This is a genomic window from Streptomyces sp. NPDC005799, assembly GCF_040630525.1.
Taxonomy (GTDB): Bacteria; Actinomycetota; Actinomycetes; order Streptomycetales; family Streptomycetaceae; genus Streptomyces; species Streptomyces griseorubiginosus_B.
Genome location: NZ_JBEXXQ010000045.1, coordinates 1 through 57,671, shown reverse-complemented (window position 1 = coordinate 57,671; position 57,671 = coordinate 1). Strand labels below are relative to the sequence as shown.

The following is a 57,671-nucleotide window of genomic DNA, read 5'->3' as shown; positions in this document are numbered from 1 at the left end:
GGTTCCTTCCGCGCTCACGGGCTCACCGTGCCGGTCTGGGACCTGCCGAGTTCGGTCACCGCTGAGGACATCGAGAAGCCGGCCGCGGAGTTCGCCGAGCGGCTCGCCGGTGCCCTGGCCTCGGACGCGCCGCTGACCGCCGACGAGCGCCGCGCGCGCGGCGGCCTCACCAACCGGCAGGTCACGCTCAGTTGACAGGCGGTGACGAAATCGGACGGGGCTGAACGGTGGATCAGCCCCGCCGGGTCGCGAGCGACCGGCGACCGCGCGCACAAGTCCCGCCAGGGGCAAGGCACATGGGTGACCGGAAAGCCCGGATCGAATTTGCGAACCGCCGATCTCTTGTTACCGTTCGAGTAGCCCGGTTGCTGGTGCATCCCCCGTCGCCAGCAACCGGGTCTTTTTCCTGCCGCGCTTCCTTTACGGAATGCCGTCGCTCGTCAACTTCCCGCGGTGTCCCCGGAGTTGCTCCCGGACCGCAGCAGCAGCGGCCCGTTCCCGGCGCGCTCCGCGAACTCCGACACGGCCGTGTAGCCGTCCAGTGAGCCCCGGGTGCGCTCCCGTGGCGTCTCACAGGTCCCCGGCTCGTCCCCGCCGTCCACGGCGCAGTTCGTCTGCACGGTCAGGCCGCCGGGGCCCATGATGCTCAGGACGGAGTCCAGGGCGTGGCCGGTGGCGTTGCGGTAGTAGGTGCGCGCCCAGGTGTCCTGGCCCTGCGTGAGCACACAGGTCTGCGCCTCGACGCCCTCGGGGGAGGTGAGCTGGGGACCGCAGCGGGCCGCGGTGGCCAGGCCCAGGCCGAGCAGGAAGGGGGAGCGGCTGGGCTCGGCGGTGGGCAGCTTGGGGTCGTCGTGGGTCAGGGTGCGTACGACGGCACGGCCCTGGTCGCCCACCGGGCCCGCGGACGCCACGGCCAGCGGCAGCGCGAGCGCGCACACCACGACGGCGGTGAGGGCGAGCAGACGGGTTCGGGGGTCCGTGGGGTGCCCACCAGAATGACGCGGCATAGAGCGGAAGATAACGACCACGCGCGCGTGTGCCGTACCACGCGCGCTCGACACCCCTACAACTCGGGCGCGCTCACACCCGTACGAGTGAGGACCTCAACCGCCGCGTCCACCACGGGCTCGATGTCCGGGACCCAGGGGGAGGCGGAACCGGGCAGCGGCGCGCGCTCCCAGCGGATCTCGCCCTCACCGGTCTCGGACGGCGGCAGCGCGATGTAGCCGCCCTCGCCGTGGAAGCGCAGGGAGCCGGGGACGAAGTCCTTGGCGTAGAGCAGTTCGCCCAGCTGCTCCAGGGAGTACGGCTTCACCAGGATCGCCCAGCGGCCGGCCGAGGCCACGACCGGGCCCAGGCGCAGGCCCATGCGGTCCAGGGCGGTGAGGGTGTGCGCGGCGGCCAGGGCCGGCAGGCTCACCGCACAGGGCGCTGAGCCGCCGGTGGCCAGGACGATCGGCGCCGCGGGCCGGTTGGCCCACCACCAGCGCACCATCCGGGCGTCGGTGGTGGCGGCGAGAAGACCGGGGTCGAAGGGATGCGCGCCGGGCACCGTGCACTCGGGGTCGGGGCAGGAGCAGCGGGAACGTCCCTGCGGATCCGCCGCCACACCCGGGAGTACGGGCCACTGCCATTCCGTCGCGAAGGTCAGGGCCGCGCTGATCAACTCAGGCCTTCCGTCACTGCGCTGGGACAGGAGCCTGCGTCGCCTTCCGAGGATCTCGCGCATGAGCGCTCGTTCCTTTCCGTTGCACCGCTGGCAACACCGTGGGCCACATCACACCATGTGTCGATCACTTCACTGTGCGTACCTGTTGGCGCATCACACCCCTGCTGGAGGCAAGGGGAACCCCTATGGGTAGAACGTGGGCTGCTTCCGTGGCAGCCTCGCCACCCATACTGCGTCAGTCAAAAGCATGGGCATGGCGGGGGGTGGCGAAGTCTGGCGTTTTGCCGTCCCGCGTATTTCTCTTCGCCTCCGCCACGGGAGGATGGGGCACGGTCGTCGGTGGATAGGACGCCCGGGTCGGTCACCAGGTTCCGGGTGGCTGTCAACCACCCCTGGTCTTCTCCGAGTACGTACCCATCACGACCGCTGTGACGCTCCGTGGAGCAAGGCCAGTCGACCGCAATACCCCGTTACCCGAGGCAGTTTTAGGCCAACTTTGCTTTATGACAGGCAAGGCACTTGCTTACCACGGACACCAGGAATCCCAGCAGGACAATGCTGGACATCCCCTTACGAGTGCGTGTACATGTGGAGACACTGCTAGCGGCGCAGAATGACATGGGGGTTTGCGATGCTTTTGAGCAGTACGCACCGGTCGGAAAGCCGGACGCCATGAACGCCCCTCACCCTCCGAAAGTGGCTGGAATCGATTCAACGGTTCCCGCGCCCGCACACACTGTCGCGCCCGCGCCCGTCGCCCCGGGAACCACTCCGGTCCCGTTGCCGAACGCGCCGGGAGCACTGCTCCAGGACCGCCTCGCCGGCTGGGTCTCGGACCTCACGACCCTCCATGAACTGACCGAACGGCTGACCCGCACGGACGCACTCGCGGACGCCCTGACCGAACTGCTGCGCGCCGGAGCCGCCCTGGTGGGCGCCCGGCGCGGTCTCGTCGTACTGGAGCCGGCCGACGGACTCGGCCCGGCCACGACCATCGGCCTGGGCCTCGGCCGGGCCGACCTCGGTCACATCGAGACCGTGCCGCGCAGCGCGATGCCGTACGGCCGCATTCTGGACGGACTGCCGGGCGCGGACGGCGAGATCGCCGAACCCGACCTGCTCTCCGAGGACGGCCTCGACCCCCGCCACCGCGAGGTGGCCGCCCGGCTCGGGTACGCCGCGAGCTACTCCCTCCCCCTGTCCGCCGAGGCCACGGGCCGCCTGGGCGCCGCCGTGTGGCTGTACGACGAGCCCGCCGAGCCGGTCGAGCGCCAGCGCCACCTCGTCGGCCTGTACGCGCGGTACGCCGGTGAGCACCTGGGCCGACTGGTCGAAGTGGAGCGCACGCGCGCGTGCATGGCGACGATGACCGAGGAGCTGCTGCCGTCCCGGCTCCCCCGCGTCGCCGGCGTCCAGCTCGCCGCCCGGCACCGCACCGGCCCGCGTGGCGGCGGCGACTGGTACGACGCGCTGCCGCTGCCGGACGCCGCCCTCGGCCTAGCGGTCGGCTCGGTGACCGGTTCCGGGCCGAGCGCCGTCGCCGCGATGGGCCGGCTGCGGGCCTCCCTGCGCGCGTACGCGGTGATGGAGGGCGAGGACCCGGTGGCCGTCCTGTCGGACCTGGAGCTGCTGCTGCGCCTCACCGAGCCCGCCCGCTCCGCGACCGCCCTGTTCGCCTACTGCGAACCCGCGTTGCGCAAGTTCACCCTGGCCGGCGCCGGACACTGCCCGCCGCTGCTGGTCGGCGAGCGGCGCACCGAGTACGTGGAGACGTCGGTGTCCGCGCCGCTGGGCATGCTCGCCTGCTGGGAGGCGCCCAGCGTGGAACTCGAGGCCCAGCCCGGCGAGACGGTGCTGCTCTACACCGACGGCCTGCTGCACCGCACCGGGGACCCCACCGACCGCGCCTTCGCCCGGCTGCACGCCGCGGCGGCCGGTGTGCCGAGGGCGCTGCGGCACGACCCCGACGCGATCGCCGACCACGTGCTGCGCACCGTGCTGCCGGAGGGGCTGGACGCGGCGGACGGCGAGGAGGACGTCGTCCTGCTGGCGGCGCGGTTCGAGTGAGCCGGAGGCGTGTTCTTCCGTACGCGCGCCGCTTCCCTCGGTAACAGGCCTTTCGTCCCTGGGCCCCCTTCCGTACGACCGTACGATGGAGGGGGTCCAGTGCCGTATCGAGGAGGATGACCGTGGCCGAAGAGCTCAATCCGGCTGAGACATCTGCTGCTGCCGCAGCGGGCCCGGACACTGAGTCTGAGGAGCCGATCAAGCAGCGCAAGAACGGCCTGTACCCGGGCGTGTCCGACGAGCTGGCCGAGAACATGAAGTCCGGCTGGGCCGACACGGAGCTGCGCGACCTGGAGCCGATCGCCCAGGCCGCCGAGACCGCGGCCCGCCGCGCGGCGCTGTCCGCGCGCTTCCCGGGCGAGCGTCTGGTGATCCCCGCGGGCAACCTCAAGACCCGTTCGAACGACACGGACTACCCCTTCCGGGCATCCGTCGAGTACGCGTACCTCACGGGCAACCAGACCGAGGACGGCGTGCTCGTGCTCGAGCCGACCGCCGAGGGCCACCGGGCGACGATCTACCTCCTGCCGCGCTCGGACCGCGAGAACGGCGAGTTCTGGCTCTCCGGCCAGGGCGAGCTGTGGGTCGGCCGCCGGCACTCGCTGACCGAGGCGGAGAAGCTGTACGGCATCCCGGCCTCCGACGTGCGCGAGCTGCCCGACGCGCTGCGCGAGGCGGCCGGCCCGGTGCGCGTCGTGCGCGGGTACGACGCCGGGATCGAGGCGGCGCTGACCGACAAGGTCACCGCCGAGCGGGACGAGGAGCTGCGGGTCTTCCTCTCCGAGGCGCGGCTGGTCAAGGACGAGTTCGAGATCGGCGAGCTGCAGAAGGCCGTCGACTCGACGGTGCGCGGCTTCGAGGATGTCGTACGCGTGCTCGACAAGGCCGAGGCGACCAGCGAGCGGTACATCGAGGGCACGTTCTTCCTCCGCGCGCGGGTGGAGGGCAACGACGTCGGCTACGGCACGATCGCCGCGGCCGGGCCGCACGCGTGCACGCTGCACTGGGTGCGCAACGACGGGCCCGTGCGCTCAGGTGAGCTGCTGCTGCTGGACGCGGGCGTCGAGACGCACACGTACTACACCGCCGACGTCACGCGGACGCTGCCGGTGAGCGGGCGGTTCAGCGAGATCCAGAAGAAGATCTACGACGCCGTGTACGACGCCCAGGAGGCCGGTATCGCGGCCGTGCAGCCGGGCGGCAAGTACCGGGACTTCCACGACGCCGCGCAGCGCGTGCTCACCGAGCGGCTCGTCGAGTGGGGGCTGGTCGAGGGACCCGTGGAGCGGGTACTGGAGCTCGGGCTGCAGCGGCGCTGGACGCTGCACGGGACGGGCCACATGCTCGGCATGGACGTGCACGACTGCGCCGCCGCGCGCGTGGAGTCGTACGTCGACGGCACGCTGGAGCCGGGGATGTGCCTCACCGTCGAGCCGGGGCTGTACTTCCAGGCCGACGACCTGACGGTGCCGGAGGAGTACCGGGGCATCGGTGTCCGGATCGAGGACGACATCCTGGTGACCGAGGACGGGAACCGGAACCTGTCGGCGGGCCTGCCCCGGCGATCGGACGAGGTCGAGGCCTGGATGGCTTCGCTCAAGGGCTGATACGGGACGGATGGCCGGGTACCAGTGAGGTGCCCGGCCATCGACGTGCCTGGACACACGTACCTAGGGGGAGGGTTTTCGTGAACGACTTCTTGGCCGGTGTCGGGGTCGACCTGCATCTGGAGCCCGATGCCGGTGACGGCCGGCGGGTCGGACTGGAGCGGGCCCTGCGGGACGCCGTGCGGGACGGGCGGCTGGCGCCCGGCACCCGGCTGCCCGCCACCCGGCGGCTCGCGAGTGAACTCGGGATCTCCCGGGGGACCGCGAAGGCGGCTTACGACCAGTTGGTCGCCGAGGGGTATCTGACCGCTCGGCAGGGATCGGGGACGCAGGTCGCGCAGCTGCCCTCGGCCGACCAGGAGGCGCCCGACGCGGCCACGCACGCGCGTACCCCGCGTTTCGATCTGCGGCCGGGCAGCCCGGACGTCGGGGCGTTCCCGGCGGCGGCCTGGCTGCGGGCGCTCAGACGCGCCATCGCCACGGCGCCCCTGCTGGCGTACGACTACGGGGACCCGCGCGGCCGCACAGAGCTGCGGCAGGCGCTGTCGGGATACCTGGGGCGCGCGCGAGGGGTCATCGCGCCCCCGGAGCGCATTGTGATCACCTCCGGGTACGTGCAGGGGCTCGCGCTCCTCACGCGCGTGCTGGAAGGCGGCGAGATCGCCATGGAGGATCCGGGGCTGCCGTTCCACCGGGAGGTCGTGCGGCACAACGGAGGCACCGTGGTGCCGGTACCGGTCGACGAACGCGGGGTGTGCGCCGACGCGCTGGCGGACGCGAAGGCCGTCGTCGTCACCCCCGCCCACCAGTACCCGACCGGCGTCACACTGCGCCCCGAGCGGCGGCGGGCGCTGACGGACTGGGCACGCGCGCGTGGCGGGCTGATCGTCGAGGACGACTACGACGGGGAGTTCCGGTACGACCGCCAGCCGGTGGGCGCGTTGCAGGGGATGGCTCCCGGGCAGGTCGTCTATCTGGGCACCGCCTCCAAGACGCTCGGGCCGGCGCTGCGGCTCGGCTGGATGGTGCTGCCGCCGCACCTGGTCGACGCGGTCGCCGACGCCAAGCTCCACAGCGACCACCACACCGAGTCCATCGGCCAGCTGGCGCTCGCGGAGCTCATCGACAGCCATGCCTATGACCGGCACGTACGCGCGTGCCGGCTCAGATACCGCAGGCGCAGGGACCAGCTCCTGGACCGGCTCGGCGGGCGGCGGAACGTGCGCGGGATCGCCGCCGGGCTGCACGCGCTCGTGGAGGTCGCCGACGAGGCGGAGGTACTGAAGCGCGCCGAGGCGGAGGGGCTCGCGCTGGGGCGGCTCGGTGACCACTGGCACACGCCGGGCGAGGACCGGGCCCAGGGCGTGATCGTCGGGTACGGGACGCCTCGGGAGCGGGTGTATCCGGAGGCGTTGGAGGTGCTGGGCAAGGTACTGGACGGCAGCTGAATTGGGCCAGCGAGACGGCGGGTGATTGGGCCTGTCCGAGGGTCCATTGCCTTCATAGTGTCGCTGTCATGATCTCTCGACTCGTTCCGCCCGCCGGTCCGCGGCGCGTGCTGGCGCTGGCCCAGCTGGCCGACTCGACCGGCGACGGGGCCTACTACGTGACCTCCGCGCTGTACTTCACGCATGTCGTCGGTCTGGCGCCCGCGCGCGTGGGGCTCGGGGTGACCGTCGCCTGGGCGGTCGGGTCGCTGGCCGGGGTGCCGCTCGGGCGGGTCGCCGACCGGCGTGGGGCGCGGGCCGCGGCCGTGCTGCTGGCGGTGGGAACCGCGGCCGCTGTCGGTTCGTTCCTGGTGGTGCGGGGGTTCGTTCCGTTCGTCCTCGCCGCCTGCGCGTACGCGACGGCGCAGTCGGGCCTGGCGGCGGCCCGACAGGCGCTGCTCGCGGGACTGGTGACGGCCGGGGAGCGGACGGGGCTGCTCGCACAGCTGCAGGCCACGCTGAACGCCGGGCTGGCGGTGGGCGCGGGGCTGGGCGGACTGGCCTTGCAGGCGGGGACCCGGGCGGCGTACCTCGGGGTGTTCGCCCTGGACGCTGCGAGCTTCCTGATGTGCGCGGCCCTGCTGCTCCGGTTGCCGGCCGTGGCACCGGTCGCGGTGGGCGAGGGGCGGGAGCGGGGCGTGCTCCGGGGGCGGCCGACGCGGGAACGGGACAGGCTCGGTGTGGTGAGGGACAGGCCGTATGTGGTGGTCGCGTTGCTCAACACCGTGCTGCTGTTGCGGATGCCGCTGCTCAGTCTGGGGCTGCCGCTCTGGATCGCCGAGCGGACGACCGCACCCGCCTGGCTGGTCTCGGCGCTGTTCGTGCTCAACACCGGCGCGGTGATGCTGTTCCAGGTACGGCTGGCGCGCGGTGTCACGGGGCTGGGGTCCGCCACGCGCGCGGTGCGGCGCTCGGGGTGGGTGATGCTGGCGGCGTGCGCGGTGTTCGCGCTCTCGGGAGGGGTGCCGCGTTGGCCGGCGGTGGGGTTCCTGGTCGTCGCAGCCGTGCTCCAGGTCGTCGCCGAGATGGGGCAGTCGGCCGGTTCCTGGCAGCTGTCCTTCGATCTCGCGCCGGTGGACCGGGTCGGCGAGTACCAGGGCTTCTTCGGCACCGGGGTGACGGTGGCCCGCACCGTGGGCCCGCTGGTGCTGACCTCGCTGCTGGTGGGGTGGGGGACGCCGGGGTGGCTGCTGCTGGGCGGGGCGACGGTGGCGGCGTCGTACGCGATGGGGCCGGCCGCGAGGCGGGCCGTCGACCGGATGACACGGCTGGGTGAAGACGCGGGGCGCGAAGGTGCGCGGACCGGATGGGTGACGGGCCCAGTGCGCCGGGGCCGATAGATCTCAAACTCACCCCATGAGTAAAGTCTTGGTAAAAAATCGTCGAGGCCGGAGCTGGTCAGGTATTTCTTGGACTCCTATCGGAGGAGCCATCGAGCGTGTTTCCGCCACTCCGACCCTTCGGAGGCGGGGTCTGAATGGGATTTTCTTACTGCTCAACTCCGTTACAGGTGCTGGCAGTTGGGGTGCGACCAGGCGCGTCGCGATCCTTTCCGGCCGTATGCTTTCATGGCTCCCCCAGACTCACGAGCGTGTTCGCCGAGCGGTGCGCTCCAGGTATCCGTAATATCCGCTTCGTGCGGATTGTCTTCTGGCCGGTCCAGCGGACACACGGAAGATCGAGGTTCGCCCATGAGCACGTCCACCAACGCCTCGGCCGAAGAGCCGGGGAAGCCGTCGCCCGACGGGCCCGAGCGGGTCCCGCTGGTACGGCTCGCCGCCCGCCCGGACGGTGTCGCGTCCGGTGCCCTGACCCGGGTGGTGTCGCACGGTGCTCCTGAGCGAGGTCCCGCCCGCGTCTCGGTCGCGGCGTTCCAGTCGGCCGTCTGATCCCCCGCCCCTCGGGCAGGAATCGAACAGTGCGCTCATGGACCCCTCGCCTCACCCCCTGAGCCAGTTCGTGTTGAAGATGCACAGCCGCTGCGATCTCGCATGCGATCACTGCTACGTCTTCGAACACGCGGACCAGAGTTGGCGAGGCCGCCCCAAGGTGATCTCCGACGCGGTACTGGACATCACCGCCGAGCGCATCGCCGAGCACGCCCGAACCCATCGGCTCGACACCGTCCACGTGGTCCTGCACGGCGGGGAACCCCTCCTCGCCGGCCGGGCCAGACTGCGTCGTGCGGCGGAGGGGTTACGCAGCGCCCTCGCCGGCGTCTGCGGCCTCGACCTGCGCATCCACACGAACGGCGTCACGCTCGACGAGAAGTTCTGCGACCTGTTCGCCGAGTTCGACATCAAGATCGGTGTCTCGCTCGACGGCGACAGGGCCGCCAACGATCTGCATCGCCGCTACCGCGACGGACGCAGCAGCCACGACCGTGTCCTGCGCGCGATCAGCCTTCTGCGGCAGCCGCGCTACCGGCACCTCTTCGCCGGCATTCTCTGCACGATCGACCTGCGCAACGATCCGGACACCGTCTACAGCGCCCTCGCCGCACTCTCGCCTCCCCGCATCGACTTCCTGCTCCCCCACGCCACCTGGGACGACCCTCCGCCGCGCCCGTCCGCATCCGCCACGGCGTACGGTGACTGGCTGCTGCGGATCTTCGACCGGTGGACGGCCGACGGCCGCCCGATGGGCGTGCGTGTCCTCGACTCCGTACTGCGCACACTGCGCGGAGCGAGCAGCCTCACCGAGTCCCTGGGACTGGCGCCCGTGGAACTGGCGGTGATCGAGACAGACGGGGCGCTGGAGCTGGCGGACAGCCTCAAGACCGCGTACGACGGCGCTCCCGCGACCGGAATGCGCGTGCAGGCCAACTCACTGGACGAGATGGCGACGCATCCCGGCATCGTCGCCCGGCAACGGGGGCTGGAGGGGCTGAGCGACACCTGCCGTGCCTGTCCGGTCGTCCGTTCCTGCGGCGGCGGTCTGTACGCGCACCGCTACCGCACCGGGAGCGGCGCGAACGGGTTCATGAACCCGTCGGTGTTCTGCGCCGACCTCAAACAGCTGATCCTCGGCATCCGCGACAGGGAAACCCAGAAGATGTCCATGCCACCCTCGCTCAGGAACGGCGCGCACCTCGACGAACTCGCCTCCGGCTTCGGTGGCCACGAGGCCGTCGAACTGCTGGCCCGGCACGAACTCACCGTCAACCGTGAGCTCCTGGCCGCCGTCTGGCACGAGGTTCCCCACAGTGCGACCGGGACGGCCGCCTGGGAGACCTTGACCGTCCTCGACGCCGAGGCTCCCGGATCGGTCGACGCCGTGCTGGCCCACCCGTATCTCAGGCCCTGGGCGCTGCGCTCGCTCGGCGGTGACGAGGAGGCCGGCCCGATCGCGATGCGCGGCGTCGCCGAACTGGCCGCCGCGGCGCTGGTGCGGGCCGGCCGGCCGGGCACGGTGACGGTTCCCGCCCACTCCGGGGTGCTGCGGCTGCCGACCCTCGGGGCACTCAAGGTGGGCGACGCCGCCGAGGGACAGGTGACCGGGAACAACGACGACGGCTTCGCCGTGCGTGTCGGGAGCCGGGAGCACCGGATCGGGCACAAGCAGGGGGCGGATCCCTCGTGGCTCGACCGGCACCTCTTCGAACTGCCCGACTGGACGATCGCATTGGAGGACACCGACCCCTGGCGCGACGTCCACGGGTACGCCGTGCAACCGCGGCTGTCCGACGCGGCGGCCGAGAAGTGGCACAGCCGGCTCAAGGCCGCCTGGGAGTGGATCCGGCGTGAACTGCCCGCCTACGCCCCCGGGCTCGCCACGGGGCTGAGCGTTGTCACCCCGTTGCGGGCGGGCGTCTCCGGCGCGGACATCAGTTCGGCCGCGCGAGACGCCTTCGGTGCGGTCGCTGTCGCCCGACCCGATGCGCCGGAGACCCTGGCCTGTCTGCTGGTGCACGAGTTCCAGCACGTCAAGCTGGGCGCCCTACTCGATCTGACCGACCTCTACGACCCCACGTGCGAGCAGTTGTTCTACGCGCCCTGGCGCCCCGATCCGCGCCCCCTGGAAGGGCTGCTGCAGGGGACGTACGCGCACATCGCCGTCGTCGACTTCTGGCGCGCGCGTCACAGGACCACGGACGGTGCCGAGGCGCGCGCCGCCGAAGCGCAGTTCGCGCGGTGGCGCGAGCAGACCGCGGAGGCCGTGGACACGCTGGCCGCCTCGGGAGCCCTGACGGAAGAGGGCGAGCGGTTCGTGACAGCCATGGGGGAGACCCTGGCGAGCAGACTGACGGCGCCCCTGAGCCCGGACGCCCTGACCGAGGCACGCAGGGCGGCGACGGACCACAAGCGGCGCACGGCGTCCTGAGCGCACTGCCGCTTTTCTCGCTTTTCTCGCTCTCCTCCCCGGAGGCCCTTCCGCCGTCGGACAACTCCCGGATGTCGCGGCCCCGTTCCGCGAAGGGAGCCTGGTTCCTACACTGAAGCTCCGTCGGCGGCTCATCGGGGGGCATTCGTGCGAGTGGACGCAGAGGACCCCAGGAACAGACGGCCGTACTTCTTCCTGAGCTACGCCCACACCCCGCGCAACGACTCCGAGGTCGCCGGTCCCAACGCATGGGTGAAGAAGCTCTACGACGGCCTGTGCGCCCACATCCTGGAGATGACGTCGTTACCGGTGGGGGCGAGGGCCGGGTTCCTGGACCAGGGAATGGCGCTGGGAACGCGGTGGACGGACGAGTTGTCGGAGAACCTGGCCCGGTGTCAGGTGTTCGTTCCGCTCTATTCGCCGCGCTACTTCATCAGCGAGCAGTGCGGCCGCGAGTGGTGGGCCTTCTCCCAGCGGGAGATATACCGCCACACCCGGCGCGGGGATTCCCGGGAGAGCGCCATCGTCCCCGCGTTATGGGTGCCCGTCGAAGTCGCGCAACTGCCCCAGGTGGCCAAGGACCTGCAGTTCCAGCACGCTGACTTCGGAGAGGACTACGCGGCCGAGGGGTTCTACGGACTGACCAAACTCAGCTATCTGAAGGACCAGTACGAACTCGCCGTCTACCGGCTGGCGCAGCGGATCGTGCGGGCGAGCCGGGCCGTCGATCTGGAAGAGGGGCAGATCTACCGGGACTACGAGTCGCTGCCCAGCGCGTTCGGCGACACCGCTCACCCACCCGGGTTCGACGTCACCGTGCTCGCCCGCTGCCGCGCGGACCTGCCGGACGGCCGGGTGCCCGACTACTACGGCGAGACCCCGACCGAGTGGAACCCGTACCACCCCGTCTCGACCCGTTCACTGGTGGAACACGCCGCCGATCTCGTCCGGGCCATGAACTTCCGCGTCACCGTGAGCGACTTCGAGAACGAGGCCGACCGTCTGCTGTCCTCCGGGCCGCCCACCGCGCCCGTCCTGCTGCTGCTCGACCGGTGGGCCCTGGACTCCCCGCGCGTCAAGGAGCTGATGGCACAGCTGGCCGAGCGCCGACGGCCGTGGATCAGCGTCATGATCCCCCAGCACAGGGACGACACCATCCCGCCCGAGCGTGACCGGCAACTGCAGGAGCTCACCGACCGGCTGCTGGCCACGCGACAGGCGGCGGGCTCGGGCCATCGGTCCCCGGGCGGCGGCATCCGAACCCTGGAGGCGTTCGCCGTCGAGTTGCAGAAGGCCGTACGACAGGCCGTCAGCTACTTCGAGGCCCACGCGATGACGTATCCGCCGAAGGGACCAGCGGCCGACCCCCCCTGGCTGCCCCGGCAGGTGCACCCCGTCTAGGCGGGCGCCGAGCACCCGCGGGACGCCCTCGGGCAGCACACGGACAGGCACGGCACAGGGAAGGGCAGGCCGAGACAGTGGAGGGCTCCATGACCGAGAACCGCAAGGGCTCAGTGATCACCTTCTACTCGTACAAGGGCGGGACCGGCCGCACGATGGCTCTCGCCAACGTGGCCTGGATCCTGGCCGCCAACGGCTATCGCGTGCTCGCCGTCGACTGGGACCTGGAGGCCCCGGGACTGCACAGGTTCTTCCACCCGTTCCTGAGGCCCTCCCTGCTGCGGGCCACGCCGGGCCTGATCAACCTGATCGACGACTACCGGCGCGAGGCGCTGCGCGACCTTCCCGACCGCGAGCCCGACTGGCACCGCCGCTACGCCCGGGTCCGGCCGCACGCCATCTCCCTGGACTGGTCGTTCCAGGCCCCCGGCAGCCTGGACTTCCTGTCGGCCGGCATGCGGCACCGCGACTACCCGATCGTCGGCAACATGGACTGGGACCGCTTCTACAGCAGTTATGGCGGCGGGCAGTTCTTCGACGCGATGCGCGCGGACATGGAGCGCTACTACGACTTCACGTTGATCGACAGCCGCACCGGTCACAGCGACCTCGCCGACATCTGCACCGTCCAGATGCCCAGCACGCTGGTGGTCTGCTACACCCTCAGCGACCAGAGCATCGACGGTGCCGCCTCGGTCGCCCGGGACATCGAGGAGCGTTACGGCGAGAAGGGGATCCGCATCCTCCCGGTCGCCATGCGCATCGACGACGGCGAGAAGGACAAGGTGGACGCGGGCCGGGCCCTCGCCCGTGAGCGTTTCGACGGTCTGCCCAGTGGCATGAGCCCCGACGAACTCGTCGCCTACTGGGGTTCGGTGGAGATCCCGTACCGGCCCTACTACGCCTACGAGGAGATCCTCGCCCCCTTCGGTGACCCGCCCAAGGTGGCCAGTTCCATGCTGACGGCCTGCGAACGGCTGACCGCGGTCATCACCGAGAACCGGGTGACCGGCCTGCCGCCCATCAGCGAGGTCAAACGCGCCCAGTACGTCTCGGCCTACACCCGCCGCCGCCCCCTGCCCCCCTCGAAGCTGCTGCTGCAGTACGTCTCCGAGGACCGGATGTGGGTGGACTGGCTGGAGACCGTGCTGCGCGAGTCCCGGTTCGACGTGTCCTCCCAGGACGTGCGGTCGATGACGACCCTGGAGGTCGGCGCCGGATCCACCGGTGGCTCTCAACGAGTGCTCGCGGTCGTGTCCTCCGCGTTCCTCGGCTCACGGACGGCCCGCGCGGTCTGGGAGGCCGCGATGCACTCGGACGGTTCGCAGAAACACCAGCCCGTCGCACTGCGCGTCGGGGACGTACCGCAGATTCCCCACGCCGGCCGGAACGGCACCATCGATCTGGTGCGGCTGGACGAGGACTCGGCGGCCGCCGCGCTGCTCACGGGCCTGGGCCGGCCGAGTTCGCCGGGACCGGTCGGCAACATGCACGGCGTGCGGTTCCCGAACGCCAGCACGAGCGTGTCCAATGTCCAGCCCCGCTACCCGTTCTTCACCGGCCGCTCGTCGATCCTGGACCAGGTGCGCCGGCAGTTCGTCGCCGGCGCCTCCGGCCAGCGACTGCCGCAGGTGCTGCACGGGCTCGGCGGGGTGGGCAAGACCCAGCTGGCACGCGAGTACGCCAACCGCTTCAAGGCCGACTACGACCTGGTGTGGTGGGTCGACGCCGAGCAGCCCGACCTCGTCCCGCCCAAGCTCGCCGACCTGGGCCGCCGGCTCGATCCCGGCATCGGCGACGACGTCAACGAGGCGGCCCTGGCCGCCCTGCAGGCGCTGCGGGCCGGACGGCCGTACAAGCGCTGGCTGCTGGTGTTCGACAACGTCGAGGACCTGGACCAGGTGCTGACCCGGTTCGTCGACCTGACCGCCCCGATCCCGGACGACCTCTACGGCCATCTCCTGGTCACCACCCGGACCAAACCCACCTCGACCCAGGTGCAGCCGGTGGAGGTGGAGGTGTTCACGCGCGAGGAGAGCGTCGAGCACCTGTCCCGGCGGGTGCCCGGACTGCGCGACGAGGATGCCACCCGGGTCGCCGAGGCGGTCGGCGACCTTCCGCTGGCGATCGAGGTCGCCGCGGCCTGGCTGGAGACCACGGCGACACCGGTCGGCGAGTACATCGAACAACTCAGCGAGCAGAGCACCCGGGTGCTGTCGGTCCCGGCCGCCGTCGGCGCCGTGGAGTACCCGTCCTCCGTGGGCGCCACCTGGAACATCTCGATCAACCGGCTGCGCCAGGAATCCCCCGCGGCCGCCCGGTTGCTCGAACTCTGCAGCTTCCTGTCCGCCGAACCGATCTCGATGACGCTGGTCGGCAGCGACGCGATGATCAGGTCGTTGCTGCCGTACGACAAGGATCTGCGGGCCCGGTACATGCTCGGCAAGGTCACCCAGGCGCTGAACAGGTTCGCGCTGGCCAAGGTCGACTCCACCGACAACTCCATCCAGGTGCACCGCCTGGTGCAGGCCGCGGTGCGCGACAGCATGGAGCCGGAGGCGTTCAACGACACCGCTCACGAGGTGCACCGCATCCTCGCCGCGGCGCGGCCGCCCGAGGGCGCGGTGGACGACCCCGCCCAGTGGCCCGGGTTCGAGGTGATCTGGCCGCACCTCGTGCCCTCCCAGATCCGCGAGTGCGCGGAGGAGGAGCCGCGGCAGCTGATGGTGGACCGCATGCGCTACCTGTGGAAGCGCGGCGAACTGCACGTCGCCCGGACCCTCGGCACCCAGCTGAACGAGTTCTGGAGCACCGAGTTCCCCGACTCCAACGACGAGCAGATACTCAATCTCCGTTTCGAACTGGCCAACATCGTGCGCTCCCAGGGCGAGTACCAGACCGCCCGTGAGATGGACGAGGACACCTTGGAGCGGCAGCGCCGACTCCTCGGTGAGGGCCACCCGTCCCTGCTCATCACCTCCGGCAGCGTGGCCGCCGACCTGAGGGCGCTCGGCCGCTTCAACGAGGCGCTCGAACTGGACCAGCGCATCTACAGCGGCTTCCGCGAGATCTTCGGCGAGGACCACCCACGCACCCTCAGCTCGGCCAACAACCTCGCCATCGACTACCGCCTGACCGGGGAGAGCAAGGCCGCCCGACGGCTGGACGAGGACACCGTCCGACGCCGTACCGCGCTCCTTGGTCCCCTGCACCCCTACACACTGACCACGCGCAGCCACTACGCCCGCGACCTTCGGGAGCTCGGCGAGTACGACGAGTCCGTGCGGATCCTGCAGGAGGTGCGCGAGTTGTTCGGGCAGGTCCTCAACCCGTACGTGCCGGAGGTGCTGCGGGTCGACAAGAGCCTCGCCGTGTCCTTGCGCAGGGCCGGGCGGCACCAGGAGGCACTGCGGCTGAGCGAGCAGACCTGGGAGACCCATGCCCGCTCCCGTGACCGGTACGGCCGCTCCATCCCCGAGGAACTCGCCTGCGGGCTCAACCTCGCCGCCGACTACCTGGCCACCGACCCCGGTCAGGGAGCCGAGCGGGCCGTGCAGCAGGTCACGGACGTGCTGGAGGGGTACCGGAACTCCTTCGGCGTCGACCATCCGTTCACGATGTTCTGCATCAACAACCTGGCCGTCTATCACCGGGCCCAGGGCGACGCGCGGACGGCCGCCGACCTGGCCGAACAGGCCCGCTCCGCGCTGGCGGGAGCCCTCGGCAACCTCCATCCGGCCGCCCTCAGCGCGGGGACCAGCCTGGCCAACACCCTGGCCGACCTCGGCCGGCACGAGGAGGCGGAACACTGGGAGCGACTGACCATGACCGGCCTGCGCAAACGGCTCGGTCCCACCCACCCCGACACCGTGAGCAGCATGGCCAACCTCGCGATCACCCTGCGCGACCTGGGCCGGGGAACGGAGGCCACGGAACTCCACCACGAGGCGGAGAGGGAACTGATCCAGCGACTGGGCGAGACACACCCGCTGAGCGAGGCGACGGTGGCCTGGCGGCGCATCGACCGGGACCTGGAGCCGCAGCAGGTGTGACAGGGGGTCCTGGCTGCCCCGCACGCCGGGCCTCGGCCACCCGTGCTACCCCCAGTGCCACGACCGCCGCTGTTCCTCCCCCTTGTGCTGCGAGGCCCAGCCGATGACGCGGGTCATCACCCGCAGCGCCCCGAAGTGGGCCGCGTCGCGTTCGACCTCGACCCGGGCACCGGGGATGTTGCGGCCGAGCCAGCGCGTGTGGGCCACCGGGGCGAAGATGTCCTCCTCCCCGTGCCAGAGGTAGACGGGGGCCGTGATGCCCGAAAGGTCGAAGCCCCAACTGGTGCTGAACGCCATGACGTCGTCCACCCAGCCGTCCGCGGAACTGCGCAGCCCCTCGGCGAAGTTGCGCTCCAGCATGGCCTGGATGCCGGCGTCCGCGACGATCCAGCGGTCGGACTCGGGCAGTTCGCTGCGCATCTCGGCGACGGAGGCCGCCGGGTCCGCGCGGATCGTCAGCGACCGGCGCCCCAGCGCGGCGGTGAGCCGCTGCCGGCCCGCGGCCGCGTTGACGTACGCGTGGACGTTGGCCTCGGTCATGCCGTCGAACCAGTCCAGGTCGGCGGCGTCCGGGGGTGCGAGGCCCACCAGCGCCCCGGCCCGTGCCGTACGGGCCGGGAGCAGGGCCGCGCAGGCGAGGGCGTGCGGGGCGCCGCCGGAGCGGCCCACCACGCCGAACCGGTCGATCCCCAGGGCGTCGGCGATCAGGCTCACGTCCTCGGCCGCGGCGCGTACGGTGCGTCCCGGCCTGCGGTCGGAGTCGCCGTATCCCGGCCGGTCGAACGTGATCAGGCGGACGCCCATGCGGTAGAGCACCGACGGCCGCGGCGCGGGCCCCAGCCTGCTGCCGGGAGTGCCGTGCAGCAGGAACACCGGGCGGCCCCGCGGATCACCGCGCTCCTCCACCGAGAGCCGCCGCCCGTCCCCCGCACATACCGTCCACGCCATTGACAGTCCCCCTGCAGCCCGGCGTTCCCCTGACTCCGGCAGCGGACCGACCGGCGTCGGCCCCAGTGGTGCGCGGCGCACCGCGGATGCCGTCAGCGCGGTACGTCCGCCCGTTTGCGCGCCGGGCCGGGCCGTGTGTGCCGGACGGGCACCGACTCCGCTGTCTGGCCAGTATGCAGACCGGTCCCCCCGCAGTCATGCCGTGGGATCCTCACACCGCCATCAACGGCGCGTCCTCGCGCCACTTGAGGATCTTGTCGAAGCTCACCACCGTGCCGCCCCGGCCCGGCTTGTCGCCGATGTGGACGTGGTCGGCGAGTTCCTGGATGAGGCAGAGGCCCCGGCCGTGCTCGGCGTCGGTGCGGGCCGGACGGACGGGGGCGGTGCCGGAGATGCCGGGTCCGGAGTCGGTGACCTCGATGCGGCACTTCTCGCCGTCGAGATAGGCGGTGACCCGGTACGCCTGCGAGGACGCGCCCCGCGCCGCGTCGCCGCCGTGCTCCACGGCGTTCGCGCAGGCCTCGCTCAGCGCGACCGAGAGGTCGTAGGAGACGTCGGGGTCCACGCCCGCCGTCTCCATCGTGCCGAGCAGCAGCCGTCGCGCGAGAGGAACGCTCGCAGCTTCCCGCCGCAAGTGGAGTGACCACCAGATGCTCATGCTCCAGCCTCCCGGCCGCGGCTCGACATACCGTTTCTTATTGCCGCGCGTGCCCGTGTGTAAGCACGGAGTTGACGTGATACCGCCCATATGGTCGATGCATCCAGCTCGGAATCGGTGTATGTGTGGGCAGGCCCCATCGACTCGCGCCAGAGGGTGATCTTCCCGCCCGGACACGACCTTGCGGACCTGCCGTATGTTGGCCGTACGGCCAATGGGATGATGAGCGCGCCATGACCGACCCCCACCAGCGCACGGCGCGCTCCGGACGAGACATCCGGATGCTGCGGGCCGCGGTGTTCGCCGCGGTCTGCGTCGTGCTGGCCGCGGGCGGTCACACGCTGGCCTCCTGCGCCACCGTTCCGCTGTGGACGCTGGGCGCGGGGTTCCTTGGGGTCCTCCTGGTCGCGGCGCCGCTCGCCGGACGCGAGCGCTCGCTGCCCGGCATCGCCGCGCTGCTGGCGCTCGGCCAGACCGTGCTGCACACGCTGTTCGGGCTGGGACAGAGCGCCTCGGCCGCCGGCGGGACGGCGATGACGTCGACCGACGCCTCGCTGGTCGAACGCGCGGCACGGCTGGTGTGCGGCACGACGGCGGCGGCGATCACTCCGGCGCACGCCCGGCGGATCCTCGCCGACGCCCGGCTGTCCACCACCCCGGCCATGGACATGAGTTCCATGCGCCATCCGACGGACGCGCTGTCCGCGACGAGCCCACTGCTGCCGTCCCTGCCGATGCTGCTCGGGCACGTCCTCGCGGCCGTCGCCGCCGGCTGGCTGCTGCGCCGCGGCGACCTCGCGCTGCTCCGGCTCATGGCCCTGTCCGCCGGCTCCCTGGCCGACGGGGCGCGCGCACGGTCGTTGCGCGCCGCCCTCGCCCTGGTGCGCGCCCTGCGCGCCGGACTGCCGACCACTCCCGGGGCGGGCCCGCGACCGCCGCGCACCGCGCTGCTCGCGCCGCCGAAGCCCCGTACCACCGCACTCCAGCACTCGGTGATCCGGCGCGGCCCGCCGGCCGTCGCGTACGCCCTCACCGCCTGACACGACGCGACCGCCCTTCCGGTTTCGGGTTCCCGGTTCCTGGTTTCCGGTTTCCGTTTTTCGGATGACGGGGCCGCCGTCGCGCGGCGCACACGCGCGTGCCCACGTTGGCGAGTCCTCCGACCACGGCGACGGCCACACGCGCGTACCCCTCGTCATCACCGGAACCTCACTCGAAGTGGAGTGCTCCCTGCCATGAAGGCTTCTCGTCTCGCCGCCTCCGGCGCCCTCGCCGGCGCCGCGGTGCTGGCCCTGTCCGCCCCCGCGTTCGCGCACGTCAGCGTGCAGCCGGAGGGCACGGCCGCCAAGGGCGGCTACGCGGTGATCGACTTCAAGGTCCCCAACGAGCGCGACGACGCCTCGACCACCAGGCTCGAGGTCACCTTCCCGACCGACCACCCGCTGGCCTCCGCCCTGCCGGAGCCGATGGCCGGCTGGAAGATCCAGGTCACCAAGTCCAAGCTGGCCAAGCCGGTCGAGATGCACGGCGAGAAGATCAACGAGGCCGTCTCCAAGATCACCTGGACCGCCGAGGGCAAGGGCGTCGAGCCCGGCTACTTCCAGAAGTTCCCGGTCTCCGTCGGCGCCCTGCCCGAGGACACCGACGAACTCGTCTTCAAGGCGCTGCAGACGTACTCCGACAACGAGGTCGTGCGCTGGATCGAGGTACGGCAGGACGGCCAGGAGGAACCCGCGAACCCGGCTCCCGTCCTCACCCTGTCCGCCGCCTCCGTGGACGGTCACGGCACGGCGACGGCCGAGGACGCCTCCGACAAGACCACCACGGCCGCCGCGGAGCCCTCCGGCGACACGGGCGACGGCACCGACACCACCGCGCGCGTGCTCGGCGTCGTCGGCATCGCCGTGGGCGCGCTGGGCGTCGCCTACGGCGTCCTCGCCGGCCGTCGGCGCACCGACGCCTGAAGCCCTCGATCCGCCGTGTGCACCGGGGGCGTACGACCCCCGGTGCGCACCGGCACTCTCACATCTGGGACATTTTTCTATGCGCAAGAAGACGTTCGCCGCGGCCGCGCTGCTCGCTGCCGCCACCCTGACCCTCTCCGCCTGCGGCAGTGGTGACAGCGGCGACTCACCCGTCGCCGTGGTCTCCGAGGACTCCTCGCAGAAGGCCGCGACGGTCCTCGACCAGCCGTTCGAGAAGCCGGATCTGGTGCTCACCGACACCAAGGGGCAGAAGTACGACTTCCGCAAGGAGACGGCGGGCCGGCCCACGCTGATCTACTTCGGCTACACCCACTGCCCGGACATCTGCCCGCTGACGATGAACAACATCGCCGTCGCCAAGAAGCAGCTGCCCCAAGCCGAGCAGGACAAGCTGCGGGTCGTGTTCGTCACCACCGACCCGGCCCGTGACACCCCCTCGGAGCTGGGCAAGTGGCTCAAGGGCATCGACCCGCGGTTCATCGGTCTGACCGGCGACTTCGCCACCATCCAGGCCGGCGCCCGCACCCTCGGCATCTCGATCGAGCCGACCCACAAGGACAAGAAGACCGGCAAGGTCGTCTCCGTCCACGGCACCCAGGTCATCGCGTTCTCGCCGAAGACCGACGGCGGGTACGTCCTGTACGGCGAGGACGCCACCGTCGACGACTACACCAAGGACCTGCCCAAGATCATCAAGGGGCAGAACCCGTGAACCGGCTCGCCCCCACGGCTCTGCTGATAACCGGGACCCTGGCCCTGACCGGCTGTGGCGGCTCCGGCGACACCAAGCCCGAACTGTCCGTCAGCTCCGCCTACATGCCCCAGCCGGTCACCGGCGACATGGCCGCGGGCTTCTTCACCGTCGCCAACAAGGGCGGCGCCAAGGACGAGCTGACCTCCGTCACCAGCGGCGCCTCCGCCAGCGTCACCCTCCACGAGACCGTGGGGCAGTCCATGGAGCAGGTCACGTCCCTGGACGTGCCCGCCCACGGTCAACTCGTGTTCAAGAGCGGCGGCAACCACCTGATGTTCGAGAACCTGAAGCGGAAGCCGGTGCAGGGCGAGAGGGTGACCGTCGAACTGCACTTCGCCACATCCGGTCCGATCACGATCGAGATGCCGGTGAAGTCGGCGACGTACAACCCTGCGACCGGCCACTGAGGGAAGGCACGACCGTGACACCGACCATCACCCCCCGCCGACTGCGGGCCCTGGTGCTGCTGTTCCTGGCCGTCGCCGGCGCACTGCTCGCCGGTGCCGGACCGGCCTCGGCGCACGCCGCGCTGAACGGAAGCGACCCCGCGCAGGGGGTGGTGGTCGACAAGGCTCCCACCGAGGTCGCGCTGACCTTCTCCGAGAAGGTCGCCACCAACTCCGACTCCCTGCGCGTGCTCGATCCCAAGGGCAAGCGGGTCGACACCGCCAAGCCGTCGAACATCAGCGGCACCACGTACGCCGTGCCCCTGCACAGCGGGCTGGCCGACGGCACCTACACGGTGTCCTGGCAGGTCGTGTCGGCGGACAGCCACCCCGTCGCCGGTGCCTTCACCTTCTCCATCGGCGCCCCCTCCAAGACGTCCGTCAAGGCGGTCGGCCAGGAGGTCGGCGGTGGGGTCGTCGGCTGGCTGTACGGCTTCGGGCGGTACATGTCGTACGCCGGCTTCATCGTGATGGTGGGCGGCGCGGCCTTCGTCCTCGGCTGCTGGCAGCGCGGATCGGGCGTACGGCCGATGCAGCGGCTCGTGGTCTCGGGGTGGCTCTCGCTCACCGCGGCGACCCTTCTGCTGCTGCTCCTGCGCGGTTCGTACACCAGCACCGGCAAGGTCGGCGACATCTTCGACCTGAGCCTGCTGGGACAGGTGCTGCAGACCAAGACGGGCGCGGCGCTGGTGTCCCGGCTGCTGCTGCTCGCCGCGGCGGCCCTGTTCATCGCCGTGCTGTTCGGGGCGTACGACAAGCGCGAGGACGACGAGAAGCGGGACCTGACGTTCGGGCTCGCGATCGGCGGGGTCGTGGTGTCCGCCGGGCTCGCGGCGAGCTGGGCGATGGCCGAGCACGCCTCGACCGGACTGCAGCCGGGCATCGCCATGCCGGTCGACGTGGTCCATCTGCTGGCCGTCGCGGCCTGGCTGGGCGGACTCACCGCCCTGCTGGTCGCCCTGTACCGGTCGGAGACCCCGATCGAGGCCTCCGCGGTACGGCGCTTCTCGACCGTCGCCTTCGGCAGTGTCCTCGCGCTGGTGGCGACCGGCGTCTACCAGTCCTGGCGCCAGCTCGGCTCCTGGTCGGCGTTCACCGACACCGCGTACGGACAGCTGCTGCTCGTCAAGATCGGGCTCGTGGCGCTGCTCGTCGGTATCGCCTCGATCTCGCGGCGCTGGACGGCCCGGCTGGTGGACACCGTGCCCGCCAAGGCGGGCAAGCGGGAGAAGGAGCACGTCAGCGCGGGCGCCGGCGGGAAGAAGGGGGCCGCGGGCGGGACGAGGGCCACGGGCGACTCCAAGCGGGCCGCTCAGCTCGCCCGCCAGCAGGCGGCCATGGACACGGCATGGCAGAAGCAGCAGCGCGACGCCGATCCCCACCGGTTCGGGCTGCGGCGCTCCGTGCTCGCCGAGGCGGGGGTGGCCGTCGTACTGCTCGCCGTCACCACGGTGCTGACGCAGACCGAGCCCGGCCGTACCGAGCAGGACGCCAAGGCGGCCGCCGACTCCACGTCGGCCTCCTCCTCCGCCTCGGACTCCTCCTCCGGCGCGCTCACGCTGACCATGCCCTTCGACACGGGCGGCACCGACGGCAAGGGCGTGGTGTCGGTTGACCTCGATCCCGCGGGCGTGGGCGCCAACGAGATGCACGTCTACGTCACCCGGCCCAACGGCCGCGCCTTCGACGTACCCGAGGTGAAGGTCTCCTTCACCCTCGACGCCAAGAAGATCGGGCCGTTGCCCGTCTCTCCCGACCACATCACCACCGGGCACTGGGCGGCGAACGGGGTGCAGATCCCGATGGCCGGCGACTGGAAGGTCGCCGTCACGGTGCGCACCTCCGACATCGACCAGGTGACCGTCTCCAAGAACGCGCAGATCGGCTGAACCGCACCATGGCTGACCAGACCAGTCCGGAGGCCCGGACACCGCTCGACACGGGTGTCCCTCCACAGACCCCCGCCCGGGACGGCATCTCGCGCCGCGCCCTGCTCGGCACCGCCGGCGCCACCGGGCTCGTGCTCGGTGCGGCAGGGGGCGCCGTGGGGTATTCAGCGGCACCCTCCGAGGCCACGCCGTTGACCTCCGTCGGCGCGAGCATGGCAATGTTTCACGGGAAACATCAGCCCGGCATCACCGAAGGGCTCCAGGCGCGCGGCCACCTGGTGGCCTTCGACCTGGTGGCGGGCGCCGGCCGCAAGGAGGCGGCCGCACTGCTGCGCCGCTGGTCGGCGACGGCAGAGCGGTTCATGGCGGGCGAACCGGCGGCGAGCGACGACACGGACGTGGCCCGCGACGCCGGGCCCTCGTCGCTGACGATCACCTTCGGCTTCGGGCACAGCTTCTTCGCTCGGACCGGCCTGGAGAAGCAGCGGCCCGTCTCCCTCGACCCGCTGCCCGACTTCTCCTCCGACCAGCTCGACAAGGCCCGCAGCGACGGCGATCTGTGGGTGCAGATCGGCGCCGACGACGCCCTGGTCGCCTTCCACGCCCTGCGCGCGATCCAGAAGGACGCCGGGAGCGCGGCGAAGGTCCGCTGGCAGATGAACGGCTTCAACCGCACCCCGGGTGCCACGGCCCACTCCATGACGGCACGCAACCTCATGGGCCAGCTCGACGGCACGCGCAATCCCAAGCCGACGGACGCCGACTTCGACCAGCGCGTCTTCGTGCCGGCGTCCGGCTCGAAGGACCCGTCCTGGATGGCGAACGGCTCCTACGCCGTCGTACGCCGCATCCGGATGCTGCTGGACGACTGGGAGAAGCTCTCGCTCACCGCCCAGGAGAACGTCATCGGGCGCCGCAAGTCCAGCGGCGCGCCGCTGTCGGGCGGCTCGGAGACGACCGCGATGGACCTGGAGAAGACGGACGCCAAGGGCGAGTACGTGGTCCCCGTCAACGCCCATGCCCGCATCACCCGGCCCGACCAGAACGGCGGGGCGGCGATCCTGCGGCGGCCCTTCTCCTACCACGACGGCATCGACGCCGACGGAGTGCCGGACGCGGGCCTGCTCTTCGTCTGCTGGCAGGCCGACCCGCTGCGCGGCTTCGTCACCATCCAGCGCAAGCTCGACCGCGGGGACGCCCTGTCGAAGTACGTCCGCCACGAGTCCAGCGGCCTGTTCGCGGTGCCGGGCGGCGCGGCGAAGGGCGAGTACGTGGGTCAGGCGCTGCTGGAGGGATGACGGGCCGGGTGGGCCGTACGGAAGGGCTTGGCGGGGACGCGTGAGCCGTACGGAACGGCTTCTCCGAGACGCGTGAGCCGTCTTCCACAAGGGCCATTAGGGTGAGGTCATGCCTGCGAGCTACGCCTATCTCGGTCCCGAGGGCACCTTCACCGAGGCCGCCCTGCGCATGCTGCCCGAGGCGGCCACGCGGGAGCTGGTCCCGTACGTGTCCGTCCAGTCCGCACTCGACGCGGTCCGCTCCGGCGAGGCCGAGGCCGCGTTCGTGCCGATCGAGAACTCCGTCGAGGGCGGGATCACCACCACCCTCGACGAGCTGGTGGCGGGCGCACCGCTGATGATCTACCGCGAGGTGCTGCTGTCGATCACCTTCGCGCTGCTGGTCAGGCCCGGCACCAAGCTGTCGGACGTCAAGACCGTCTCCGCGCACCCGGCCGCCCAGCCGCAGGTGCGCAACTGGCTGCGCGCCAACCTCCCGGACGCGCACTGGGAGTCGGCCGCCTCGAACGCGGACGCGGCCCGGCTCGTCCAGGAGGGTCAGTACGACGCCGCCTTCGCCGGTGAGTTCGCCGCCGCCCTGTACGGGCTGGACGCCCTGGAGACCGGCATCCACGACGCCGAGAACGCCCAGACCCGTTTCGTGCTCGTCGGCCGGCCCGCCCGTCCGGCGGCCCCGACCGGCGCGGACAAGACCTCGGTCGTGCTGTGGCAGCGCGACGACCACCCCGGCGGTCTGCGCGATCTGCTGGGCGAGTTCGCCACCCGCGGCATCAACCTGATGCTGCTCCAGTCCCGTCCGACCGGCGCCGGCATCGGCAACTACTGCTTCTGCATCGACGCCGAGGGCCATATCTCCGACCGCCGGGTGGCCGAGGCCCTGATGGGGCTGAAGCGGATCTGCCTGGAGGTACGGTTCCTCGGTTCGTACCCGCGTGCGGACGTCGGCGTCGAGGACGTGGGCGCTCCCCGCGCCGGGACCTCGGACGAGGAGTTCGTGGCGGCGTCGGACTGGGTGGCGCGCTGCCAGGACGGACGTTTCTAGCGTGTTAACGGACGCTGTCCAGCAGTCCTACCTGCAGATTTTCGTTATCCACAGAAGTTATCCACAGGTCCGCTTCTCGACCTGGGGACAAGTCGACATCACGGGGCGACTGTGTCGACAAATCTGCCCTCCGGCCACTGCCGCATCCACATGCGCGCACATCACCGTTCGTCCACTCGTTTCCTTTAGGCAATCCTTTGGGGCGACCCCTTTCCACTTGAAAGTGAGGGTAAGACCGGGTTTGAACAGGGAATCCTCACTGTGATCCCCCCGGTTTCGGAGTGATCAATTCCGAAATCCACAGATCCTCCGCACAGCCTGTGGATAACTCTTCCGGGGGTGTGGATCCCTGTGGACAACCGATCCCCAAATCCCGTTCCGCACAAGGGAGTCCGGTCAACCCGAGGCCGTCCACATGATCCGTCTCGGGTAGTGGGACACCTTTTATTGACACGTTACGCAATTCGCCCATAACGCCACGTAAGGATCTTTTCGTGATCGTTGGAATGGTTGAGTCGTGAGCCGTATCCCCGCACCGGTAGCCTTGGCCGTGTGATTGACCTTCGCCTGCTCCGTGAGGACCCCGACCGTGTGCGCGCGTCGCAGCGCGCCCGTGGAGAGGACGTCGCGCTCGTCGACGCTCTCCTGTCTGCCGACGAGCGGCGCAGGTCCTCCGGCGTCCGCTTCGACGAACTCCGCGCCGAGCAGCGCCAGCTCGGCAAGCTGATCCCCAAGGCCTCGGGTGACGAGAAGGCCGAGCTGCTGAAGAAGGCCGGCCAGCTCGCCGCCGACGTCAAGGCCGCCGACGCCGAGCGCGACGCGGCCGACGCCGAGACCAAGGAACTACTGCTCCAGCTCGGCAACCTCGTCCACCCCGACGTGCCCGTCGGCGGCGAGGAGGACTTCGTCACCCTCGAGACGCACGGCACGATCCGCGACTTCGGCGCCGAGGGCTTCGAGCCCAAGGACCACCTGGAGCTCGGCACCCTGCTCGGCGCGATCGACGTGGAGCGCGGCGCCAAGGTCTCCGGCTCCCGCTTCTACTTCCTCACCGGCGTCGGCGCCCTGCTCGAGCTGGCGCTCGTCAACGCCGCGATCGCCCAGGCCACGGCAGCCGGCTTCACGCCGATGCTGACACCCGCGCTGGTGCGTCCCCAGTCGATGGCGGGCACGGGCTTCCTCGGCCAAGCGGCCCAGGACGTCTACCACCTCGACAACGACGACCTCTACCTGGTCGGCACCTCCGAGGTCCCCCTCGCCGCGTATCACATGGACGAGATCCTCGACGCCGACCGCCTCCCGCTGCGCTACGCCGGCTTCTCGCCGTGCTTCCGCCGCGAGGCCGGCTCGCACGGCAAGGACACCCGGGGCATCTTCCGCGTCCACCAGTTCGACAAGGTGGAGATGTTCTCCTACGTCGCCCCCGAGGACTCCGAGGCGGAGCACCGGCGGCTGCTGGAGTGGGAGAAGCAGTGGCTGAGCTCGCTGGAGCTGCCCTTCCGGGTCATCGACGTGGCCTCCGCCGACCTCGGCGCCTCCGCCGCCCGCAAGTTCGACTGCGAGGCGTGGATCCCGACCCAGGGCAAGTACCGCGAGCTGACCTCCACCTCGGACTGCACCGAGTTCCAGTCCCGGCGGCTGCAGATCCGCGTCCGTGACGGCAAGCAGGTCAGGCCGCTGGCGACGCTCAACGGCACGCTGTGCGCCGTACCGCGCACGATCGTGGCGATCCTGGAGAACCACCAGCAGGCCGACGGCTCCGTGTACGTGCCGCCGGTGCTGCGCCCGTACCTGGGCGGCCGGGAGGTCCTGGAGCCGGTCGCCAAGTGAGCGACTTCCCCTACCGGCTGGTCGCGACCGACCTCGACGGAACGCTGCTGCGCTCCGACGAGTCGGTCTCGCGGCGCACCCGTGACGCGCTCGCCGCAGCCGCCGCGGCGGGCGCCGCGCACATCGTCGTCACCGGCCGCGGAGCGCCGTGGACCCGGCACATCCTGGACGACCTCGGCTACGACGGCCTCGCCGTCTGCGGTCAGGGCGCCCAGGTCTACGACGCCAAGGAGCACCGGCTTCTGACGTCCGTGACGCTGGACCGGCAGTTGGCGGGCGTCGCCCTGGCCAAGATCGAGGCGGAGGTCGGCCCCCTGCACCTGGCGGCGAGCCGGGACGGCCTGGACGGCGACGTCCTGGTCGGTCCGGGGTACGCGGTCACCGGCGCACTGCCCGCCGTTCCCTTCACGGACGCGGCCGACCTGTGGGCCGCCCCGCTGAACAAGATCTACATACAGCATCCGACACTCGGCGACGACGAACTGGCCGAGGCGGCCCGCCAGGCGGCCGGTGGCTTCGTCACGGTGGCGATGGCGGGCGCGGGCATCGTGGAACTGCTGCCGCTGGGTCTGTCGAAGGCGACGGGACTGTCGCTGGCGGCGCGCCGGCTCGGTGTGAAGGCGGCGGAGACCATCGCCTTCGGCGACATGCCGAACGACATCCCGATGTTCGCCTGGGCGTCCTACGGGGTGGCCATGGCCAACGCCCACGAGGAGCTCAAGGCGGTGGCCGACGAGGTGACGGCCTCCAACGAGGAGGACGGGATCGCAGTGGTGCTGGAGCGGTTGCTCGCGTAGCCGCCTCAGGTCCGCGCAGCTGCGGGCAGTCGTGCGCTGGGGCGGCACGGGTGGCGCGGCGGCACCTGTCGGCGCCGAGTCGCGCGACCGGCCCGTGCCGCTCCAGCGGTGGGTGCCCCCTTGCAGCAGGGGGCGACAGGGAAGGCGGCCCACGCCGGCGCAGCGCGCCGCGTGCTCGAAGCGGCCGCCCCGGGCAGTTGCTGAAAGTGGACTCGACGGTGGGGTAACTACACCGGAGTCCTCCGTGAACTGCCCTGGCGGGAGCTCGACGGACTGTCGTGCATGGACATCGCCGGCTCCTCTCCCAGAACGTGGCACCGAACTCGTCGTCCGGCGGTGTGAACATAACCACTGTGCCTGTCGGACGAGTTGGACGCCACCGAATAAAACGGCCGTACGACGGTCTACCGCCGACGCCACTTCCGGCGGCGCCCCTTGCTGAAGAACCACCCGGCGGGCGGCTCGTCGGAGCGCCAGGGCTGGGGCTCCGGTTCCTCGGTCCGCCAGCGGGCGGCGAGCATCCGGGCGCGGGCTGAGGGTTCGGTCGTCTCGGCGGACCGTATGAAGTTCTCGTCCAGGACGAGGTCGTCCCAGTTGTCTGCCATCCCCGTTCCTCTCAGCCCACTCTTCCCTTTTGCCCAGTGTGCCCGGACAGGGGTGAAGTCCCTGTCAATAAGGCCTGCGTCTACTCCTCGCCCGCCAGCGTCAGCGACCGCAGCTTCTGTCCCGCGTACCAGGTGGCCAGGACGGTCACCACGACCAGGAACACCGTCGCCGTGGTCAGACCGACGTCCGAGGTCACCAGGTCCCCGCCGGCCACCTTGTGGGCGACGGCCAGCGACCACTGCTGGACGCTGAGCGTGCGCGCACCGGGCACCAGGGAGCCGAACAGGGCCTCCCAGACGAGGGCGTAGACGAGTCCGAAGACCACCGCGTGCCGGGACACCGTGCCCAGCAGCAGGAACAGCGCCGCGTACGCGATCGAGGAGACCAGGGCCGCGACCGTGTAGGCGACCGCGATCTGCTGCCCGTTGCCGTTGAGGATGAACCCGGCGATCAGGGTCGGCAGCGCCGAGAAGACCATGGTGACCGCGATCGCCACGATCAGCTTGGTGAAGATGATCGTCGGACGCTTGAGCGGCTTGGACAGCAGGTACACCACCGAGCCGTCGTCGATCTCCGGGCCGATCGCTCCCGTACCGGCGATGACACCGATGATGGGCACCATCGTGGCGAGCGCGAGCCCGCCCAGCAGGTCGGAGGCCGTCTGGTCGTCGGCTCCGGCGAGGGCGCGGACGACGACGGAGATGACGATGAGCAGCAGGGGCAGGGCCCCCAGGATGAGGGCCCGGCGGCGGCCGAGCAGGGCCCGGTAGGTGAGCCGGGCGACTGTGGGGTCGTACATCTTCGGCCTCCTACGCCGCGACCAGGTAAGAGAAGACGGACTCGAGGGACTCGTCGGACGGCGAGACCGTGAGCAGCCGGATGCCGTGGTCACGGGCGACCCGGGGCAGCAGGGCGGTGAAGCGGCCGAAGTCGACGGCCTGGACGCGCAACGCGCCCTCCGCGAGGTCGACCTCGATGCCGGACGTCGACGGGTCGGCGATCAGCGCGGCCGCGAGGGCGCGGTCGTCGCTGGAGCGGACCAGGTAGCGGTGCGGGCGGTCGGTCATCAGCCGGCGGATCTTGCGGAAGTCGCCGCTGGCCGCGTGCCGTCCGGCCACGACGACCTCGATGTGCCAGGCGAGCTGCTCGACCTCTTCGAGGATGTGGGACGAGAACAGCACCGTGCGGCCCTCGTCGCCCATGCGCCGCAGCAGGTCCATCAGCTGCATCCGCTGGCGCGGGTCCATGCCGTTGAAGGGCTCGTCCAGCAGGAGCAGCGAGGGGTCGTGGACCAGGGCGGACGCCATCTTCACGCGCTGGCGCATGCCCTTGGAGTAGGTGGAGATCTTGCGGTCCTGCGCGTACTCCATCTCGACGGTCGCCAGAGCCCGTTGGGCGGCCTTCTCGCCGAGGCCGTGCAACTCCGCGTTGGCGACGACGAATTCGCGTCCGGTGAGGAAGTCGTACATCGCCTCGCGCTCGGGGACGATGCCGATGTGCTTGTAGACCGACTCGTTGCGCCACACCTGCTCGCCGTCGAGGGTGACGGTGCCGGTGGAGGGGGCGAGGAAGCCGGCCATCATGTTGATGAGGGTCGACTTCCCGGCGCCGTTGGGGCCGAGCAGGCCGGTGACGCCGGGGCCGATGGTCATGGTGATGTCGTTGACGGCGACCACGTTGCCGAACCAGCGGGAGACGTGGTCGATGGAGAGCGTGGTCACAGTCCCACCTTCTTGTAGCGGCGCATCAGGAGGCCGTAGCAGGCGGCGATCAGGCCCAGGACGACCAGCACGTAGACCGCGCCCTCGCCGTTGCCGGGGCCGACCGCGCCGGGGAACGCCGAACTCGCACCGAGGAAGGCCGACTGGACGCCGTCGATGAGCGTGACGGGCGAGAAGAGGCCGATCCAGGGGATGGCGCCGCTGCTGTTCTGCGCGTCGGCGATGGCCTGGAGCGTGGAGACGGCGCCGTAGGAGATGGTCAGTACGGCGATGACGGCCGCGATACCGAAGCCCCGCCGGGGCGTCACCGAGGCGATGACCAGGCCGATGCCGGCGAAGAGCAGCGAGAGCAGTGCCACGGAGACCAGCCCCTGTGCGAACCCCTTGGTCTGGTGGGCGAAGTCGAGCTTGGCCAGCAGCGCGCCCACGTAGAGCACGATCAGCGGGGCCGCGGTGAGGACGAACATCGCGGAGGCCAGCGCCGCGTACTTCGCGCGGACGTAGTCGGCGGTCTCGATCGGCCGCGAGAAGTACAGCGGGACGGTCTTGAAGCGCAGGTCCCGGGAGACGGACTGGGGCGCCTGCGAGGCGACGTACAGGCTGATGACGGCCTGCATGATGATCGCGTAGCGCGTGTAGTCGACGGGCAGTTCCTTGGCCTTGGTGGCGACCGCGACGGCGACCATGATGGCCGCGGGCACGCACATCACCACGAACAGCAGCATCGGCAGCACCTTGGACTTGATGGAGCGTCCGAGGCCGTAGGCGCCGCGCAGCGACTGCGAGTAGAGGGAACGGGTGGCGTAGGAGCGGCCGAGGCGGGGGCCGTCGTAGTTGCGGTAGCCGATGTTGTGGATGCGGGTCTGGTCACCCGGTACAGCGGCCGTGGGGTGCTCAACTGCCATTGACTGCCGCCTCCTTGCGCTGCTCGTCCTCGGTGGTGAAGACCTCCGAGATGTGGTGCCGGCGCTGCTCCATGCGTACGAGGCCCAGGCCCAGGTCGGCGACGACGTCACGGACCAGGTCGTAGGTCTCCTCGCCCTGCGCGGTCAGCAGCAGGATGTGACCCGCGCCCGGCAGGCCGCTGCCCGCCTCGACGGTCACCCCGCGCGCGTGCAGCGCCTCGCGCACCGCGCGCGTGCCGTCGGGGTGCTCGTCGGTGTCGGTGACCTCGACCGCGAGGGTGGTCGTGGTCTGGGTGAAGTCCGTGGTGGAGCTGGAGCGCAGCAGCTTGCCGCCGTCGATGACGACGACGTGGTCGCAGGTGCGTTCGAGTTCGCCCAGGAGGTGGGAGGTGACCAGGACCGAGATCCCGAAGTCGGTGTGGATGCGGCGGATCAGGCCGAGCATCTCGTCACGGCCGACCGGGTCGAGGCCGTTGGTCGGCTCGTCCAGGAAGACCAGCTGCGGGTCGTGCACCAGGGCCTGCGCGAGCTTCACGCGCTGCTTCATGCCGGTCGAGTAGCCGCCGATGGGGCGGTAGCGCTCCTCGTACAGGCCGACGTGGCGCAGGGTGTCGGCGGTGCGCTCGCGGGCGGCGGTCGGCGGCAGGCCCGACATACGGGCCATGTGCACGACGAACTCGGTCGCCGAGACGTCCGGCGGCAGGCAGTCGTGCTCCGGCATGTAGCCGACACGCTCGCGGATGGCGGCACCCTTGGTCGCGACGTCGAGCCCGAGCACTTCGGCTCGGCCCTCGGAGGCGGGGGACAGACCCAGCAGGATCTTGATCAGTGTGGACTTGCCGGCTCCGTTCGCTCCGACGAGTCCGGTCACACCGGGCCCGACGTCGACGGAGAGCCGGTCAAGCGCGGTCACCCGGGGGAACCGCTTGCTCAGGCTTTCGGTCGCGATCACAGTCACGCTTCGAAGGTAGTGACCTGGACCACCCCTGTAGTCAGACCCGAGGGCCGTCTTCGTCTCAGTCTCCAGATGTACGGGTCCGTAGGGGATTCCCCTACCTGAGAGCTACGCAGAGTTATCCACAGCCCGGAACCCGGCTGTTGACGCGGTCTCTAACAACTGTCACATTCACCGGTGTCACGGGTGTCACGTTACGGACACGTACCGCGGTCGAGGTACGACGAGGGGTGGGCGATGGCATGACGACGGCAGTGACGGGCGAACTCTCGGCGCGGCTGAGGGGGTTCAGAAAGGTGCAGCGCCTCGCCTACGAGTGCGCCGAGGCGGTCGCCGCCCGGCTGCGACCGGGGGTGACCGAGCGGGAGGCGGCCCGCATGCAGCGGTCCTGGCTGCGCGAGCGGGGCGTGCGGGACTGGTTCCATCTGCCCTTCGCCTGGTTCGGCGACCGCACCGCGTTCGTGAACTTTCGCGTCCCCCTGCAGTTCTTCCCGAGCGACCGGCGCCTGGAGCCGGGAATGCCGTTCATCCTCGACATGGCTCCCGTCCTCGACGGTTGCACCGCGGACATCGGCTACTCCGGCTCCCTCGGCCCCAACCCGGTGCAGGACCAGCTCATGGCGGACCTGGAGGCACACCGGGAGCTGATCCTGCGCGAGGTGCGCGAGCGGCGCCCGCTGCGCGAGATCTACGAGGACGTGGACCGCCTCATGGTCCGCCAGGGCTACGCCAACCGGCACCGCGCCTACCCCTTCGGCGTGATCGCCCACAAGGTCGACCGGGTGAAGCGGCGCCGCTGGTCACCGCACGTCTTCGGGTTCGGCACCCAGGCGCTCAAGGGCCTCGCCTCCGACGCGCTGCGCGGTCACCGCGAGGGCTGGTCACCGCTGTGGTCGCCCTACCGCTTCTCCGACCACCCGCCGCAGCCGGGGCTGTGGGCGGTCGAGCCCCATCTCGGCTTCCGGGGCACGGGTGCGAAGTTCGAGGAGATCCTGGTCGTCACCGACTCGAGGGACCCCGAGGAGAGCACCTTCTGGCTGGACGACGATCTGCCGCACACGCGGCGCTGGGCGGAGGAGAAGTGACGGTACTGGAGGGCGCGCGCGAGCGCCGGGTGCACACGGGCGGCATCGAGCTGTGCGTCGCCGAGCTGGGCGATCCCGGGCGGCCGACGGTCGTGCTGGTGCACGGCTACCCGGACAGCAAGGAGGTGTGGTCCGAGGTGGCCCCACGGCTGGCCGACCGCTTCCACGTCGTGCTGTACGACGTCCGCGGACACGGCCGTTCGACGGCGCCGCGACCCCTGCGCGGCGGCTTCACCCTGGAGAAGCTGACCGACGACTTCCTGGCGGTGATCGACGCCGTCAGCCCGGACCGCCCGGTGCACGTCGTGGGGCACGACTGGGGCTCTGTGCAGTCCTGGGAGTTCGTCACCGTCCGGCGCACCGAGGGACGCGTCGCCTCCTTCACCTCGATGTCCGGTCCCTCCCTGGACCACTTCGGCCACTGGATCGACGGCCGCCTGAAGCGGCCCACCCCGCGCCGCGTCGGCCAGCTGCTCGGCCAGGGCGCCAAGTCCTGGTACGTGTACCTGCTGCACACGCCCGTGCTGCCCGAGCTGGCCTGGCGCGGCCCCCTCGGCAAGCGCTGGCCCCGCATCCTTGAGCGCGTGGAGAAGGTGCCCGGCGGCGACTACCCGACCTCCTCGCTGCCCCGGGACGCGGCGCACGGGGCGTGGCTGTACCGGGACAACGTCCGCGCCCGACTGCGCAGGCCGCGCACCGACGCCTACGCGCACGCGCCCGTGCAGCTCATCACGCCCCTGGGGGACGCGTTCCTCTCCGAACGGCTCTACGACGGACTGGAGCAGTGGGTCCCGCGGCTGACCCGCCGCACGCTGCCGGCCAAGCACTGGATCCCGCGCACCCGGCCGGACCAACTGGCCGCCTGGATCGCCGAGTTCGTCACCGCCACCGAGGGAGGCAGCAGCGAGCCGGCGGCCACCGGCAGGTACGCCGACCGGTTCGGCGGGCAGCTCGTGCTGGTCACCGGCGCGGGCAGCGGCATCGGCCGGGCCACGGCGTTCGCGTTCGCCGAGGCGGGCGCGCGCGTGGTCGCCGTCGACCGGGACGCCGAGGCCGCCGCACGCACCGTGGAACTGTCCCGGTTGATCGGCGCCCCCGAGGCGTGGGCGGAGACGGTCGACGTCTCCGACGAGCAGGCCATGGAGAAGCTCGCCGACAAGGTCGCCGCCGAGTACGGCGTGGTGGACGTCCTCGTCAACAACGCGGGGATCGGCCTGGGCGGCTCCTTCTTCGACACGACCCCGGAGGACTGGAGGAAGGTCCTCGACGTCAACCTGTGGGGGGTCATCCACGGCTGCCGGCTCTTCGGGAGGCAGATGGCCGAGCGCGGCCAGGGCGGCCACATCGTCAACACCGCGTCGGCGGCGGCCTACCAGCCGTCCAGGGCGCTGCCCGCCTACAGCACCTCCAAGGCGGCGGTGCTGATGCTGAGCGAGTGCCTGCGCGCCGAACTCGCGGGTCGGGGAATCGGCGTGAGCGCCATATGTCCCGGCTTCGTCAACACGAACATCACCTCCACCGCGCGCTTCGCGGGCGTGGACGCGGAGGAGGAGAAGCGGCGCCAGAAGAGGACGGCACGGCTGTACGGCCTGAGGAACTACCCGCCGGAGAAGGTCGCCGACGCGATCCTGAAGGCGGTCGTGCGCAACCAGCCCGTCGTGCCCGTCACCCCCGAGGCGCGGGGCGCCCGGCTCATGTCCCGCCTCACCCCGCGCGCGTTGCGGGCGATCGCACGACTGCAGCCACCGCTGTGAGCGCACCGATCACGCCCCGACGGGTGTCCTTCGACTGGTCGCGCACGCCGCTGCACTGGATACCGGGCGAGCCGACCGTGGAACTCGGGTGCTGGAGCCGGTGCCCGGTGACGAGGGCGTCTTCCTCGTGCCCAGTCCCCAACAGCTGGCCGTCGGGGCCGAGTTGTACGCCGCGGTCGTTCCGCTGTCCGCGATCTCGGGTCATCTGCGGGAGTTGAGGGGACAGGTCGAGCACATCGCCGCCTGTTTCCTGGAGTTCACCACGGAGCACGTCTTCGCTCGCTGTCTGCGGGAACCGCACCGTCCGACCGACGCGGACGCGCCCGAGGCGGCCTCCCTGGGACGGCGACTGCGGCCCCTGGCGCAGCAGACGGTGGACGCGGAACTGGCGCGGGCGATGCGGTCGTTGGCGGTGCTCCATCTCCGGCGGCAGTCGGAGAGGGCGAGGTGCCGGAGGGGCGGGCGGTGTCACGTTCCGTGGTCCTGCCCGAGGAGACAATGCGGGTGGTGGAGGGACTCGTCGGGGTGGAGCGGGTGGCTCAGTTTGTGGCGTTGGCGGCTGAACGGGAGGTGCGGGCGCGGGAGTTGGACGCGCTCACGTCAAGGACTGTGCCCCCAGTCGATCTTGACGAAGGGGGCTGACATGTCGGGGAGTTGTCCACAGAACTGCCAAGTAGCCTGTGGATAACTACAGTTGGTTGTGGATCAAACCTCCGGGCGAAAATAATCTGCGTGATGCGCGTCTCTCCCGTCATGCTGAGCGGATGGATGAAAGACGCACCGTCAAGGTGTCCAAGTACCTCTCGAAGCACCTGCGCCACCAGCCCGAGCGGATCGGGCTCACGCTGGACGAGGCCGGCTGGGTCGAGATCGACGTGCTGATCGCCGCGGCCGCCGCCCACGGCTTCCGCTTCACCCGGGACGAACTCGACCATGTGGTCGCCCACAACGACAAGAAGCGCTTCGCGATCGACGGCACCCGGATCCGCGCCAGTCAGGGCCACAGCATCGAGGTCGAACTGGGCCTCTCCCCGGCGACCCCGCCCCCGTGCCTCTACCACGGCACCGTGGCCCGCAACCTGGACGCGATCCATGCCGAGGGGCTGCGCCCGATGAACCGGCACGACGTCCATCTCTCCGCCGACGGCGAGACGGCGACCCGGGTCGGCGCACGGCGCGGAAGGCCCGTCGTGCTCTCCGTGGACGCGGGCGCCATGCACCGCGACGGCCATGTCTTCCACGTCAGCGCCAACGGCGTGTGGCTGACACAGGCCGTACCACCGCGGTACCTGAGGTTCCCCGAAGCACACTGAGCCCTGCATGATCCACGGCATGGACCTCCCCACCACCCAGGCCGCCGTCAACGCCCTTCGCGCCATCGCAGCCGAGTACGGGCGCGAGATCGAGGTGAGCCACGACATCGGCGCCGACCAGACCTCCCGACGCACCGCCGCGGGCATCGGCGTCACCATCGACCCGGACGGCTCCCTTCCCCACGAGGCGTACACCGAGTTCGGCGGAGTGCCCCGGGTGAGTGTGCGGCTCTACCCGGACGACGACGCGCTGATCGAAGTCGAGGGCGTCCAGTGTCCCGACGTCGCCCGCGACGACGTCCCCGCCTTCCTCCGGTCCCTGTTCGACGATCGCGCCCACGTCAAGAGCCGCCGCTTTCCGCCCGGCCACTTCCTGATCGTGCCGCTGCCCGGGGACCGCACGCATCGCGAGTACGTGTCGATGCTCACCCTCACGCCCTGGCTCAGCGGCCGCGTGCGATGACCGTCGGTGACCGTTTCACGTGAAACCCTCTCTCCCGCTTACGCTCGACACATGAGTCTGCGCCTGAGCACCGTGATCCTTCCGCACCGCCGCTGGCACGAGGGCGGCCGCACGGCATGGCAGCGGGCCGAGCAGCTCGGCTTCCACACCGCCTACACCTACGACCATCTCTCCTGGCGCGTCCCGTTCCGGGACGGCCCGTGGTTCGGGGCCCTGCCGACGTTGACCGCCGCCGCGGCCGTCACCGAACGACTGCGTCTGGGCACGCTGGTGACCTCGCCGAACTTCCGGCACCCGGTCACCCTCGCCAAGGAGCTGATCTCCCTCGACGACATCTCCGGCGGCCGGATCACCCTCGGCATCGGCGCGGGCGGCACCGGGTTCGACGCCACCGCACTCGGCCAGGAGCCGTGGACCCCGCGCGAACGGGCGAACCGTCTCGCCGAGTTCGTGCCGCTGCTGGACCGGCTGCTGACCGAGGACGAGGTGTCGTACGGGGGAGACTTCTACTCGGCGCACGAGGCACGCAACATCCCCGGCTGTGTGCAGCGGCCCCGGCTGCCCTTCGCCGTCGCCGCCACCGGGCCCCGCGGGCTGAAGCTCGCCGCACGGTACGGACAGGCATGGGTGACCACAGGGGACCCCAGGCTGTACGAGAACGGCACTCCTGAACAGTCGGTTCAAGCCATTCGCGGACAGGCCGAGAACCTCGCCGACGCGTGCGCCGCGATCGGCCGGAGCGTGGCGGACATCGACAAGATCCTGCTCACCGGTTTCACCCCGGACCGTGGCCGTCCGCTGGAGTCGCTGGACGCGTTCGTGGACTTCGCGGGCCGCCACCGGGAGCTCGGCTTCACCGAGATCGTGATCCACTGGCCCGTCCCCGACACCGTCTTCGCCGCCGACGAGAAGGTCTTCGAGCAGATCGCCATGGAGGCGCCCGCGCAGCTGGGCTGACCGCGACAGGGTGTCGTCCGTGCACCGCCTGTGGGTACTCCGGCACGGTCGCGCGGGCATATGCGGGAGAATGGCCCGGTGACCTCAGCGACTCGACAGCCCGAGACCCCGGCCGCCGCCGTACCGCCGCGGCTCATAGCCACCGATCTCGACGGCACCCTGCTGCGGGACGACAAGTCGGTCTCCCCGCGCACGGTCGCCGCTCTCGCCGCCGCCGAGGAAGCGGGCATCGAGGTCTTCTTCGTCACCGGACGGCCGGCCCGCTGGATGGACGTCGTCAGCGACCATGTGCACGGCCACGGCCTCGCGATCTGCGGCAACGGTGCCGCCGTGGTCGACCTGCACGGCGGCCCCGGCGCCCACCGCTTCGTGAAGGTGCGCGAGCTGGCACGGGAGAACGCGCTGGACGCGGCGGTGCTGCTGCGGGAGGCGGCACCGGGCACGGTGTACGCGATCGAGCAGACCTACGGCTTCCACCAGGAGCCTGACTATCCCGCCCTGCACATGGAGATCCCGGACAACCTCGCCCCGGCCGAGGACCTCCTCGCGCCGGACGGCCCGGGCGCCGAGGAGCCGGTCCTGAAGATCCTCGCCTACCATCCCACGGTCGACCCGGACGCCTTCCTCACCCTGGCCCGCCTCGCCATCGGCGACCGCGCCACCGTCACCCGCTCCAGCCCCAGCGCCCTGCTCGAGCTCAGCGGCCCCGGCGTCTCCAAGGCCAGCACACTCGCCCTGTGCTGCGCCGAGCGCGGCATCTCGCACGAGGAGGTCGTCGCCTTCGGGGACATGCCCAACGATGTCGAGATGCTGACCTGGGCGGGCCGCTCGTACGCCATGGGCAACGCCCACCCCGACGTCATCGCGGCCGCGTCCGGCCGGACGGTCGCCAACAACGACGACGGGGTGGCGGTCGTGATCGAGCGGATGCTGGCGGGGCGGGCGTAGTCCGGCCGACGGGAAACGGCAGACCGTTCCGGTCCTACGCCGCTCCCAGCACCAGCGACTCCGTCTCCGCCTCCCGCTCCACCATCGCCCGCAGCGGCCCGGGGACGGCGGCCAGTTCGGCGTACGTCCCGCGCTGCACGACCCGTCCCCCGTCGAGTACGACGACCTCGTCCACCGCCTCCAGCCCGGCCAGCCGGTGCGTGATGAGCAGGGTCGTACGGCCCTCGGTGGCGGCCAGCAGATCGGCGGTGAGCGCGTCGGCCGTCGCCAGGTCGAGGTGCTCGGCGGGCTCGTCGAGCACCAGCACCGGGAAGTCGGCCAGCACTGCGCGGGCCAACGCGAGCCGTTGCCGCTGCCCGCCGGACAGCCGTGCCCCGTGCTCGCCGACGAGCGTGTCGAGCCCGTCGGGCAGACCGTCGGCCCAGTCGAGCAGCCGGGCACGCCGCAGACAGTCCCGCAGTTCGTCCTCGGTGGCGTCCTTCTTCGCCAGCAGCAGGTTCTCGCGTACCGAGCTGTCGAAGAGGTGCGCGTCCTGCGCACACAACCCGGCGAGCTTGCGGACGTCGTCGCCGTCGAGGGCGTACGCGTCCACGCCGGCCAGCGTGTAGGAGCCCGCGTCCGCGTCCAGGAACCGCAGCAGCACCTGCGCGAGCGTGGTCTTGCCGGAGCCGGAGGGCCCGACCACGGCGATCCTGCGCCCTTGGTCGAGGGTGAGGTCGAGGCCGGCGAGGGCGTCCCGATCCTGGCCCGCGTGCCGCGCGGTGAGAGCCCGGAGGGCGACCGGGAACGGGGAGGCGGGCGCCTGCCTGGGCTGCCGCGGCTCCCGTACCGGTTCGGGCGCGTCCAGGACCTCGTGGACCCGCTCCGCGCTCCTGCGCACCCGTTGGCGGTACTGCACGGCCAGGGGCAGTCCGAGGACGGCCTCGAAGGCGGCCAGCGGGGTGAGCACGACCACGGCCATCGCCACGCCGCTCAACCGGCCGTCGGCGACACCCTGGACGCCCGCCAGGGCGGCCGCGGCGACGGTCAGGCCGGAGATCAGCGCGGTGAGTCCGTCGCCGAGCGCGGTCGCGGTGGCCGCGCGGGAGGCGATCCGGGTGAGCGTGCCGTCGGCCCGCCGTGTCTCGGCGGTACGGGCGGGCAGAGCGCCCGCCACCGTCAACTCGGCGGTGCCGGTGAGCAGGTCGGTCACGCGCGTCGCCAGGACTCCCCGGGCAGGAGCCAGTCGGCGCTCCGCGCGCCGGGACACCATGGCGGTGACCAGCGGGACACCGACGCCTGCCGCCAGCAGGCCGACGGCGAGGACCGCGCCCGCCTCGGGGAGCAGCCATGCCGTGAAGCCGACGGAAGCGGCGGAGACGATCACCGCGGCACCGGCGGGCAGCAGCCAGCGCAGCCAATAGTCCTGCAACGCGTCCACGTCGGCGACCAGCCGCGACAGCAGGTCGCCCCGGCGGGTGTCGCGCAACCCGGCGGGCGCCAGCCGCTCCAGACGCCGGTAGACGGCGACCCGGGTGTCGGCGAGCATCCGCAGCACCGCGTCGTGCGACACCAGCCGCTCCGCGTACCGGAACACCGCCCGCCCGATGCCGAACGCCCGCGTCGCCGTCACCGCCACCATCAGATACAACACCGGCGGCTGCTGCGAGGCGCGCGAGATGAGCCACCCGGAGGTCGCCATCAGTCCGACGGCACTGCCGAGGGCGAGGGAGCCGAGCAGGAGGGCGAGGGCGAGACGGCTGCGGCGGGGGCCGGACATGGCACGGACACGGCCGAGGACGCCGCCTTTGGTCGTCCGGGGCTCGGTGACTGCGGCGGCGTCGAGGGCGATGTCCTGGACGGTCTCCCGCTCGGCGCGGGGTGCCGTGGAAGCCCGGTTCTCCACGGGAACAGGGGCCGACGGTTCCGCCAGCCGCACGACCCGGTCCGCCACCCCGAGCAGCGCCGGCCGATGCACCACCAGCAGCACCGTCCGCCCGACCGCGAGCCGCCGTACCGCCTCCACGACCTCGGCCTCGGTGGCCCCGTCCAGCGCGGCCGTCGGCTCGTCGAGCAGCAGCACCGGCCGGTCCGCGAGGAACGCCCGGGCCAGGGCCAGCCGCTGCCGCTGACCGGCGGACAGGCCCGCACCGTCCTCACCGAGCACCGTCTCGGCACCGGCGGGCAGCGCGTCCACGAACTCCAGCGCACCGGCATCCGCCAGCGCCCTGCGTACGGCGGCCTCGTCGGCCTCGGGACGAGCCAGCCGTACGTTCTCGGCGATGGTCCCCGCGAACAGATGCGGCCGCTGCGGCACCCACGCGACCCGTGAGCGCCACTGCTGCGGATCGACGTCCGTGAGGTCCGTGCCGCCGACCCGCACCCTCCCGGCACTGGTCGGCACGAACCCCAACAGCACGTTCAGCAGTGTCGACTTGCCCGCACCGCTCGGTCCGACCAGCGCGACCGTCTCACCGGGACGTACCGAGAAGGACACGTCCGACACGGCGTCCTCGGCCCTGCCCGGATAACGGACAAAAACCCCTTCGAACGCCACGGCGCCCGGCGGCACCGCTGCCGTGCCCGACGCCGGAACGGGCGTCTCCAGCACGGCGAAGATCTCCTCGGCGGCGGCCAGGCCTTCCGCCGCGGCGTGGTACTGCGCTCCGACCTGCCGCAGCGGCAGATACGCCTCGGGGGCGAGCACCAGGATGACGAGACCGATGTACAGGTCCATCTCGCCGTGAACCAGCCGCATGCCGATCGTCACGGCGACCAGTGCCACCGAGAGCGTGGAGAGCAGTTCCAGGGCGAAGGAGGAGATGAAGGCGATGCGCAGGGTCCGCATGGTCGCCTGCCGGTACTCGCCGGTGATGCGCTTGATCGACTCGGCCTGCGCCTTGGCCCGCCCGAACACCTTCAGCGTCGGCAGCCCCGCCACGACGTCCAGGAAGTGTCCGGACAACCGGGACAGCAGCTTCCACTGACGGTCCATCCGGGACTGCGTCGCCCAGCCGATCAGCATCATGAAGACGGGGATGAGCGGCAGCGTGCCGATGATGATCGCCGCCGAGACCCAGTCCTCGGTGACGATCCGGGCCAGCACGGCCACCGGTACGACCACCGCCAGCCCCAGCTGCGGCAGATACCGCGAGAAGTAGTCGTCGAGGGCGTCGACTCCGCGCGTGGCCAGAGCGACGAGCGAGCCGGTCCGCTGCCCGCTCAACCACCCCGGACCCAGCGCGCCGGCCCGCTCCAGCAGCCTCCCCCGCAGTTCCGACTTCACCGCGGCGCTGGCCCGATGGGCGGCGAGTTCCGTGAGCCAGGAGACCAACGCCCGGCCACCGGCGACGGCTGCCAACAACAGCAGGGGAGTGCGGAGTTCAGCGACCGACATCCCGTGCTGGAAGGCTCCGACCACCACGTCGGCGATGAGCATGGCCTGAGCGATGACCAGCGCCGCACCGACCGCACCCAGGCCGACGACCGCCACCATGAAAAGGCGGGTGGCGCGGGCATATCGGAGCAGGCGCGGGTCGATCGGTTTCACGTGAAACACACCCTCTTCTCAAGGGGCATGTTTCACATGAAACATGCCCCAAACCGGAATCAGTGCGCGGCCTCGGCGAGGTGCTGCGTACCGATCCGCTTGCGGAACACCCAGTAGGTCCAGCCCTGGTAGAGCAGCACGATCGGCGTGGCGATCCCGGCGCACCAGGTCATGATCTTCAGGGTGTAGGGGCTCGACGAGGCGTTGGTGACCGTGAGACTCCAGCCATCGTTGAGCGACGACGGCATGACGTTGGGGAAGAGGGAGAGGAAGAGCATCGCCACCGCGGCCACGATCGTGACCCCGGACAGCGCGAACGACCATCCCTCCCGTCCGGCCTGGTTCGCCACCAGCGCCGCGACCAGAGCGGCCACGGCCACGACGAGCGCGACCAGGCTCTTGGCGTCGCCGCTGTCGACCTGCGTCCACAGCAGGAACACCAGCGCCAGCGCGGCGGTCACGAGCCCCACCTTGAGGGCCAGCTTCCGCGCCCGTTCCCGGATGTCACCGACGGTCTTGAGCGCGGTGAACACCGCTCCGTGGAAGGTGAACAGCGTCAGCGTCACCAGGCCGCCGAGCAGGGCGTACGGGTTGAGCAGGTCCCAGACGTTGCCGACGTACTCGAAGTTCTTGTCGATCTTCACGCCCCGCACGATGTTTCCGAAGGCCACGCCCCAGAGGAACGCGGGCAGCAGCGAGGTCCAGAAGATCGCGGTCTCCCAGTTGCGCTGCCAGTTCTCCTCGGGCCGCTTCGCGCGGTACTCGAAGGCGACTCCGCGCACGATCAGGCAGACCAGGATGACCAGCAGCGGCAGGTAGAACCCGGAGAAGAGGGTGGCGTACCACTCGGGGAAGGCGGCGAAGGTCGCACCGCCCGCCGTGAGCAGCCACACCTCGTTGCCGTCCCAGACGGGGCCGATGGTGTTGATCAGCAACCGCTTCTCGGGCCGGTCGCGGGCCAGCAGCCTGGTGAGGATGCCGACTCCGAAGTCGAAGCCCTCCAGGAAGAAGTAGCCGGTCCACAGGACGGCGATGAGGACGAACCAGACGTCGTGAAGTTGCATGACTCGATCTCCCTGGGCCTAGTACGAGAAGGCCATCGGCTTGTCGGCGTCACGGGAGTCGCCGCCGATCTTCGTGGGCGGGTTGAGGTCGGCCTCGGTGAGCTCGGGCGGTCCGGCCTTGACGTACTTCACCAGCAGCTTGACCTCGACGACGGCGAGGATCGCGTACAGCGCGGTGAAAGTGATCATCGAGGTGAGGACCTCGGCCTGAGAGACACCGGGGGAGACCGCGTGCCGGGTCTGCAGGACGCCGTAGACGACCCACGGCTGCCGGCCCATCTCGGTGAAGATCCAGCCCCAGGAGTTGGCGATCAGCGGGAAGCCCAGGGTCCAGATGGCCACCAGCCAGTACAGCCTGCTGAGCTTCGGGTTGAGCGCCTTGTTCCGGAACAGGACCAGATGCGGCACCTCGTCCTCGCCCACCCTCAGATGCTGGGGCAGCATGAACTTCTTGCGGGTCAGCCACAGCCCGAGCAGGCCGATCGCGAAGGACGCCATGCCGAAGCCGATCATCCAGCGGAACGCCCAGAAGGTGACGGGGATGATGGGCCGGTAGTCGCCGGGCCCGTACTTGGCCTGCTCGGCCTTGTTGGTGTCGTTGATGCCGGGGACATAGGAGTTGAAGTCGTCGTCGGCCAGGAAGGACAGCACACCCGGGACCGAGAGCTCGACCGTGTTGTGGCCCTTGCTGACATCGCCGTAGGCGAAGACCGAGAACGGCGCCGACTTCTGGCCGTCCCACAGTGCCTCGGCGGCGGCCATCTTCATCGGCTGCTGCTTGAACATGACCTTGCCGAGCGTGTCCCCGCTGATCGCGGTGAGCAGTCCGGCGATGACGACCGTGACCAGGCCCAGCCGCAGCGAGGTCTTCATCACGGGGACGTGCTTCTTGCGGAACAGGTGGAAGGCCGCGATGCCGACCATGAACGCGCCGCCGGTCAGGAAAGACGCGGTGAGCGTGTGGAAGGCCTGCGCGAGCGCGGTGTTCTGGGTGAGGACGGACCAGAAGTCCGTGAGCTCGGCGCGGCCCTTGGCCTTGTTGATCCGGTAGCCGACCGGATGCTGCATCCAGGAGTTGGCCGCGAGGATGAAGTACGCCGACAGGATGGTGCCGATCGAGACCATCCAGATACAGGCCAGGTGGATCTTCTTCGGCAGCTTGTCCCAGCCGAAGATCCACAGACCGATGAAGGTCGACTCGAAGAAGAAGGCGATCAGGGCTTCGAAGGCGAGCGGAGCGCCGAAGATGTCGCCGACGAAGCGCGAGTAGTCGGACCAGTTCATGCCGAACTGGAACTCCTGCACGATGCCCGTGACCACGCCCATCGCGATGTTGATCAGGAAGAGCTTGCCCCAGAACTTCGTCGCCCTGAGGTACTTCTCGTTCTCCGTGCGCACCCATGCGGTCTGAAGGCCGGCCGTCAGGGCGGCGAGCGAGATCGTCAGGGGGACGAACAGGAAGTGGTAGACGGTGGTGATGCCGAACTGCCATCGCGCCAGAGTCTCCGGCGCCAAAGCCAGGTCCACGTCGCCGCTCCTTACCTCACAGGCTGGTGGAACTTATGCTCATACGAGCGCTTGTGAAAGCGTTCACATTCACAAGCAATTATGGCGCATGGAAGTTCGGCACGGGACGGGCGGGGGGTCCTGAACCGGGTCCGATAGGTCACACATGGACAGGGCCGGTCGGCACCTGGCGCTCGGGCGCCTCGGTTCCACGTGAAACCAAGACGCCCCGCAGCTCACGACAACCGTCACGGCATGACGATCACGCGGGCAGTCGCAGCACGACGACCGTCACAGCTCCTTGCGGAAGCCCTCCGCCACCTTCAGGAAGATGTCGTTCGCCTCGGTCTCCCCGACCGTCACCCGCACACCCTCGCCCGGGAACGGCCGGATCACCACACCGTGCTGCTCACAGGCCGCGGCGAAAGCGACCGTCTGCTCCCCCAGCCGCAGCCACACGAAGTTGGCCTGCGTCTCGGGCACGGTCCAGCCCTGGGCCCGCAGCGCGTCGACCACACGCGTGCGCTCGCACACCAGCGAGCCGACCCGTCCGATCAACTCGTCCTCGGCACGCAGCGAGGCGATCGCCGCCTCCTGCGCGATCTGGCTCACCCCGAACGGCACGGCCGTCTTGCGCAGTGCCGCCGCCACCGGCTCATGGGCGATCGCGAAACCGACCCGCAGGCCGGCGAGGCCGTACGCCTTGGAGAACGTGCGCAGCACACAGACGTTCGGCCGCTCCCGGTAGATCTCCACCCCGTCCGGGACCTCCAGATCGCGGATGAACTCGCGGTAGGCCTCGTCCAGCACCACCAGCACATCGCCCGGCACCCGGTCCAGGAAGCGCTCGAGCTCGGCACGCCTGACGACCGTACCCGTCGGGTTGTTGGGGTTGCAGACGAAGATCAGGCGCGTGCGGTCGGTGATCGCGTCGGCCATGGCGTCCAGGTCGTGCACATCCCCCGGTGTCAGCGGCACCCGGACCGAGGTCGCGCCACTGATCTGCGTGATGATCGGGTACGCCTCGAAGGAGCGCCAGGCGTAGACGACCTCGTCGCCGGGGCCCGCGGTGGACTGGATCAGCTGCTGGGCGACCCCGACCGAACCGGTGCCGGTCGCCAGGTCGGAGAGCGGGACACCGAAGCGGTCGGACAGCTCGTTCATCAGGCCCGTGCAGGCCATGTCCGGGTAGCGGTTGAAGGACGAGGCCGCGGCCGTCACGCTCTCCATCACGCCGGGCAGTGGCGGATAGGGGTTCTCGTTGGAGGACAGCTTGTAGGCCACCGGGCCGCCGGCCGCGGCAGGCTTGCCCGGCTTGTAGGTGGGGATCCCCGCCAGCTCGGCGCGCAGCTTGGGGCTCGTCTCGCTCACCGCAGTCCTCCTCGCGACCACCGACGGCCCGTCCACACCGCCGGCTTCCAATACTCCACACCTTATGAGGATTCGGCGCCGCTGCGTACAGGTGCGGCGCGACCCGGTCCGGCGGCCCGGCCGACCGCATCCGCCCTCACAGGCATCAGGGGCATCGTCGTACGAAGCCAGACGAATCGCGGACCGGTCCGGGGGCGCGGCCAGATATATCTGTGCGCCGGTGGCTCACGCCCTGGCGCGCATCACCCGTGCAGGTGAGTTGAGACCTCTTCGAGACATCGGGAAGTTGGCAGGCTCATGCGTGCCGACAAGTCACGTAGTGCCATTTGATCGTTCAACTGGCTCTCTTTCAAAGGTAGTTGACGGTAAATGACCATGCAGAAACGTGCCTGTCAATGCGTGCATATGCGTCCGCCCTACCCCACCGCATGAGCCCTACTATCGGCTCGCCATGACAGCAGCAGGGAAGCACCAGGTGAGCCGCGCGGAAACCTCACGTCGAGGCAGTCGGCCGGGTCGGGCGGGCATCAGAGACGTGGCCGCCGCCGCCGGAGTCTCCATCACGACCGTCTCCGATGCCCTGAACGGCAAGGGCAGGCTCCCGGACGCCACCCGACGCCATGTCCGCGAGGTCGCCGACCGGCTGGGCTACCGGCCCTCGGCGGCGGCCCGGACCCTCCGTACGGGCAAGTCGGGACTCATCGGCCTGACCGTGACGACGTACGGGGATGAACCTTTCACCTTCACCGAGTTCGCGTACTTCGCCGAGATGGCGCGAGCGGCCACCTCCGCCGCGCTCGCCCGCGGCTACGCGCTGGTGATCCTTCCGGCGACCTCGCGCCACGACGTGTGGTCGAACGTCGCCCTGGACGGCACGGTCGTCATCGACCCGTCCGACCAGGACCCGGTGGTCAGCGAACTGGTCCGGCAGGGTTTACCGGTCGTCTCCGACGGCCGCCCGGCCGGCGCGCTGCCGGTCACCGCGTGGGTCGACAACGACCACGAGGCCGCCGTCCTCGGCATTCTCGACCATCTGGCCGACGCCGGCGCCCGCCGCATCGGCCTGCTGACGGGGACCACGACGGACACGTACACCCATCTGTCCACGACGGCGTACCTGCGCTGGTGCGAGCGCGTCGGCCAGGAGCCGGTGTACGAGGCCTACCCAGCCCACGATCCGTGCGCGGGCGCCGTCGCCGCCGACCGGCTGCTCGCCCGCCCCGACCGGCCGGACGCCGTCTACGGACTGTTCGATCCGAACGGCACCGATCTGCTCGCCGCCGCCCGTCGTTACGGCCTGCGCGTACCGGACGACCTGCTTCTGGTCTGCTGCAGCGAATCCACCGTGTACGCCAACACAGAACCGCCGATCACCACACTCTCACTGAAGCCGCGCCGGATCGGCACGGCGGTGGTGCAGCTGCTCATCGACGCGATCGAGGGGGTCGAATCGGACCAACCGGTCGAGCAGGTGATACCGACCGAGCTGATCGTCCGTACCTCGTCCCAGCGACGTCCGCCGCGCACGACCGTCAGCCCGCCGCGTTCGCCCGAAGAGGAGTGAAACAAGCGCTGTCAGCAGCGGTCGAAGCCCTGCCCAATCGGGGCGAAAGCCGCGGTGAACTGGACTCTTGCTCCGATTCACCACCCCTGGGTCATCACATGGCGCGATCCGCATTCCTATGATGGGCCCACGACACCGCGGGCCGCTGCGACCAGGCAGTCCGAAGCGGTGCAGATGCGGCGCGATGGTGGAGGGGTCTGATGACTCAGGGGGCCGGTCAGGGACCCGAGGTGGAGCGGACGGCGACGTTGCGCGACTTCCGGGTGCCTGCATACGTCCACGAGACCGGTCCGTACGGCCACAGCACGCACCCCGGCGACGTCGTACCGCCCGAGGAGGAGACATATCCCGACGGGTACACGCCCACCGAGCGCGATCTGCCGGTCGTCCACCCCGGTGACCCGCTCGGCGGGAACGTCGACCCGGTGTCCGCGGGCATCCCGCAGCAGGCGGAGGGCGTGGGGCCGCTGTACGTCGTGGGAGACGTGCACGGCTATCTGGAGGAGCTGCTGGCCGCCCTGCGGGAGCAGGGGCTGATCGACGTGGCCGGCAACTGGTGCGCGGGCACCGCGCGGCTGTGGTTCCTCGGCGACTTCACCGACCGGGGACCCGACGGCATCGGCGTCATCGAACTGGTGATGCGGCTGTCCGCCGAGGCGGCCGCGGCCGGCGGCTACTGCAAGGCCCTCATGGGCAACCACGAGCTGCTGCTGCTCGGCGCCAAACGCTTCGGCGACACCCCCGTCAACTCCGGCGCGGGCACCGCCACCTTCCAGGCGGCCTGGCTGCTCAACGGCGGGCAGAAGACCGACATGGACCGTCTTCAGGACCACCACCTGCAGTGGATGGCCCGCCTGGACGCGGTCGAGGAGGTCGACGGCTATCTGCTCGTCCACTCCGACACCACCGCCTACCTCGACTACGGCGACTCGATCGAGGCGGTCAACGACACGGTCCGCGAGACACTCACCCGTAACGACGCCGACGAGTGCTGGGATCTGTTCCGCAAGTTCACCAAGCGCTTCTCCTTCCGCGACGAGGGCGGTGCAGACGCCGTACGCTCCCTGCTGGATACGTACGGCGGCACCCGGATCGTTCACGGCCACAGCCCCATTCCCTATCTGCTGGGCGAGGTCGGCTCCGAGGACGGCGAGGAGCGCCCCGAGCCGTTGGTCGAGGGACCGCACGTCTACGCGGACGGCCTGGCCATCGCGATGGACGGCGGAGTGACCATGGCCGGAAAGCTGCTGGTCCAGCAACTTCCGCTGGATAATTGAACGTTCCCGGGGCAGGCGGGGCCACACGGAGGATCGTGGAGAACGGCCCTGGCCAGGGCCCAATTTCCGGAAACCCCCTGTCACCGCGTGCCGTCCCGGCTCTACCATCGGCTTATCCGTAGCAGGCTCCCCTCCGTTTCTGCCCGACGGCTCGTTGGCATGCGAGCCCCAAGCCCTACGGAGCATCGGGGGATGCACATGAACAGCGTTCCGCAGCACCTGCTGAGTGAGGACCGCCAGGAGTACGAGCGGGTCCTCGACGAGGCGCTGCGCTCCGCCCCACAGCGCCCGGAACTGGCCGCTGTGGGGCAACGGCTGAATCCCGAACAGCTGCGCACCATGGCGCTGAACGCCACCGCCCTCATCACGGTGGCCGCGGCGACCGAGTACCAGCACTACGTGAAGGTCCGCGAGGAACTGCGCCAGCCGGCGTCGTCCACCCCGTCGTCCTCCCGTGAATCCGGCTCCGCGGAGCCGGACGCGGGCGCGATGGGGCTCGCCACCACCCTCGGCGAGGCCGCCGAGCCGGCCGGCGCGGGCGCCGTCGCCGTCGCCGCCGTCCTCACCCCCGTCCTCGCCGGAACGGCCGCAGCGATATTCCTGCTCGTCGGGTACATCATCAGGTCCGTCGCCCCCGAACAGACGTTCGGCAAAACCCTGCTGACGGCGGGTTGGGTGTTCGGCGCCCTGACCGCGGCCGCGATCCTCGTCGCCGCCGTCGGGCTTCTCCTGACGGCCCTGCGCAACAGCCCCTCGCTGGAGGCGGGACCGTACGGCGAACTGAACGAGGAGGTGACCCTGGCCAGGGATGCCTGGCGGGAGGCGCTGCTGGAGCGCGGGATCCTGCCGTTCCTGCGCGACGCACTGGCCGACCCGGGCACGGTGGCGGCCCTGCACGACCCCGCCCCGCAGGCTCCGACCAACCGCATCCCGCATCTCGGTTACGACCGCCCGGGCTTCACCAGCCCGGACGACGGCCCGGGACGCGGTCACCGCCCGAGCTTCACCAGCCCGGACTACACCAGCCCGGACTTCGGAGGCCCGGAACACCAGCCGGAGTGACCACCGGCTTGCGCCTCCCACCGCGGAAGCCCCTCGGAGGAGCGCAAGCCGGACAGTCGGTCGCAGTCGGCGGCCTCACGGGCGACGCGTTCGCCGCATCGCGCGTGGGCGGCCCGTACGGCCGCGATGTCGCACAAGTGCGTTCTTCCGCGGGGCATTGAGCGGGCCGATCATGGACGCACCACGCCCATCTGACGAGGAGACCTGATGTCCGCCCGCATGCATGCCGTCGTACAGTCCGCGTTCGGCGGCCCCGAGGCGCTCGTGTACACGGAGACCGACGTGCCCGAACCCGGTCCGGGTGAGGTGCTGCTCCGCGTCGCCGGTGCCGGGGTCAACCCGGGAGACGCGGTGCTGCGGTCCGGCCGGGTGCCGGAGCTGCTCACCCTGCCGTGGACGCCGGGCAACGACGTGGCCGGCGTCGTCGAGCGGGTCGGTGAGGGCGTGACGCGGTTCGTGCCCGGCGACACGGTGTACGGCATGCTGGCGGTCGGCCGGCACGGAGCGTACGCCGAGTTCACCGTCGCCCCGGTCGAGGCGCTGGCCCTCGCGCCGAAGAACCTCGATCTGGTGCACGCGGGTGCCGTGCCGCTGGTGGCTGTGACCGCGTGGCAGGCACTGGCCGTGCTGGCGGGGGTCCAGCCGGGCGACCGGGTGCTGATCCACGCGGCGGCCGGCGGCGTCGGGCATGTCGCGGTGCAACTGGCCAAGGAGTTGGGGGCGCACGTCATCGGCACCGCGCGGGCCGCCCGTCACGACCTGCTGCGCCGACTGGGCGCCGACGAACTGGTCGACTACACCGCCACCGACTTCCGGGCCGCCGTGGCGCCCGTGGACGTGGTCCTCGACCTGGTGGGCGGTTCCTACGGTCCACACTCCCTCGACGTGCTGCGGCCAGGCGGTCTGCTCGTCGGCGCGTCGATCGATCCGGGAACCGACGACCGCCAGGCCGCCGACCGCGGCCTGCGGTATGTCTGGGTCACGGCCGCGCCCTCAGGGGCGCTGCTGGAACACATCACCGAGCGCATCGAGACGGGCCGGCTGCGGGTGATGGTCCAGGACACCTACCCGCTGTCCGAAGCGGCGGCGGCCCACCGCGCGATCGAGACCAGGCAGACGACCGGCAAGATCGTCCTGGTGCCATGACGGCCTTGAGCAGAGCGTTCCTTGGAGTCCGCGGATGATCGGTGCAAGCGTGCGCGTGTGGCATGACGAAGAGAGCTGGGGGATCCTCGACTCCCCGGAGACGCCCGGCGGTTGCTGGGCGCACTTCTCGGCGATCGAGATGCCGGAGTTTCGTTCTCTGTCCGTCGGCCAGGTCGTCGCCCTGGAGTGGGAGGCCGGCGAGCAGGACGGCTGGCACTGTCGGGCCGTCCGCGTGGTACTCACGGACACCCGGTTCCGCGAACTGAGGGACGTCGATTCCGCGAACTGAGGAACCCCGATTCCGCGAACTGGCAGACGCCGGGTCCCGGCGGAGGAAGCGCCGTCCCGGGTCGGTGGCGGGACGGCGTTCCGGCGTTGGTCAGTCAGCGATCGGCAGGTACACCCTGTTACCGCTCGCCGCGAACTCCTTGGACTTCTGCAGCATCCCCTCCGCGATCTCCTCCTGCGACGCCCCGTCGGCCGCCTCACCGCCGAACCGCTCGGTGATGGTGTGGCTGATCTTCATGGAGCAGAACTTCGGCCCGCACATCGAGCAGAAGTGAGCCGTCTTGGCCGGCTCCGCCGGGAGGGTCTCGTCATGGAACTCGCGGGCCGTGTCCGGGTCCAGGGCGAGGTTGAACTGGTCCTCCCACCGGAACTCGAAGCGGGCGTCGGACAGCGCGTCGTCCCACTCCTGCGCCCCGGGGTGCCCCTTGGCAAGGTCGGCCGCGTGGGCGGCGATCTTGTAGGTGATGACACCGGTCTTGACGTCGTCGCGGTTGGGCAGGCCCAAGTGCTCCTTGGGAGTGACGTAGCAGAGCATCGCCGTACCCCACCAGGCGATCATCGCGGCACCGATGCCGGAGGTGATGTGGTCGTACGCCGGCGCGACGTCCGTCGTCAGCGGGCCGAGGGTATAGAACGGAGCTTCATCGCAGATCTCCTGCTGAAGGTCGATGTTCTCCTTGATCTTGTGCATCGGGACATGCCCCGGGCCCTCGATCATGGTCTGTACGTTGAAACGCTTCGCGATCCGGTTGAGTTCCCCGAGCGTGCGCAACTCCGCGAACTGCGCCTCGTCGTTGGCGTCCGCGATCGAACCGGGACGCAGACCGTCCCCGAGCGAGTACGTGACGTCGTACGCGGCGAGGATCTCGCAGAGTTCTTCGAAGTTCTCGTACAGGAACGACTCCTTGTGGTGCGCCAGACACCACGCCGCCATGATCGAGCCGCCGCGCGAGACGATGCCGGTCTTGCGGTGGGCGGTGAGCGGGACGAACGGGAGGCGCACGCCCGCGTGGACGGTCATGTAGTCCACGCCCTGCTCGGCCTGCTCGATGACCGTGTCCTTGTAGATCTCCCAGGTCAGCTCCTCGGCCCGGCCGTCGACCTTCTCCAGCGCCTGATAGAGCGGCACCGTGCCGATGGGGACGGGGGAGTTGCGCAGCACCCACTCACGGGTGGTGTGGATGTTGCGGCCCGTGGACAGGTCCATGACCGTGTCGGCGCCCCAGCGGGTCGCCCAGGTCATCTTCTCGACCTCCTCCTCGATGGAGGAGGTGACAGCGGAGTTGCCGATGTTCGCGTTGACCTTCACCAAGAACCGCTTGCCGATGATCATCGGCTCGATCTCCGGGTGGTTGACGTTCGCGGGGAGAACCGCCCGGCCCTCCGCGATCTCCTCGCGGACGACCTCCGGTGAGACGTTCTCCCGGAAGGCCACGAACTCCATCTCGGGCGTGATCTCGCCGCGGCGCGCATACGCGAGCTGCGTGACCGCCTTGCCGTCGCGGCTGCGCCTCGGCTGGCGCGGACGTCCCGGGAAGACGGCGTCGAGGTTGCGCAGACCGCCGCGGGGCGATGTGTGCTTGACCCCGTCGTCCTCGGGACGGACGGGCCGACCCGCGTACTCCTCTGTGTCCCCGCGACCGACGATCCAGTTCTCGCGCAGCGGGGCGAGCCCCCTGCGGACATCCGTGTCGGTGAGCGGATCGGTGTACGGGCCCGAGGTGTCGTACAGCGTGACCGACTGCCCGTTGGTGAGGTGCACCTGACGGACCGGCACCCGCACATCGGGGCGCGAACCCTCGATGTACGCCTTGTGCCAGCCGATGGACTTCCCGTTCTCCCCGTCGAACTGCGTGGAGGCAGGCGTGCGTGCGTCCTTGTTGGTCATGAGACCTACTCCCTACGCCGGCATTACCCGGTAACAGGTTCGGCGGTCGACGCAGCGGCTTCCGTCTGCCGACATTTCGTGGGGAACATCACTCGACTTCGTTGACGTTCCACGTGAAACATCGCTGGGACGGAGGTCAGCGCCCTCTCAGCCCGGTGCTCCGAGCTCCCGCGTGTGCAAAGGTGCCTCCACGCTAGCGTCATGTGTGGCGCGGTGAACAGTGCCCCTCTGCCGTTGTTGGGATGATCTGCCGGTGACCACGACACACCAGCCCTCGTACCCGCCCCCTGGGCACGGCCCGGGATACGGCGGCATCCATGGGGCCGACGGCCACGAACCCGGTAACGGCCCCGGAGCCCCCGGCGGGCCGGGACACGGGCACGATGCGGGCGCCCATGGCGGGCACGGGCACGATGCGGGCAGCCACAGCGGGCACGGCCACAGTCACAGCCATGGTCCGGCCGCCCCCGTCTCCCAGCATTTGCGCAAGGTCATCGCGGCCGTCCTCATCCCGTTCGCCGCCGCCGTGGTCGTCGGCCTCGTGGTGCTGTGGCCGGGCGGCGCCCCGTCGCACCAGCGGACCGGGGTGGGCTTCGACCGGCAGACCCAGCAGGCGACGGTCACCAGGGTCGTCTCCGTGAGCTGCAAGTCGGTGAACGCCTCGGGCGGGAGCTCGCTCGGCGACACCTCCACCACCGGGGGTTCCTCCGCCCAGCAGCAGGAGAAGGGGACCTGCAAGAAGGCGACGATCCGGGTCGACACCGGCAAGGACAAGGGCCGTACGTTCACCGAGATCGTCCAGCCCGACCAGTCGCGCCAACTGCACCAGGGCGAGAAGGTGGTGGCCGCCTACGAGCCCTCGGCACCCAAGGACCTGCAGTACTCCGTGGCCGACGTGAACCGACGGTTCCCGATGGCTCTGCTGGCCGGCATCTTCGCGCTCGCCGTCGTGATCGTCGGACGGCTGCGGGGCGTCATGGCGCTGGTCGCGCTGGCCATCAGCTTCCTGATCCTGAACTTCTTCATCCTGCCCGCGATCCTGCAGGGCTCGAATCCCCTGCTCGTCGCGGTGATCGGGTCGAGCGCGATCATGCTGATCGCCCTCTACCTGTGCCACGGGCTGTCGGCCCGTACGTCCGTGGCGGTGCTCGGCACACTGATCTCGCTGGTGCTGATCGGTTTCCTCGGCTCGCTGTTCATCGGCTGGGCGGCGCTCACCGGGAACACCGACGACAACACCGGCCTGATCCACGGCCTGTATCCGTCGATCGACATGAGCGGTCTGCTGCTCGCGGGCGTCATCATCGGCTCGCTCGGTGTCCTCGACGATGTGACGGTCACTCAGACCTCGGCGGTCTGGGAACTGCACGAGGCCAACCCCTCGACGGGGTGGCGCGGGCTGTACCGCGCCGGCATCCGCATCGGCCGCGACCACATCGCGTCCGTCGTCAACACCCTGGTCCTCGCCTACGCCGGTGCCGCGCTGCCCCTGCTGCTGCTCTTCTCCATCGCGCAGAGCAGTGTGGGCACGGTGGCCAACAGCGAGCTGGTGGCGGAGGAGATCGTGCGCACGCTCGTGGGATCGATCGGGCTGGTCGCCTCGGTCCCGGTCACGACGTTGCTGGCGGCGCTGGTTGTCTCGGCCGACCGACCGTCACGGGAGACGGGACCAGGGACGGCAACGGCCGGCATCGCACCGCCTGCGGCCCGCACGGGGAAGGGCCGACGACGCAAGCACTGAGGACGAGGCCCAGGGGTGCACGCGTCAGCGGAAGAAGCGTTACTGCGTTCCGTTCCGGCCGCCCCCGCGCGCAGGCCTCACCCGGCGCTTTGCTCCTCCGCCAGGATGCGGTCCAGCGCCTCGTCCAGATGGGCGTCGAACTCGGCGAGCGCTCCCTCCTGGCCGAGCGGCACCAGCTTGTCCGTGCGGTCCAGGAACGCGATGAGCGGCGCCGTCGACGAACGGAACAGCGCCTGGTCACCGCCCACCTGAAGCCGGATCAGCACCTCGCTCAGCGAGTCCACCTCGGCGGGCGACACCCGCACATCGCCCTCACCGCACGGCCTGCCCACCCCGTCGATCAGCAACTCCCTGCCGAACGCCCAGGTCACCGGGGCATCGCCCGGCAGATGGAAGGTCAGCCGAACGGCATAGGGATCACACGTCTCGTACCCCAGCTCGACCGGGATACGGAAGGAGAGCTCCTCGGAGACGAGGAAGCTCATCATGACCTCTGCCTGTACGGACTCGCGCATCGCCTACCCCGTCATATGAAGCCGAATGGCTGGGAATGATCCCCTGACACTGCAGGCATCTTGCTGAAAGTGAGCGACAGATCACAAGGAGTGAGTTTTCAGATGCTGATAGAGAGCGCCAGTGACCCCAGCAGGCGCCCGATCTCGTTCTGCAGTTGCCGCGCCGCCGCCGGCACACGGTCGGCCTGATGCGCGGGCAGGGAGATGGCCACCGTCGCTGCTGTCGTACCGATGGTGATCGGGACCGCCGCGCACACCGTCCCCAGCGCGTACTCCTGGCGCTCGGTGACCGGCTCCATCCGACCTGTCCGCTCGAGCCGCCGCAACAGGGTGTGACTGTCGCGCACCGTGTACGGAGTGATGGCCTGCACGGGATAGCGGTCGAGATGATCGCGACGCGCCTCCTCGTCCAGCTGGGACAGCAGGCACTGTCCGACCGCGTGCGCGTGCCCGGTCTCACGAAAGTCGGCCCACTCCTCGACCGCCGGGTTGCCCGGGGTGTCGGAGACGCACATGACCTCGATCTCGCCGTCCCGGTACACGGCGTAGTACACCGGCACCCCGATCGCGTCCCGCCAGCTGGCGAGCGCGTCGACCATCGTGCTGCGACGTTTCTCCTGCGCCCCCCTGCTGCCCAGCCGCTCGGCCGCGTCGCCGAGGAAGAACAACCCCTTGTCCCGGCGCAGATAGCCCTCGTGCACCAGGGTGCGCAGCAGGTGGTACGCCGTGGGCAGCGCCAGACCGGTCTCGCGGGCCAGTTGTTTGGCCGGGGCTCCGTGCTCGTGACCGGCGACGCATTCCAGCAGGCGCATCGCACGCTGGACGGAGCCGATCAGGGTCGACTGCTGGGGTGGCGTGGTGGGGGGCGGCGGTAGGCACCTCCCCGGCGGGGTCGGCACCCCCTCCGGCGTCCGGGACCGTGGCCGCGAGGTGGCCGTGGACGTAGCCGCCGTCGATGCCGGGGCGGCCGTCGCCCGCTTCTGTGCGGAGGGGCCCGGCTGTTCGGGGGGCCTGAGGCGACCCGGCGGGGAGGCGGCCGTCTGAGGCGAGGTGGGGGGTGCGTAGGGGGCTGTGACTGCGGTGTCTACCGTGGCCAAGGGGTCACTCCCGAAGCGCGAGAGGGGCAGCCCGTGCGGGGAGACACGGGAGGGGGTGTGCGCCGCCCGCGGGGTCTTGCCCGCGTCGGATTCCGGACTCTAATCGCCCTCCACCGCACAGGGACGGCCCGTCCGGGAAACTTCCCCCGCCCGAGGGAACCGGTGATTCCTGTTACCTCACCGGTGCCCCGGGGTTCTCACCAGTCGCTGCGCGACGAGGAGCTCGAGGTGAACTTCCGTACGACGTAGATCAGTCCACCGACCAGCGCCACGAAGACCAGCGCCTTGAAGAGCAGTCCGATGACGAAGCCGACGACGGTGGCGATCAGCCCGCCGAACACGACCAGGGCGATGACCGGCACCGCGATCCACTTCACCCACCACGGCAGTCCCGAAAAGATCTCTCCCATTGCTCTCGTCCTGTCCTTTCCGCCCGCCGCTGCTGCCGGGTCCCGTCGACGACCCGGTCCTACGAGGCCGGATCCTTCTCTTGTCCTGCCCTCGATGCTAGGGCCGGCAGGGGTCCCGGCGGGGGCCTCGCATCCCTTGTCCTCCCCTGATCGAACCCCTAGACGAGTCATTCCGAATGCTGACGGTGCGTGTGGGAACGCGGACAGGGCGTCCAAGATCGATCTGTGACGAATGACCTGGACGCCCTGCTGA

The 57,671-nt window shown here is 70.4% G+C and carries 47 protein-coding genes, 1 pseudogene and 1 riboswitch (1 of these 49 running past the window's edge); of the genes and pseudogenes, 31 read left to right on the top strand and 17 right to left on the bottom strand.

From position 1 onward, the window contains the following. Nucleotides 1–195: the end of a DUF5926 family protein gene (locus ABZ453_RS35575; RefSeq protein WP_359021662.1), read on the top strand. The gene continues 768 nt to the left of window position 1, outside the view; 195 of the gene's 963 nt are visible here — the last part of the coding sequence; its start codon lies beyond the left edge, outside the window; its stop codon occupies nucleotides 193–195. A 245-nt stretch (nucleotides 196–440) separates the two neighbouring features. Here ABZ453_RS35575 and ABZ453_RS35570 read toward each other — a convergent pair whose 3' ends face one another. Together ABZ453_RS35570 and ABZ453_RS35565 are read right to left on the bottom strand one after the other, a co-directional pair. Further along, nucleotides 441–1,007 carry a hypothetical protein gene (locus ABZ453_RS35570; RefSeq protein WP_359021660.1) on the bottom strand — a complete coding sequence of 189 codons (567 nt, stop codon included), beginning with the start codon at nucleotides 1,005–1,007 and terminating at the stop codon, nucleotides 441–443. 56 nt (nucleotides 1,008–1,063) lie between these two features. Further along, nucleotides 1,064–1,729 (bottom strand): bifunctional DNA primase/polymerase, encoded by a 666-nt coding sequence (locus ABZ453_RS35565; RefSeq protein ID WP_359021658.1) that lies wholly within the window; start codon nucleotides 1,727–1,729, stop codon nucleotides 1,064–1,066. A gap of 495 nt (nucleotides 1,730–2,224) precedes the next feature. Here ABZ453_RS35565 and ABZ453_RS35560 point away from each other — a divergent pair, with 495 nt between their 5' ends. From ABZ453_RS35560 to fxsT, 8 genes are all read left to right on the top strand, one after another. Next, nucleotides 2,225–3,736, top strand: coding sequence for a PP2C family protein-serine/threonine phosphatase (locus ABZ453_RS35560; protein ID WP_359021656.1), 1,512 nt, complete (start codon nucleotides 2,225–2,227; stop codon nucleotides 3,734–3,736). A gap of 116 nt (nucleotides 3,737–3,852) precedes the next feature. Continuing rightward, complete coding sequence (locus ABZ453_RS35555; RefSeq protein WP_359021654.1) at nucleotides 3,853–5,343, top strand: aminopeptidase P family protein; 1,491 nt, start codon at nucleotides 3,853–3,855, stop codon at nucleotides 5,341–5,343. An 80-nt stretch (nucleotides 5,344–5,423) separates the two neighbouring features. Further along, nucleotides 5,424–6,791 (top strand): PLP-dependent aminotransferase family protein, encoded by a 1,368-nt coding sequence (locus ABZ453_RS35550; protein ID WP_359021652.1) that lies wholly within the window; start codon nucleotides 5,424–5,426, stop codon nucleotides 6,789–6,791. Between the two features lie 68 nt (nucleotides 6,792–6,859). After that, nucleotides 6,860–8,170, top strand: a complete 1,311-nt coding sequence (locus tag ABZ453_RS35545; protein ID WP_359021650.1) for an MFS transporter — start codon at nucleotides 6,860–6,862, stop codon at nucleotides 8,168–8,170. A gap of 351 nt (nucleotides 8,171–8,521) precedes the next feature. Continuing rightward, nucleotides 8,522–8,719: an FXSXX-COOH protein gene (locus ABZ453_RS35540; protein WP_359021648.1), complete on the top strand. Its 198-nt coding sequence runs from the start codon at nucleotides 8,522–8,524 to the stop codon at nucleotides 8,717–8,719. Between the two features lie 37 nt (nucleotides 8,720–8,756). After that, on the top strand, nucleotides 8,757–11,153 hold the full coding sequence (locus ABZ453_RS35535) for an FxsB family cyclophane-forming radical SAM/SPASM peptide maturase (RefSeq protein WP_359021646.1): 2,397 nt from the start codon (nucleotides 8,757–8,759) through the stop codon (nucleotides 11,151–11,153). A 147-nt stretch (nucleotides 11,154–11,300) separates the two neighbouring features. Next, nucleotides 11,301–12,554 (top strand): TIR-like protein FxsC, encoded by a 1,254-nt coding sequence (locus ABZ453_RS35530; RefSeq protein ID WP_359021644.1) that lies wholly within the window; start codon nucleotides 11,301–11,303, stop codon nucleotides 12,552–12,554. Between the two features lie 89 nt (nucleotides 12,555–12,643). Then, the gene (gene fxsT, locus ABZ453_RS35525) at nucleotides 12,644–16,606 is read left to right on the top strand and encodes an FxSxx-COOH system tetratricopeptide repeat protein (RefSeq protein WP_359021642.1); all 3,963 of its coding nucleotides are present in this window, start codon (nucleotides 12,644–12,646) and stop codon (nucleotides 16,604–16,606) included. 45 nt (nucleotides 16,607–16,651) lie between these two features. Here the strand turns inward: fxsT and ABZ453_RS35520 are convergent, their stop codons facing one another. Together ABZ453_RS35520 and ABZ453_RS35515 are read right to left on the bottom strand one after the other, a co-directional pair. Continuing rightward, on the bottom strand, nucleotides 16,652–17,554 hold the full coding sequence (locus tag ABZ453_RS35520; protein ID WP_359021640.1) for an alpha/beta hydrolase: 903 nt from the start codon (nucleotides 17,552–17,554) through the stop codon (nucleotides 16,652–16,654). Between the two features lie 211 nt (nucleotides 17,555–17,765). Next, nucleotides 17,766–18,212 (bottom strand): ATP-binding protein, encoded by a 447-nt coding sequence (locus ABZ453_RS35515; protein ID WP_359021638.1) that lies wholly within the window; start codon nucleotides 18,210–18,212, stop codon nucleotides 17,766–17,768. 233 nt (nucleotides 18,213–18,445) lie between these two features. Between ABZ453_RS35515 and ABZ453_RS35510 the strand changes: the two genes are divergently transcribed. From ABZ453_RS35510 to ABZ453_RS35470, 9 genes are all read left to right on the top strand, one after another. Next, nucleotides 18,446–19,252: a hypothetical protein gene (locus ABZ453_RS35510; RefSeq protein ID WP_359021636.1), complete on the top strand. Its 807-nt coding sequence runs from the start codon at nucleotides 18,446–18,448 to the stop codon at nucleotides 19,250–19,252. Nucleotides 19,253–19,447: 195 nt separating this feature from the next. Then, nucleotides 19,448–20,176, top strand: a complete 729-nt coding sequence (locus ABZ453_RS35505) for a YcnI family protein (RefSeq protein ID WP_359021634.1) — start codon at nucleotides 19,448–19,450, stop codon at nucleotides 20,174–20,176. 79 nt (nucleotides 20,177–20,255) lie between these two features. Next, a complete protein-coding gene (locus tag ABZ453_RS35500) occupies nucleotides 20,256–20,909 on the top strand; it encodes an SCO family protein (protein ID WP_359021633.1) in 654 nt (217 codons plus the stop codon). After that, nucleotides 20,906–21,358: a copper chaperone PCu(A)C gene (locus ABZ453_RS35495; protein ID WP_359021631.1), complete on the top strand. Its 453-nt coding sequence runs from the start codon at nucleotides 20,906–20,908 to the stop codon at nucleotides 21,356–21,358. The genes ABZ453_RS35500 and ABZ453_RS35495 overlap by 4 nt, the downstream gene beginning before the upstream one ends. 14 nt (nucleotides 21,359–21,372) lie before the next feature. Beyond that, nucleotides 21,373–23,286: a copper resistance protein CopC gene (locus ABZ453_RS35490; protein ID WP_359021629.1), complete on the top strand. Its 1,914-nt coding sequence runs from the start codon at nucleotides 21,373–21,375 to the stop codon at nucleotides 23,284–23,286. A gap of 8 nt (nucleotides 23,287–23,294) precedes the next feature. Further along, a complete protein-coding gene (efeB, locus tag ABZ453_RS35485) occupies nucleotides 23,295–24,584 on the top strand; it encodes an iron uptake transporter deferrochelatase/peroxidase subunit (RefSeq protein WP_359021627.1) in 1,290 nt (429 codons plus the stop codon). 109 nt (nucleotides 24,585–24,693) lie between these two features. Continuing rightward, entirely contained in the window at nucleotides 24,694–25,626 is a 933-nt protein-coding gene (gene pheA, locus ABZ453_RS35480; RefSeq protein WP_359021625.1) for a prephenate dehydratase, read from the top strand. A 552-nt stretch (nucleotides 25,627–26,178) separates the two neighbouring features. Next, a complete protein-coding gene (gene serS / locus ABZ453_RS35475; protein WP_359021623.1) occupies nucleotides 26,179–27,456 on the top strand; it encodes a serine--tRNA ligase in 1,278 nt (425 codons plus the stop codon). After that, nucleotides 27,453–28,253 carry an HAD family hydrolase gene (locus tag ABZ453_RS35470; protein ID WP_359021621.1) on the top strand — a complete coding sequence of 267 codons (801 nt, stop codon included), beginning with the start codon at nucleotides 27,453–27,455 and terminating at the stop codon, nucleotides 28,251–28,253. The genes serS and ABZ453_RS35470 overlap by 4 nt, the downstream gene beginning before the upstream one ends. A 404-nt stretch (nucleotides 28,254–28,657) precedes the next feature. Here ABZ453_RS35470 and ABZ453_RS35465 read toward each other — a convergent pair whose 3' ends face one another. The 5 genes from ABZ453_RS35465 to ABZ453_RS35445 form a co-directional block, all read right to left on the bottom strand. Beyond that, nucleotides 28,658–28,858, bottom strand: coding sequence for a hypothetical protein (locus ABZ453_RS35465; RefSeq protein WP_208777941.1), 201 nt, complete (start codon nucleotides 28,856–28,858; stop codon nucleotides 28,658–28,660). 80 nt (nucleotides 28,859–28,938) lie between these two features. Further along, on the bottom strand, nucleotides 28,939–29,658 hold the full coding sequence (locus ABZ453_RS35460; RefSeq protein WP_356769224.1) for an ABC transporter permease: 720 nt from the start codon (nucleotides 29,656–29,658) through the stop codon (nucleotides 28,939–28,941). Nucleotides 29,659–29,668: 10 nt separating this feature from the next. Then, nucleotides 29,669–30,580 carry an ABC transporter ATP-binding protein gene (locus ABZ453_RS35455; protein ID WP_359021618.1) on the bottom strand — a complete coding sequence of 304 codons (912 nt, stop codon included), beginning with the start codon at nucleotides 30,578–30,580 and terminating at the stop codon, nucleotides 29,669–29,671. Then, nucleotides 30,577–31,485 carry an ABC transporter permease gene (locus ABZ453_RS35450; RefSeq protein WP_359021617.1) on the bottom strand — a complete coding sequence of 303 codons (909 nt, stop codon included), beginning with the start codon at nucleotides 31,483–31,485 and terminating at the stop codon, nucleotides 30,577–30,579. The genes ABZ453_RS35455 and ABZ453_RS35450 overlap by 4 nt, the downstream gene beginning before the upstream one ends. Next, on the bottom strand, nucleotides 31,475–32,437 hold the full coding sequence (locus ABZ453_RS35445; RefSeq protein ID WP_359021700.1) for an ABC transporter ATP-binding protein: 963 nt from the start codon (nucleotides 32,435–32,437) through the stop codon (nucleotides 31,475–31,477). The genes ABZ453_RS35450 and ABZ453_RS35445 overlap by 11 nt, the downstream gene beginning before the upstream one ends. Nucleotides 32,438–32,682: 245 nt before the next feature. On the opposite strand from ABZ453_RS35445, the gene ABZ453_RS35440 reads away from it, so the two are divergent. From ABZ453_RS35440 to ABZ453_RS35410, 7 genes and pseudogenes are all read left to right on the top strand, one after another. Continuing rightward, nucleotides 32,683–33,525 carry a M24 family metallopeptidase gene (locus tag ABZ453_RS35440; protein WP_359021615.1) on the top strand — a complete coding sequence of 281 codons (843 nt, stop codon included), beginning with the start codon at nucleotides 32,683–32,685 and terminating at the stop codon, nucleotides 33,523–33,525. Then, entirely contained in the window at nucleotides 33,522–35,279 is a 1,758-nt protein-coding gene (locus ABZ453_RS35435) for an SDR family oxidoreductase (RefSeq protein WP_359021613.1), read from the top strand. The genes ABZ453_RS35440 and ABZ453_RS35435 overlap by 4 nt, the downstream gene beginning before the upstream one ends. A gap of 88 nt (nucleotides 35,280–35,367) precedes the next feature. Continuing rightward, a pseudogene (locus tag ABZ453_RS35430) lies at nucleotides 35,368–35,921 on the top strand (MerR family transcriptional regulator); the annotation flags it as partial. 122 nt (nucleotides 35,922–36,043) lie between these two features. Continuing rightward, nucleotides 36,044–36,592 carry an RNA 2'-phosphotransferase gene (locus ABZ453_RS35425; protein WP_359021611.1) on the top strand — a complete coding sequence of 183 codons (549 nt, stop codon included), beginning with the start codon at nucleotides 36,044–36,046 and terminating at the stop codon, nucleotides 36,590–36,592. 19 nt (nucleotides 36,593–36,611) lie between these two features. After that, a complete protein-coding gene (locus ABZ453_RS35420; protein WP_359021609.1) occupies nucleotides 36,612–37,055 on the top strand; it encodes a hypothetical protein in 444 nt (147 codons plus the stop codon). A 51-nt stretch (nucleotides 37,056–37,106) separates the two neighbouring features. Next, nucleotides 37,107–38,012: an LLM class flavin-dependent oxidoreductase gene (locus tag ABZ453_RS35415; RefSeq protein ID WP_359021607.1), complete on the top strand. Its 906-nt coding sequence runs from the start codon at nucleotides 37,107–37,109 to the stop codon at nucleotides 38,010–38,012. Between the two features lie 60 nt (nucleotides 38,013–38,072). After that, nucleotides 38,073–38,960, top strand: coding sequence for an HAD hydrolase family protein (locus ABZ453_RS35410; protein ID WP_359021605.1), 888 nt, complete (start codon nucleotides 38,073–38,075; stop codon nucleotides 38,958–38,960). A gap of 34 nt (nucleotides 38,961–38,994) precedes the next feature. Here ABZ453_RS35410 and cydD read toward each other — a convergent pair whose 3' ends face one another. The 4 genes from cydD to hisC form a co-directional block, all read right to left on the bottom strand. Then, nucleotides 38,995–42,489 (bottom strand): thiol reductant ABC exporter subunit CydD, encoded by a 3,495-nt coding sequence (gene cydD / locus ABZ453_RS35405; protein WP_359021603.1) that lies wholly within the window; start codon nucleotides 42,487–42,489, stop codon nucleotides 38,995–38,997. 59 nt (nucleotides 42,490–42,548) lie between these two features. Further along, nucleotides 42,549–43,553, bottom strand: coding sequence for a cytochrome d ubiquinol oxidase subunit II (cydB, locus tag ABZ453_RS35400; RefSeq protein WP_359021601.1), 1,005 nt, complete (start codon nucleotides 43,551–43,553; stop codon nucleotides 42,549–42,551). Between the two features lie 18 nt (nucleotides 43,554–43,571). After that, the gene (locus tag ABZ453_RS35395; protein ID WP_359021599.1) at nucleotides 43,572–45,080 is read right to left on the bottom strand and encodes a cytochrome ubiquinol oxidase subunit I; all 1,509 of its coding nucleotides are present in this window, start codon (nucleotides 45,078–45,080) and stop codon (nucleotides 43,572–43,574) included. Nucleotides 45,081–45,350: 270 nt separating this feature from the next. Further along, nucleotides 45,351–46,430 (bottom strand): histidinol-phosphate transaminase, encoded by a 1,080-nt coding sequence (gene hisC / locus ABZ453_RS35390; protein WP_359021597.1) that lies wholly within the window; start codon nucleotides 46,428–46,430, stop codon nucleotides 45,351–45,353. A gap of 451 nt (nucleotides 46,431–46,881) precedes the next feature. Between hisC and ABZ453_RS35385 the strand changes: the two genes are divergently transcribed. The 5 genes from ABZ453_RS35385 to ABZ453_RS35365 all read left to right on the top strand — a co-directional run bounded on the left by ABZ453_RS35385 (nucleotide 46,882) and on the right by ABZ453_RS35365 (nucleotide 51,768). Next, nucleotides 46,882–47,994 (top strand): LacI family DNA-binding transcriptional regulator, encoded by a 1,113-nt coding sequence (locus tag ABZ453_RS35385; RefSeq protein WP_359021595.1) that lies wholly within the window; start codon nucleotides 46,882–46,884, stop codon nucleotides 47,992–47,994. A gap of 200 nt (nucleotides 47,995–48,194) precedes the next feature. After that, nucleotides 48,195–49,271 carry a metallophosphoesterase gene (locus ABZ453_RS35380; protein ID WP_359021593.1) on the top strand — a complete coding sequence of 359 codons (1,077 nt, stop codon included), beginning with the start codon at nucleotides 48,195–48,197 and terminating at the stop codon, nucleotides 49,269–49,271. A 192-nt stretch (nucleotides 49,272–49,463) separates the two neighbouring features. Further along, nucleotides 49,464–50,333 carry a hypothetical protein gene (locus ABZ453_RS35375; protein ID WP_359021591.1) on the top strand — a complete coding sequence of 290 codons (870 nt, stop codon included), beginning with the start codon at nucleotides 49,464–49,466 and terminating at the stop codon, nucleotides 50,331–50,333. 207 nt (nucleotides 50,334–50,540) lie between these two features. Next, nucleotides 50,541–51,479, top strand: a complete 939-nt coding sequence (locus tag ABZ453_RS35370) for an NADP-dependent oxidoreductase (RefSeq protein WP_359021589.1) — start codon at nucleotides 50,541–50,543, stop codon at nucleotides 51,477–51,479. 34 nt (nucleotides 51,480–51,513) lie between these two features. Beyond that, complete coding sequence (locus tag ABZ453_RS35365) at nucleotides 51,514–51,768, top strand: cold shock domain-containing protein (RefSeq protein ID WP_359021587.1); 255 nt, start codon at nucleotides 51,514–51,516, stop codon at nucleotides 51,766–51,768. A 90-nt stretch (nucleotides 51,769–51,858) separates the two neighbouring features. On the opposite strand, the gene thiC is transcribed toward ABZ453_RS35365, so the two are convergent. Beyond that, nucleotides 51,859–53,655 (bottom strand): phosphomethylpyrimidine synthase ThiC, encoded by a 1,797-nt coding sequence (thiC, locus tag ABZ453_RS35360; protein ID WP_359021585.1) that lies wholly within the window; start codon nucleotides 53,653–53,655, stop codon nucleotides 51,859–51,861. Continuing rightward, nucleotides 53,648–53,837: riboswitch (TPP riboswitch) on the bottom strand. (Overlaps the previous gene by 8 nt.) 71 nt (nucleotides 53,838–53,908) lie before the next feature. Here thiC and ABZ453_RS35355 point away from each other — a divergent pair. Next, nucleotides 53,909–55,396, top strand: coding sequence for a YibE/F family protein (locus tag ABZ453_RS35355; protein WP_359021583.1), 1,488 nt, complete (start codon nucleotides 53,909–53,911; stop codon nucleotides 55,394–55,396). 77 nt (nucleotides 55,397–55,473) lie between these two features. On the opposite strand, the gene ABZ453_RS35350 is transcribed toward ABZ453_RS35355, so the two are convergent. From ABZ453_RS35350 to ABZ453_RS35340, 3 genes are all read right to left on the bottom strand, one after another. After that, entirely contained in the window at nucleotides 55,474–55,911 is a 438-nt protein-coding gene (locus tag ABZ453_RS35350; protein WP_133048323.1) for an SsgA family sporulation/cell division regulator, read from the bottom strand. A 98-nt stretch (nucleotides 55,912–56,009) separates the two neighbouring features. Continuing rightward, the gene (locus ABZ453_RS35345; RefSeq protein WP_359021581.1) at nucleotides 56,010–56,810 is read right to left on the bottom strand and encodes a helix-turn-helix domain-containing protein; all 801 of its coding nucleotides are present in this window, start codon (nucleotides 56,808–56,810) and stop codon (nucleotides 56,010–56,012) included. 395 nt (nucleotides 56,811–57,205) lie between these two features. Beyond that, nucleotides 57,206–57,418, bottom strand: a complete 213-nt coding sequence (locus ABZ453_RS35340; protein ID WP_200703064.1) for a DUF5326 family protein — start codon at nucleotides 57,416–57,418, stop codon at nucleotides 57,206–57,208. Between the last annotated feature and the right edge of the window lie 253 nt (nucleotides 57,419–57,671).

Bases quoted from the DNA above. Each gene is read 5' to 3' on its own strand.
- ABZ453_RS35520 (WP_359021640.1), bottom strand. From the start codon at position 17,554: ATGGCGTGGACGGTATGTGCGGGGGACGGGCGGCGGCTCTCGGTGGAG.
- thiC (WP_359021585.1), bottom strand. From the start codon at position 53,655: ATGACCAACAAGGACGCACGCACGCCTGCCTCCACGCAGTTCGACGGG.
- ABZ453_RS35380 (WP_359021593.1), top strand. From the start codon at position 48,195: ATGACTCAGGGGGCCGGTCAGGGACCCGAGGTGGAGCGGACGGCGACG.
- ABZ453_RS35450 (WP_359021617.1), bottom strand. From the start codon at position 31,485: ATGGCAGTTGAGCACCCCACGGCCGCTGTACCGGGTGACCAGACCCGC.
- ABZ453_RS35460 (WP_356769224.1), bottom strand. From the start codon at position 29,658: ATGTACGACCCCACAGTCGCCCGGCTCACCTACCGGGCCCTGCTCGGC.
- cydB (WP_359021601.1), bottom strand. From the start codon at position 43,553: ATGCAACTTCACGACGTCTGGTTCGTCCTCATCGCCGTCCTGTGGACC.
- ABZ453_RS35535 (WP_359021646.1), top strand. From the start codon at position 8,757: ATGGACCCCTCGCCTCACCCCCTGAGCCAGTTCGTGTTGAAGATGCAC.
- ABZ453_RS35385 (WP_359021595.1), top strand. From the start codon at position 46,882: ATGACAGCAGCAGGGAAGCACCAGGTGAGCCGCGCGGAAACCTCACGT.
- ABZ453_RS35505 (WP_359021634.1), top strand. From the start codon at position 19,448: ATGAAGGCTTCTCGTCTCGCCGCCTCCGGCGCCCTCGCCGGCGCCGCG.
- ABZ453_RS35565 (WP_359021658.1), bottom strand. From the start codon at position 1,729: ATGCGCGAGATCCTCGGAAGGCGACGCAGGCTCCTGTCCCAGCGCAGT.
- ABZ453_RS35425 (WP_359021611.1), top strand. From the start codon at position 36,044: ATGGATGAAAGACGCACCGTCAAGGTGTCCAAGTACCTCTCGAAGCAC.
- ABZ453_RS35540 (WP_359021648.1), top strand. From the start codon at position 8,522: ATGAGCACGTCCACCAACGCCTCGGCCGAAGAGCCGGGGAAGCCGTCG.
- ABZ453_RS35570 (WP_359021660.1), bottom strand. From the start codon at position 1,007: ATGCCGCGTCATTCTGGTGGGCACCCCACGGACCCCCGAACCCGTCTG.
- fxsT (WP_359021642.1), top strand. From the start codon at position 12,644: ATGACCGAGAACCGCAAGGGCTCAGTGATCACCTTCTACTCGTACAAG.
- ABZ453_RS35440 (WP_359021615.1), top strand. From the start codon at position 32,683: ATGACGACGGCAGTGACGGGCGAACTCTCGGCGCGGCTGAGGGGGTTC.
- ABZ453_RS35545 (WP_359021650.1), top strand. From the start codon at position 6,860: ATGATCTCTCGACTCGTTCCGCCCGCCGGTCCGCGGCGCGTGCTGGCG.
- ABZ453_RS35515 (WP_359021638.1), bottom strand. From the start codon at position 18,212: ATGAGCATCTGGTGGTCACTCCACTTGCGGCGGGAAGCTGCGAGCGTT.
- ABZ453_RS35350 (WP_133048323.1), bottom strand. From the start codon at position 55,911: ATGCGCGAGTCCGTACAGGCAGAGGTCATGATGAGCTTCCTCGTCTCC.
- ABZ453_RS35560 (WP_359021656.1), top strand. From the start codon at position 2,225: ATGCTGGACATCCCCTTACGAGTGCGTGTACATGTGGAGACACTGCTA.
- ABZ453_RS35420 (WP_359021609.1), top strand. From the start codon at position 36,612: ATGGACCTCCCCACCACCCAGGCCGCCGTCAACGCCCTTCGCGCCATC.
- ABZ453_RS35465 (WP_208777941.1), bottom strand. From the start codon at position 28,858: ATGGCAGACAACTGGGACGACCTCGTCCTGGACGAGAACTTCATACGG.
- ABZ453_RS35410 (WP_359021605.1), top strand. From the start codon at position 38,073: ATGCGGGAGAATGGCCCGGTGACCTCAGCGACTCGACAGCCCGAGACC.
- ABZ453_RS35365 (WP_359021587.1), top strand. From the start codon at position 51,514: ATGATCGGTGCAAGCGTGCGCGTGTGGCATGACGAAGAGAGCTGGGGG.
- ABZ453_RS35415 (WP_359021607.1), top strand. From the start codon at position 37,107: ATGAGTCTGCGCCTGAGCACCGTGATCCTTCCGCACCGCCGCTGGCAC.
- ABZ453_RS35375 (WP_359021591.1), top strand. From the start codon at position 49,464: ATGCACATGAACAGCGTTCCGCAGCACCTGCTGAGTGAGGACCGCCAG.
- ABZ453_RS35340 (WP_200703064.1), bottom strand. From the start codon at position 57,418: ATGGGAGAGATCTTTTCGGGACTGCCGTGGTGGGTGAAGTGGATCGCG.
- ABZ453_RS35555 (WP_359021654.1), top strand. From the start codon at position 3,853: ATGACCGTGGCCGAAGAGCTCAATCCGGCTGAGACATCTGCTGCTGCC.
- efeB (WP_359021627.1), top strand. From the start codon at position 23,295: ATGGCTGACCAGACCAGTCCGGAGGCCCGGACACCGCTCGACACGGGT.
- ABZ453_RS35370 (WP_359021589.1), top strand. From the start codon at position 50,541: ATGTCCGCCCGCATGCATGCCGTCGTACAGTCCGCGTTCGGCGGCCCC.
- ABZ453_RS35500 (WP_359021633.1), top strand. From the start codon at position 20,256: ATGCGCAAGAAGACGTTCGCCGCGGCCGCGCTGCTCGCTGCCGCCACC.
- pheA (WP_359021625.1), top strand. From the start codon at position 24,694: ATGCCTGCGAGCTACGCCTATCTCGGTCCCGAGGGCACCTTCACCGAG.
- ABZ453_RS35510 (WP_359021636.1), top strand. From the start codon at position 18,446: ATGACCGACCCCCACCAGCGCACGGCGCGCTCCGGACGAGACATCCGG.